The organism is Leclercia sp. AS011, assembly GCF_037152535.1.
Classification (GTDB): domain Bacteria; phylum Pseudomonadota; class Gammaproteobacteria; order Enterobacterales; family Enterobacteriaceae; genus Enterobacter.
Map to the genome: position 1 here is coordinate 230,493 of NZ_JBBCMA010000001.1, position 56,496 is coordinate 286,988.

At 57.0% G+C, this 56,496-nt stretch carries 57 protein-coding genes (1 of these 57 cut by a window edge); 46 read left to right on the forward strand and 11 right to left on the reverse strand.

Translation table 11 applies throughout. The annotated features are described in order from the left end of the window. The 15 genes from pdxB to hisP form a co-directional block, all read left to right on the forward strand. Positions 1-58, forward strand: partial view of a 4-phosphoerythronate dehydrogenase PdxB gene (pdxB, locus tag WFO70_RS01040; RefSeq protein ID WP_337014168.1) — the final stretch only. Its footprint begins 1,079 nt before the window's first position; the window shows 58 of its 1,137 coding nt (coding positions 1,080-1,137); the start codon falls outside the window, past its left edge; the stop codon is at positions 56-58. A 67-nt stretch (positions 59-125) separates the two neighbouring features. Further along, positions 126-1,139, forward strand: a complete 1,014-nt coding sequence (locus tag WFO70_RS01045; protein WP_337014169.1) for an aspartate-semialdehyde dehydrogenase — start codon at positions 126-128, stop codon at positions 1,137-1,139. After that, the gene (gene truA, locus WFO70_RS01050; RefSeq protein WP_337014170.1) at positions 1,139-1,951 is read left to right on the forward strand and encodes a tRNA pseudouridine(38-40) synthase TruA; all 813 of its coding nucleotides are present in this window, start codon (positions 1,139-1,141) and stop codon (positions 1,949-1,951) included. Before WFO70_RS01045 ends, truA begins: the two co-directional genes overlap by 1 nt. Before the next feature lie 28 nt (positions 1,952-1,979). Next, complete coding sequence (locus WFO70_RS01055; RefSeq protein ID WP_337014172.1) at positions 1,980-2,639, forward strand: DedA family protein; 660 nt, start codon at positions 1,980-1,982, stop codon at positions 2,637-2,639. Between the two features lie 142 nt (positions 2,640-2,781). Continuing rightward, positions 2,782-3,687, forward strand: a complete 906-nt coding sequence (gene accD / locus WFO70_RS01060) for an acetyl-CoA carboxylase, carboxyltransferase subunit beta (protein ID WP_103825166.1) — start codon at positions 2,782-2,784, stop codon at positions 3,685-3,687. Positions 3,688-3,755: 68 nt separating this feature from the next. Further along, a complete protein-coding gene (gene folC, locus WFO70_RS01065) occupies positions 3,756-5,024 on the forward strand; it encodes a bifunctional tetrahydrofolate synthase/dihydrofolate synthase (protein ID WP_337014174.1) in 1,269 nt (422 codons plus the stop codon). Then, positions 5,014-5,709 (forward strand): cell division protein DedD, encoded by a 696-nt coding sequence (gene dedD / locus WFO70_RS01070; RefSeq protein WP_337014176.1) that lies wholly within the window; start codon positions 5,014-5,016, stop codon positions 5,707-5,709. The genes folC and dedD overlap by 11 nt, the downstream gene beginning before the upstream one ends. A 184-nt stretch (positions 5,710-5,893) precedes the next feature. Then, positions 5,894-6,382 carry a colicin V production protein gene (cvpA, locus tag WFO70_RS01075; protein WP_333848754.1) on the forward strand — a complete coding sequence of 163 codons (489 nt, stop codon included), beginning with the start codon at positions 5,894-5,896 and terminating at the stop codon, positions 6,380-6,382. A 33-nt stretch (positions 6,383-6,415) separates the two neighbouring features. Beyond that, a complete protein-coding gene (purF, locus tag WFO70_RS01080; protein WP_142486570.1) occupies positions 6,416-7,933 on the forward strand; it encodes an amidophosphoribosyltransferase in 1,518 nt (505 codons plus the stop codon). Between the two features lie 89 nt (positions 7,934-8,022). Beyond that, the gene (locus tag WFO70_RS01085; RefSeq protein ID WP_337014180.1) at positions 8,023-8,592 is read left to right on the forward strand and encodes a UbiX family flavin prenyltransferase; all 570 of its coding nucleotides are present in this window, start codon (positions 8,023-8,025) and stop codon (positions 8,590-8,592) included. A gap of 297 nt (positions 8,593-8,889) precedes the next feature. Continuing rightward, a complete protein-coding gene (argT, locus tag WFO70_RS01090; protein WP_337014182.1) occupies positions 8,890-9,672 on the forward strand; it encodes a lysine/arginine/ornithine ABC transporter substrate-binding protein ArgT in 783 nt (260 codons plus the stop codon). A gap of 242 nt (positions 9,673-9,914) precedes the next feature. Further along, on the forward strand, positions 9,915-10,697 hold the full coding sequence (gene hisJ, locus WFO70_RS01095; RefSeq protein WP_337014184.1) for a histidine ABC transporter substrate-binding protein HisJ: 783 nt from the start codon (positions 9,915-9,917) through the stop codon (positions 10,695-10,697). A gap of 88 nt (positions 10,698-10,785) precedes the next feature. After that, complete coding sequence (locus WFO70_RS01100; RefSeq protein ID WP_333848759.1) at positions 10,786-11,472, forward strand: histidine ABC transporter permease HisQ; 687 nt, start codon at positions 10,786-10,788, stop codon at positions 11,470-11,472. Then, positions 11,469-12,185 (forward strand): ABC transporter permease, encoded by a 717-nt coding sequence (locus WFO70_RS01105; RefSeq protein ID WP_337014187.1) that lies wholly within the window; start codon positions 11,469-11,471, stop codon positions 12,183-12,185. The genes WFO70_RS01100 and WFO70_RS01105 overlap by 4 nt, the downstream gene beginning before the upstream one ends. 8 nt (positions 12,186-12,193) lie before the next feature. Continuing rightward, complete coding sequence (hisP, locus tag WFO70_RS01110) at positions 12,194-12,967, forward strand: histidine ABC transporter ATP-binding protein HisP (RefSeq protein WP_337014189.1); 774 nt, start codon at positions 12,194-12,196, stop codon at positions 12,965-12,967. Between the two features lie 75 nt (positions 12,968-13,042). Here hisP and WFO70_RS01115 read toward each other — a convergent pair whose 3' ends face one another. From WFO70_RS01115 to yfcG, 4 genes are read right to left on the reverse strand one after another with little or no spacing between them, the layout of a single operon-like run. Continuing rightward, entirely contained in the window at positions 13,043-13,552 is a 510-nt protein-coding gene (locus tag WFO70_RS01115; RefSeq protein WP_337014191.1) for a GNAT family N-acetyltransferase, read from the reverse strand. A 9-nt stretch (positions 13,553-13,561) separates the two neighbouring features. Further along, positions 13,562-14,455 (reverse strand): TIGR01777 family oxidoreductase, encoded by an 894-nt coding sequence (locus WFO70_RS01120; protein ID WP_337014193.1) that lies wholly within the window; start codon positions 14,453-14,455, stop codon positions 13,562-13,564. Between the two features lie 19 nt (positions 14,456-14,474). Beyond that, positions 14,475-14,837 carry a dihydroneopterin triphosphate 2'-epimerase gene (folX, locus tag WFO70_RS01125; RefSeq protein WP_142486563.1) on the reverse strand — a complete coding sequence of 121 codons (363 nt, stop codon included), beginning with the start codon at positions 14,835-14,837 and terminating at the stop codon, positions 14,475-14,477. Positions 14,838-14,888: 51 nt separating this feature from the next. Further along, positions 14,889-15,518, reverse strand: a complete 630-nt coding sequence (gene yfcG, locus WFO70_RS01130; protein ID WP_337014196.1) for a GSH-dependent disulfide bond oxidoreductase — start codon at positions 15,516-15,518, stop codon at positions 14,889-14,891. A gap of 144 nt (positions 15,519-15,662) precedes the next feature. Between yfcG and yfcF the strand changes: the two genes are divergently transcribed. From yfcF to yfcD, 3 genes are read left to right on the forward strand one after another with little or no spacing between them, the layout of a single operon-like run. Continuing rightward, a complete protein-coding gene (yfcF, locus tag WFO70_RS01135; RefSeq protein ID WP_337014198.1) occupies positions 15,663-16,307 on the forward strand; it encodes a glutathione transferase in 645 nt (214 codons plus the stop codon). A 44-nt stretch (positions 16,308-16,351) separates the two neighbouring features. Beyond that, on the forward strand, positions 16,352-16,903 hold the full coding sequence (gene yfcE / locus WFO70_RS01140) for a phosphodiesterase (RefSeq protein WP_337014199.1): 552 nt from the start codon (positions 16,352-16,354) through the stop codon (positions 16,901-16,903). A gap of 55 nt (positions 16,904-16,958) precedes the next feature. Beyond that, a complete protein-coding gene (gene yfcD / locus WFO70_RS01145) occupies positions 16,959-17,501 on the forward strand; it encodes an NUDIX hydrolase YfcD (protein WP_337014201.1) in 543 nt (180 codons plus the stop codon). A gap of 44 nt (positions 17,502-17,545) precedes the next feature. Here the strand turns inward: yfcD and pta are convergent, their stop codons facing one another. Then, positions 17,546-19,684 (reverse strand): phosphate acetyltransferase, encoded by a 2,139-nt coding sequence (gene pta, locus WFO70_RS01150; protein ID WP_337014203.1) that lies wholly within the window; start codon positions 19,682-19,684, stop codon positions 17,546-17,548. Between the two features lie 76 nt (positions 19,685-19,760). Then, a complete protein-coding gene (ackA, locus tag WFO70_RS01155) occupies positions 19,761-20,963 on the reverse strand; it encodes an acetate kinase (RefSeq protein WP_337014205.1) in 1,203 nt (400 codons plus the stop codon). 336 nt (positions 20,964-21,299) lie between these two features. Here ackA and yfbV point away from each other — a divergent pair, with 336 nt between their 5' ends. The 4 genes from yfbV (at position 21,300) to WFO70_RS01175 (ending at position 24,924) form a co-directional block, all read left to right on the forward strand. Beyond that, positions 21,300-21,755, forward strand: a complete 456-nt coding sequence (gene yfbV, locus WFO70_RS01160) for a terminus macrodomain insulation protein YfbV (protein ID WP_032612804.1) — start codon at positions 21,300-21,302, stop codon at positions 21,753-21,755. Positions 21,756-21,848: 93 nt separating this feature from the next. Beyond that, positions 21,849-22,343 (forward strand): YfbU family protein, encoded by a 495-nt coding sequence (locus WFO70_RS01165; protein ID WP_337014207.1) that lies wholly within the window; start codon positions 21,849-21,851, stop codon positions 22,341-22,343. Positions 22,344-22,354: 11 nt separating this feature from the next. Continuing rightward, positions 22,355-23,014, forward strand: coding sequence for a sugar phosphatase (locus tag WFO70_RS01170; protein WP_337014209.1), 660 nt, complete (start codon positions 22,355-22,357; stop codon positions 23,012-23,014). 77 nt (positions 23,015-23,091) lie between these two features. Further along, entirely contained in the window at positions 23,092-24,924 is a 1,833-nt protein-coding gene (locus WFO70_RS01175; RefSeq protein ID WP_337014211.1) for an SLC13 family permease, read from the forward strand. An 80-nt stretch (positions 24,925-25,004) separates the two neighbouring features. On the opposite strand, the gene yfbR is transcribed toward WFO70_RS01175, so the two are convergent. Further along, positions 25,005-25,604: a 5'-deoxynucleotidase gene (gene yfbR, locus WFO70_RS01180; protein ID WP_337014213.1), complete on the reverse strand. Its 600-nt coding sequence runs from the start codon at positions 25,602-25,604 to the stop codon at positions 25,005-25,007. Positions 25,605-25,719: 115 nt separating this feature from the next. After that, positions 25,720-26,934: a pyridoxal phosphate-dependent aminotransferase gene (locus WFO70_RS01185; protein WP_262663472.1), complete on the reverse strand. Its 1,215-nt coding sequence runs from the start codon at positions 26,932-26,934 to the stop codon at positions 25,720-25,722. A 947-nt stretch (positions 26,935-27,881) separates the two neighbouring features. Here WFO70_RS01185 and lrhA point away from each other — a divergent pair. From lrhA to nuoN, 15 genes are all read left to right on the forward strand, one after another. Then, the gene (lrhA, locus tag WFO70_RS01190) at positions 27,882-28,820 is read left to right on the forward strand and encodes a transcriptional regulator LrhA (protein ID WP_337014216.1); all 939 of its coding nucleotides are present in this window, start codon (positions 27,882-27,884) and stop codon (positions 28,818-28,820) included. 57 nt (positions 28,821-28,877) lie between these two features. Continuing rightward, positions 28,878-29,060: a hypothetical protein gene (locus tag WFO70_RS01195; protein ID WP_337014218.1), complete on the forward strand. Its 183-nt coding sequence runs from the start codon at positions 28,878-28,880 to the stop codon at positions 29,058-29,060. A 393-nt stretch (positions 29,061-29,453) separates the two neighbouring features. Further along, on the forward strand, positions 29,454-29,894 hold the full coding sequence (nuoA, locus tag WFO70_RS01200) for an NADH-quinone oxidoreductase subunit NuoA (RefSeq protein ID WP_032612789.1): 441 nt from the start codon (positions 29,454-29,456) through the stop codon (positions 29,892-29,894). 15 nt (positions 29,895-29,909) lie between these two features. After that, positions 29,910-30,584 carry an NADH-quinone oxidoreductase subunit NuoB gene (gene nuoB / locus WFO70_RS01205; RefSeq protein WP_032612787.1) on the forward strand — a complete coding sequence of 225 codons (675 nt, stop codon included), beginning with the start codon at positions 29,910-29,912 and terminating at the stop codon, positions 30,582-30,584. Positions 30,585-30,673: 89 nt separating this feature from the next. Beyond that, positions 30,674-32,476, forward strand: a complete 1,803-nt coding sequence (gene nuoC, locus WFO70_RS01210) for an NADH-quinone oxidoreductase subunit C/D (RefSeq protein ID WP_114144824.1) — start codon at positions 30,674-30,676, stop codon at positions 32,474-32,476. 2 nt (positions 32,477-32,478) lie between these two features. Beyond that, the gene (nuoE, locus tag WFO70_RS01215; RefSeq protein WP_014071107.1) at positions 32,479-32,979 is read left to right on the forward strand and encodes an NADH-quinone oxidoreductase subunit NuoE; all 501 of its coding nucleotides are present in this window, start codon (positions 32,479-32,481) and stop codon (positions 32,977-32,979) included. Beyond that, positions 32,976-34,313 (forward strand): NADH-quinone oxidoreductase subunit NuoF, encoded by a 1,338-nt coding sequence (gene nuoF / locus WFO70_RS01220; protein ID WP_032612781.1) that lies wholly within the window; start codon positions 32,976-32,978, stop codon positions 34,311-34,313. Before nuoE ends, nuoF begins: the two co-directional genes overlap by 4 nt. Positions 34,314-34,367: 54 nt before the next feature. Further along, complete coding sequence (nuoG, locus tag WFO70_RS01225) at positions 34,368-37,094, forward strand: NADH-quinone oxidoreductase subunit NuoG (protein ID WP_337014220.1); 2,727 nt, start codon at positions 34,368-34,370, stop codon at positions 37,092-37,094. After that, a complete protein-coding gene (nuoH, locus tag WFO70_RS01230) occupies positions 37,091-38,068 on the forward strand; it encodes an NADH-quinone oxidoreductase subunit NuoH (protein WP_039030977.1) in 978 nt (325 codons plus the stop codon). The genes nuoG and nuoH overlap by 4 nt, the downstream gene beginning before the upstream one ends. A 13-nt stretch (positions 38,069-38,081) precedes the next feature. Next, entirely contained in the window at positions 38,082-38,624 is a 543-nt protein-coding gene (gene nuoI, locus WFO70_RS01235) for an NADH-quinone oxidoreductase subunit NuoI (protein ID WP_003861491.1), read from the forward strand. 11 nt (positions 38,625-38,635) lie between these two features. Continuing rightward, complete coding sequence (nuoJ, locus tag WFO70_RS01240; RefSeq protein WP_106996022.1) at positions 38,636-39,190, forward strand: NADH-quinone oxidoreductase subunit J; 555 nt, start codon at positions 38,636-38,638, stop codon at positions 39,188-39,190. Continuing rightward, the gene (nuoK, locus tag WFO70_RS01245) at positions 39,187-39,489 is read left to right on the forward strand and encodes an NADH-quinone oxidoreductase subunit NuoK (RefSeq protein ID WP_032612773.1); all 303 of its coding nucleotides are present in this window, start codon (positions 39,187-39,189) and stop codon (positions 39,487-39,489) included. Before nuoJ ends, nuoK begins: the two co-directional genes overlap by 4 nt. After that, positions 39,486-41,327 (forward strand): NADH-quinone oxidoreductase subunit L, encoded by a 1,842-nt coding sequence (nuoL, locus tag WFO70_RS01250; protein WP_337014226.1) that lies wholly within the window; start codon positions 39,486-39,488, stop codon positions 41,325-41,327. Before nuoK ends, nuoL begins: the two co-directional genes overlap by 4 nt. 76 nt (positions 41,328-41,403) lie before the next feature. Then, positions 41,404-42,933 (forward strand): NADH-quinone oxidoreductase subunit M, encoded by a 1,530-nt coding sequence (gene nuoM, locus WFO70_RS01255; protein WP_032612768.1) that lies wholly within the window; start codon positions 41,404-41,406, stop codon positions 42,931-42,933. Between the two features lie 6 nt (positions 42,934-42,939). Then, a complete protein-coding gene (nuoN, locus tag WFO70_RS01260) occupies positions 42,940-44,397 on the forward strand; it encodes an NADH-quinone oxidoreductase subunit NuoN (protein ID WP_337014228.1) in 1,458 nt (485 codons plus the stop codon). A gap of 112 nt (positions 44,398-44,509) precedes the next feature. On the opposite strand, the gene WFO70_RS01265 is transcribed toward nuoN, so the two are convergent. Together WFO70_RS01265 and rnz are read right to left on the reverse strand one after the other, a co-directional pair. Next, positions 44,510-45,514: a chemotaxis protein gene (locus WFO70_RS01265; protein ID WP_337014230.1), complete on the reverse strand. Its 1,005-nt coding sequence runs from the start codon at positions 45,512-45,514 to the stop codon at positions 44,510-44,512. 66 nt (positions 45,515-45,580) lie between these two features. Continuing rightward, on the reverse strand, positions 45,581-46,498 hold the full coding sequence (gene rnz, locus WFO70_RS01270) for a ribonuclease Z (protein WP_337014232.1): 918 nt from the start codon (positions 46,496-46,498) through the stop codon (positions 45,581-45,583). Positions 46,499-46,571: 73 nt separating this feature from the next. Here rnz and WFO70_RS01275 point away from each other — a divergent pair, with 73 nt between their 5' ends. The 9 genes from WFO70_RS01275 (at position 46,572) to WFO70_RS01315 (ending at position 54,930) form a co-directional block, all read left to right on the forward strand. After that, positions 46,572-47,033 carry a GNAT family N-acetyltransferase gene (locus WFO70_RS01275; protein ID WP_337014234.1) on the forward strand — a complete coding sequence of 154 codons (462 nt, stop codon included), beginning with the start codon at positions 46,572-46,574 and terminating at the stop codon, positions 47,031-47,033. 62 nt (positions 47,034-47,095) lie between these two features. Beyond that, positions 47,096-47,401 (forward strand): stress response protein ElaB, encoded by a 306-nt coding sequence (elaB, locus tag WFO70_RS01280; RefSeq protein WP_142486542.1) that lies wholly within the window; start codon positions 47,096-47,098, stop codon positions 47,399-47,401. Between the two features lie 98 nt (positions 47,402-47,499). Next, a complete protein-coding gene (menF, locus tag WFO70_RS01285; protein ID WP_337014237.1) occupies positions 47,500-48,795 on the forward strand; it encodes an isochorismate synthase MenF in 1,296 nt (431 codons plus the stop codon). A gap of 88 nt (positions 48,796-48,883) precedes the next feature. Next, positions 48,884-50,554, forward strand: a complete 1,671-nt coding sequence (gene menD, locus WFO70_RS01290; RefSeq protein WP_337014239.1) for a 2-succinyl-5-enolpyruvyl-6-hydroxy-3-cyclohexene-1-carboxylic-acid synthase — start codon at positions 48,884-48,886, stop codon at positions 50,552-50,554. Further along, positions 50,551-51,327: a 2-succinyl-6-hydroxy-2,4-cyclohexadiene-1-carboxylate synthase gene (menH, locus tag WFO70_RS01295; RefSeq protein ID WP_337014241.1), complete on the forward strand. Its 777-nt coding sequence runs from the start codon at positions 50,551-50,553 to the stop codon at positions 51,325-51,327. The genes menD and menH overlap by 4 nt, the downstream gene beginning before the upstream one ends. Next, positions 51,324-52,181: a 1,4-dihydroxy-2-naphthoyl-CoA synthase gene (menB, locus tag WFO70_RS01300; RefSeq protein ID WP_029740930.1), complete on the forward strand. Its 858-nt coding sequence runs from the start codon at positions 51,324-51,326 to the stop codon at positions 52,179-52,181. The genes menH and menB overlap by 4 nt, the downstream gene beginning before the upstream one ends. Continuing rightward, a complete protein-coding gene (menC, locus tag WFO70_RS01305; RefSeq protein ID WP_337014243.1) occupies positions 52,181-53,146 on the forward strand; it encodes an o-succinylbenzoate synthase in 966 nt (321 codons plus the stop codon). Before menB ends, menC begins: the two co-directional genes overlap by 1 nt. After that, the gene (menE, locus tag WFO70_RS01310) at positions 53,143-54,510 is read left to right on the forward strand and encodes an o-succinylbenzoate--CoA ligase (RefSeq protein WP_337014245.1); all 1,368 of its coding nucleotides are present in this window, start codon (positions 53,143-53,145) and stop codon (positions 54,508-54,510) included. Before menC ends, menE begins: the two co-directional genes overlap by 4 nt. Before the next feature lie 234 nt (positions 54,511-54,744). Beyond that, entirely contained in the window at positions 54,745-54,930 is a 186-nt protein-coding gene (locus tag WFO70_RS01315) for a hypothetical protein (protein ID WP_337014247.1), read from the forward strand. A 41-nt stretch (positions 54,931-54,971) separates the two neighbouring features. Here WFO70_RS01315 and WFO70_RS01320 read toward each other — a convergent pair whose 3' ends face one another. Then, on the reverse strand, positions 54,972-56,420 hold the full coding sequence (locus WFO70_RS01320; RefSeq protein WP_337014249.1) for a catalase: 1,449 nt from the start codon (positions 56,418-56,420) through the stop codon (positions 54,972-54,974). Positions 56,421-56,496 lie beyond the last annotated feature (76 nt).

The following is a 56,496-nucleotide window of genomic DNA, read 5'->3' on the forward strand; positions in this document are numbered from 1 at the left end:
GGCGGCTTCACTGCTGCACAAGCTGGGCTTCAACGCCACTCATCATCCGGTTCGTTAATGTCTTCTTAATGCTCCCTGGCGGATAATCCGCCGGGGACGCTTTTTTATTTCTGGAGTAAACCACCATGTCTGAAGGCTGGAACATTGCCATACTGGGCGCAACGGGCGCCGTGGGCGAAGCCCTGCTTGAAACTCTTGCTGAGCGTCAGTTCCCGGTGGGGGAGATCTTTGCCCTGGCGCGTAATGAGAGCGCAGGTGAACATCTGCGTTATGAGGGCAAATCGGTACGCGTTCAGGATGCGGCTGAATTCGACTGGACCCAGGCGCAGCTGGCCTTTTTCGTCGCCGGTGCTGAAGCCTCCGCAACCTATATCGAAGACGCCACCAACGCGGGCTGTCTGGTGATTGATTCAAGCGGCCTGTTCGCCCTTGAGCCGGACGTGCCGCTGGTGGTGCCGGACGTCAACCCGTTCGTGCTGGCCGACTACCGCAACCGTAACGTCATCGCCGTCCCGGACAGCCTGACCAGCCAGCTGCTGACCGCCCTGAAACCGCTGATCGACGATGGCGGCTTATCCCGTATCTCCGTCACCAGCCTGCTGTCGGCCTCCGCCCACGGTAAAAAAGCGGTGGATGCCCTGGCCGGGCAGAGCGCGAAGCTGCTGAACGGTATTCCGGTGGACGAAGAGGACTTCTTTGGCCGTCAGCTGGCTTTCAACATGCTGCCGCTGCTGCCGGATCGCGAAGGTAGCGTGCGCGAAGAGCGTCAGCTCGTCGATCAGGTCCGCAAGATCCTGCAGGATGAGGGGCTGATGATCTCCGCCAACTGCGTGCAGTCACCGGTGTTTTACGGCCACGCCCAGATGGTGAGCTTTGAAGCCATGCGCCCGCTGGCGGCGGAAGAGGCGCGCGACGCCTTTGCCCGTGGCGAGGACATTGAACTGTCCGAAGAGAGCCAGTTCCCGACCCAGGTGGGCGATGCAACGGGCAACGCCCGTCTCTCCATCGGCTGTGTCCGCAACGACTACGGTATGCCGGAGCAGATCCAGTTCTGGTCGGTGGCCGACAACGTTCGTTTTGGCGGCGCCCTGATGGCGGTGAAAATTGCCGAGAAACTGGTGCAGGAGTATCTGTACTGATGTCAGAAGTGGAACAAAAGCCGGTCCATAAAATTGCTCTCGGGATTGAGTACGATGGCAGTAAATATTATGGCTGGCAGCGTCAGAACGAGGTGCGCAGCGTTCAGGAAAAACTGGAGAAAGCGCTCTCTCAGGTGGCGAATGAGCCCATCAATGTCCTGTGCGCGGGGCGTACCGATGCCGGTGTTCATGGTACGGGGCAGGTGGTGCATTTTGAAACCACCGCCGTGCGTAAAGACGCGGCCTGGACGCTCGGGGTAAATGCGAATTTACCTGGAGACATCGCCGTGCGTTGGGTCAAAACTGTGCCGGATGATTTTCACGCGCGTTTCAGCGCCACCGCGCGCCGCTACCGCTACATCATCTATAACCAGCGCCTGCGTCCGGCCGTGTTAGGCCAGGGCGTAACGCACTTTTACGAGCCGCTGGATGCCGATCGCATGCATCGCGCGGCGCAGGTGCTGATCGGTGAAAACGACTTTACCTCGTTTCGCGCGGTGCAGTGCCAGTCGCGGACTCCGTGGCGCAACCTGATGCACATTAACGTCAGCCGTCATGGGGCCTATGTGGTGGTGGATATCAAGGCCAACGCCTTTGTACATCATATGGTGCGGAATATTGTTGGCAGCCTGATGGAAGTGGGCGCCGGACACCAGCCGGAGAGCTGGATTGCAGAGTTGCTGGCGGCGAAGGACAGAACGCTGGCAGCAGCAACGGCGAAAGCGGAAGGGCTGTATCTGGTCTCGGTCGATTATCCGGATCGATTTGACCTTCCGAAACCGCCAATGGGCCCGCTGTTTTTAGCGGACTGATAGCCGTGGCAATAAAGGTTTAGACAATATGGATTTTATTCGCTTTGTAATTGATTTCATTCTGCATATTGATGTTCACCTGGCAGAGCTGGTCGCTGATTATGGCGTCTGGGTCTATGCCATTCTGTTCCTGATCCTGTTTTGTGAAACCGGACTGGTGGTCACTCCGTTCTTACCGGGCGATTCGCTGCTGTTCGTGGCGGGGGCGCTGGCCTCGCTGGAAACCAACGACATCAACGTTCATATGATGGTGGTGCTGATGCTTATCGCCGCGATCCTTGGTGATGCGGTGAACTACACTATAGGGCGCTTGTTTGGCGATCGGCTGTTCAGTAACCCGGACTCGAAGATTTTCCGTCGCAGCTATCTCGATAAAACCCATGCGTTTTATGAGAAACACGGCGGTAAAACCATTATTCTCGCCCGCTTTGTGCCGATCGTCAGAACCTTTGCCCCCTTTGTTGCGGGAATGGGTCATATGTCGTACCGTCATTTCGCGCTCTATAACGTCACGGGCGCGCTGCTGTGGGTACTCAGCTTTACCTACGCGGGCTATTTCTTCGGTACCATTCCTATGATTCAGGAAAATCTCAAGTTACTGATCGTAGGGATTATTGTGGTCTCCATTCTGCCGGGCGTAATCGAAATTATTCGTCACCGGCGCGCGGCGGCAAAACAAGCAAAATAAAGGCACGACTGCGGTTCGACCACTTTTTTATCCAAAGTTTCGGGCTGTTATGTTTTAATGTGCAACATTCATGGTCTGTCGGGGGCAAAAATGGCATTATGCGCCCCTTGCAGCAAACCTGGTTCAGGCAGAAAGGTTATCAATGAGCTGGATTGAACGAATTAAAAGTAATATCACCCCAACCCGCAAAGCGAGTATTCCTGAAGGGGTGTGGACCAAATGTGACAGCTGTGGCCAGGTCCTGTACCGCGCCGAGCTGGAGCGTAATCTGGAAGTTTGTCCGAAGTGCGATCATCACATGCGTATGTCGGCGCGTAACCGCCTGCATAGCCTGCTGGATGAAGGTTCTCTGGTTGAACTGGGCAGCGAGCTTGAGCCGAAAGATGTGCTGAAGTTCCGCGATTCCAAGAAATACAAAGATCGTCTGGCCTCTGCACAGAAAGAGACCGGCGAGAAAGACGCCCTGGTGGTGATGAAAGGCACTCTGCACGAGATGCCGGTGGTCGCAGCGGCGTTTGAGTTCTCCTTTATGGGCGGCTCAATGGGCTCCGTGGTTGGTGCGCGCTTTGTGCGTGCGGTTGAGCAGGCGTTGGAAGATAACTGTCCGCTGATCTGCTTCTCCGCCTCCGGTGGTGCCCGTATGCAGGAAGCGCTGATGTCGCTGATGCAGATGGCAAAAACCTCCGCAGCGCTGGCAAAAATGCAGGAGCGCGGTCTGCCGTACATCTCTGTACTGACCGACCCAACCATGGGCGGCGTATCGGCGAGCTTCGCAATGCTGGGCGATCTGAACATCGCTGAGCCAAAAGCGCTGATCGGCTTTGCCGGCCCGCGCGTTATCGAACAAACGGTACGTGAGAAACTGCCGCCGGGCTTCCAGCGCAGTGAGTTCCTTATCGAAAAAGGCGCTATCGACATGATCGTTCGCCGCCCGGAGATGCGCCTGAAACTGGCCAGCATCCTGGCGAAGCTGATGAATCTGCCGTCGCCGAGCCCGGATGAGCCGCGCGAAGGCGTGGTGGTACCGGATCAGGAACCCGAGGCCTGATAACTGAAAAGGGCAGGGCCAATGGCGCTGCCCTTTTGCTTTCTAACCGTAACTGAAAAGCGCGCAACATGGAAAATATCACTCTTCCCCAAGCCACGTCGCCTCTGGCCGCGTGGCTTTCTTATCTGGAAAACCTGCACAGTAAAGCCATCGACATGGGACTTGAGCGCGTCAGCCAGGTAGCGGCGCGCCTTGACGTTCTGAAACCGGCTCCCTTTGTCTTCACCGTCGCGGGCACCAACGGCAAAGGCACCACCTGCCGCACGCTGGAGTCCATGCTGATGGCGGCGGGCTACAAAGTGGGGGTCTACAGCTCGCCGCATCTGGTGCGCTATACCGAGCGCGTGCGGATACAGAACGCAGAGTTAGCCGAATCGGCGCATACCGCCTCCTTCGCAGAGATCGAAGCCGCGCGCGGCGACATTTCGCTCACCTATTTTGAATATGGCACCCTGTCGGCGCTGTGGCTGTTTAAGCAGGCGCAGCTGGACGTGGTGATCCTGGAAGTCGGGTTAGGCGGGCGTCTGGATGCCACCAATATTGTCGATTCGGACGTGGCGGTAGTGACCAGCATCGCGCTGGATCATATCGACTGGCTGGGGCCCGATCGCGAAAGCATTGGCCGGGAGAAAGCCGGTATTTTCCGCGCGGGTAAACCAGCGATTGTCGGAGAGCCCGATATGCCGCACACCATTGCCGATGTGGCCCGGGAGAAAGGGGCGCTGTTGCAGCGTCGCGACGTCGACTGGCGCTACAGCGTGACGGAGCGCGGCTGGCGCTTTGAAGATGCCAGCGGGGCGCTGGATAACCTGCCGCTGCCGCAGGTACCGCAGCCGAACGCCGCCACGGCATTGGCCGCACTGCGCGCCAGCGGTCTGGCGGTGAACGAGCAGGCCATCCGCGACGGCATTCAGCAGGCGATCCTCGCCGGGCGTTTCCAGATTGTGAGCGACTCTCCGCGTCTGATTCTGGATGTGGCGCATAACCCTCATGCCGCTGCCTATCTCGCCGGACGTCTCAAATCATTGCCAAAAACCGGGCGCGTGCTGGCGGTTATCGGTATGCTTCATGATAAAGATATTGGCGGCACGCTGGCCTGCATGGAGACTGTGGTCGATAGCTGGTATTGTGCACCTCTGGAAGGCCCGCGCGGGGCAACGGCTGAACAGCTGATGGAACACCTCGGCCAGGGCCAGACGTTTGCCAGCGTGGAGCTGGCATGGCGCGCGGCGATGGCGGATGCCAGACCAGAAGATACCGTGCTGGTGTGTGGATCCTTCCACACGGTGGCACATGTCATGGACGTAATGGATGCGGGGAGAACCGGTGGCAAGTAAGTTTCAGAACCGTTTAGCAGGCACCATTGTGCTGGTGGCGCTGGGGGTGATTATTCTCCCCGGGCTGCTTGATGGACAGAAAAAGCATTATCAGGATGAGTTTGCGGCGATCCCGCTGGTGCCGAAGCCTGGCGACCGGGATGAGCCGGACATGCTGCCGGCGGCAACGCAGGCGCTACCCGCTCAACCGCCTGAAGGGGCGGCGGAAGAGGTGCGGGCGGGCGATGCCGCAGCACCATCCTTAGATCCGTCGCGTCTGGCGGCCAGTAACAATAACGAACTGGATCCGGCACCGGTCGAGCAGTATGCGCCAAAACCGGTGCAGAAGCCGAAGCCGGTAGATAAGCCGAAACCGCAGCGCGATAACACCAGCCAGCAGCTGGCGGCGGCTACGGAAACGCCACCGGCCAAACCGGCGGCAGAAGAGAAACCGGCTCCGACCGGTAAAGCCTATGTGGTGCAGCTCGGGGCGTTGAAAAACGCCGACAAGGTCAACGAAGTCGTGGCTAAACTGCGGGGCGCGGGGTATCGCGTTTACACTTCACCTTCAACGCCGGTACAGGGTAAAATCACCCGTATTCTCGTCGGCCCGGATGCATCGAGAGATAAGCTGAAGGGATCGCTTGGGGAGCTGAATCAACTCTCCGGCCTGAGCGGCGTGGTGATGAACTACAGCGTGAATTGAATTTTCTCTGACTAAAAAACAGGCGTAGCAGATTGCCTGAGAAGGTAACCCGCCTGGGGCGCTGAACATTTTTTCAGCGCTTTTTTTATTTACGCGCGGGAAGGAAATCCCTACGCAAACGTTTTCTTTTTCTGTTAGAATTCGCCCCGAACTGGATGACAGGGCGTTTAATCGTGGGACGTATATGGTCTGGATTGATTACGCCATCATTGCGGTGATAGGTTTTTCCTGTCTGGTTAGCCTGATCCGTGGCTTTGTTCGTGAAGCGTTATCGCTGGTAACCTGGGGCTGCGCCTTCTTTGTTGCCAGTCATTACTACACTTACCTGTCTGTCTGGTTCACGGGCTTTGAAGATGAACTGGTCCGAAACGGAATCGCCATCGCGGTGCTGTTTATCGCGACGCTGATTGTAGGCGCCATTGTTAACTTCGTGATTGGCCAGCTGGTTGAGAAAACCGGTTTGTCAGGAACGGACAGGGTGCTCGGGATCTGTTTCGGTGCCTTGCGAGGGGTGTTGATTGTCGCCGCGATACTGTTCTTCCTTGATACCTTTACCGGGTTCTCAAAAAGTGAAGACTGGCAGAAATCGCAGCTGATCCCGCAGTTCAGCTTCATCATCAGATGGTTCTTTGACTATCTGCAAAGCTCGTCGAGTTTTTTGCCCAGGGCATAAACCCTGAGATGTGGCTTAACGAGGAAATGACGAATGTGCGGTATTGTCGGTATCGCCGGTTTCATGCCGGTAAACCAGTCTATTTATGACGCATTATCGGTGCTTCAGCACCGTGGGCAGGATGCTGCGGGTATCATCACCATTGATGCACACAACTGCTTCCGTTTACGTAAGGCCAACGGCCTGGTCAACGATGTGTTTGAAGCCCGCCATATGCAGCGTCTGCAGGGTAACATGGGTATTGGTCACGTTCGTTACCCTACCGCAGGCAGTTCCAGCGCCTCTGAAGCGCAGCCTTTCTACGTTAACTCCCCGTATGGCATCACGCTTGCCCACAACGGCAACCTGACCAACGCCCACGAGTTGCGTAAAAAGCTGTTTGAAGAGAAGCGCCGCCACATTAACACCACTTCAGATTCTGAAATTCTGCTTAACATCTTTGCCAGCGAACTGGATAACTTCCGTCACTATCCGCTGGAAGCCGACAACATTTTTGCTGCCGTGGCAGCCACTAACCGTCTCATTCGTGGAGCCTATGCCTGCGTAGCGATGATTATCGGCCACGGTATGGTCGCGTTCCGCGATCCGAACGGTATTCGTCCTCTGGTACTGGGCAAGCGTGATATCGGCGATGGCCGTACCGAGTATATGGTGGCCTCCGAAAGCGTGGCTCTGGATACCCTGGGTTTTGAGTTCCTGCGCGACGTTGCGCCGGGCGAAGCGGTCTACATCACTGAAAAAGGCCAGCTGTTTACCCGTCAGTGTGCCGAAAACCCGGTCAGCAATCCGTGCCTGTTCGAGTACGTCTACTTTGCCCGTCCGGACTCCTTCATCGACAAGATCTCCGTCTACAGCGCCCGTGTGAACATGGGCACCAAGCTCGGCGAGAAGATTGCCCGCGAGTGGGAAGATCTGGATATCGATGTGGTCATCCCAATCCCGGAAACCTCCTGCGATATCGCACTGGAGATGGCACGCATCCTGGGTAAACCGTATCGCCAGGGCTTTGTGAAAAACCGCTACGTTGGCCGTACCTTTATTATGCCAGGCCAGCAGCTGCGCCGTAAATCGGTGCGCCGCAAGCTGAACGCCAACCGCGCTGAGTTCCGCGATAAGAACGTGCTGCTGGTGGATGACTCCATCGTGCGTGGCACCACCTCTGAGCAGATTATCGAGATGGCCCGTGAAGCAGGTGCGAAGAAGGTTTATCTGGCCTCTGCGGCACCGGAGATTCGCTTCCCGAACGTCTACGGTATCGATATGCCGACCGCCAACGAGCTGATCGCCCACGGTCGTGAAGTGGACGAGATCCGCCAGATCATCGGTGCCGATGGCCTGATTTTCCAGGATCTGAACGATCTGATCGACGCGGTGCGCGCTGAGAACCCGGATATCCAGCAGTTTGAGTGCTCGGTGTTCAACGGTATTTACGTCACCAAAGATGTGGACCAGAAGTATCTGGACTACCTCGACTCTCTGCGTAACGACGATGCGAAAGCCGTGCAGATGGCGAACGATCTCGAAAGCTTAGAGATGCATAACGAAGGTTAATCCCGATCGCAGGCGAGGGCGTCCGCCCTCGCTTGCAACTCCCGCCAAAATCCTGCACAGTCTGCCCTGTTACGGTAAGGGCGATAATCATGAAACGATTGATAGTAGGGATCTCAGGGGCCAGCGGCGCGATTTACGGTGTCCGTTTGCTGCAGGTATTACGCGACGTCGCTGACGTTGAAACCCATCTGGTGATGAGCCAGGCTGCGCGTCAGACCCTCTCTCTCGAAACCGATTACTCCCTGCGCGACGTTCAGGCCCTGGCCAACGTGGTGCACGATGCCCGCGATATCGCCGCCAGCATCTCCTCCGGGTCGTTCAAGACCGCGGGGATGGTTATCCTGCCCTGTTCCATCAAAACTCTCTCCGGCATCGTCAACAGCTATACCGATACCCTGGTGACCCGTGCCGCCGACGTGGTGCTGAAAGAGCGCCGCCCGCTGGTGCTCTGCGTGCGCGAAACCCCGCTCCATCTGGGCCACCTGCGTCTGATGACCCAGGCCGCCGAACTGGGGGCGGTGATCATGCCGCCGGTGCCGGCGTTTTACCACCGTCCGCAGAGTCTGGATGACGTTATTAATCAGACTGTGAACCGGGTTCTCGACCAGTTCGACATTGAGCTGCCGGACGATCTCTTCACCCGCTGGCAGGGCGTCTGACGGGAAAGGTGTCCTACCCTGGGGCAGGTCAGCGCAACATGCCCTGTTTCAGGGCAATTCTGCAACCGCGATCATATCCTCAACATTTAATTCCTCTTTTCCTTTTTTCCCACTGCGGTTCGTTTGGCAGACCTGCTATCTTTCACCATTAAGGCAATCCTGCAACCTTTCGTTAACATATTTAACGCCGAAATTTTGCGCTAATTGCAATCTGGCATAAGACCTGCAAGGGATCGCCTGCAGCAACACACAACATCATCTATTACAAAATAAAATCACGACACTTGAGGGTAATGTATGAAGAAGACGGTTCTGGCTCTGTCTTTGCTGGTGGGATTAAGCGCAGCGGCAAGCAGCTATGCGGCGCTCCCACAGACCGTACGTATCGGTACCGACGCGACCTATGCGCCGTTCTCATCGAAAGATGCGAAGGGTGAATTCGTCGGGTTTGATATCGACCTGGGGAATGAGATGTGCAAACGCATGTCCGTGAAATGCACCTGGGTGGGAAGCGACTTCGATGCGCTGATCCCGTCCCTGAAAGCCAAGAAGATCGACGCGATTATCTCTTCGCTCTCTATCACCGAGAAACGCCAGCAGGAGATCGCCTTCTCTGAAAAACTGTATGCCGCGGACTCACGCCTGATTGCGGCGAAAGGCTCCCCTGTGCAGCCGACCATTGATTCGCTGAAAGGCAAACATGTGGGCGTCCTGCAGGGCTCCACCCAGGAAGGCTTTGCCAATGCCAACTGGCGTGAGAAGGGCGTGGATGTAGTGGCTTACCAGAACCAGGATCTGATCTATTCCGATCTGGCAGCAGGGCGTCTGGATGCTGCTTTCCAGGATGAAGTCGCCGCAAGCGAAGGCTTCCTGAAGCAACCGGCAGGGAAAGAGTTTGCCTTTGCCGGCCCGTCTGTAAAAGACAAAAAGTACTTTGGTGACGGCACAGGTATTGGCCTGCGTAAGGATGACACCGAGCTGAAAGCGGCGTTCGATAAAGCCTTTAACGAACTGCGTAAAGACGGCACCTACGACAAACTGGCGAAGAAATACTTCGACTTCAATGTGTACGGCGACTAACCGTTACTGACGGGTGCGCACCATAATGGCTCACCGTTATGGTGCGCCAGCGGTGTTTGCGAACCATAACGGTGCAAATCGTGCGCCCTGTTGGTTATAAAGTGAATAGTTAAGCACTTGCAATGCACTTTTTCGCGCGAGCGGGGCATAATCTTTTGCCTTGCCGCGGCGATTAATGGCACATTAATGGCACCCCCGTCGGCGTTAAAATCCCGTAAGAAGACAGTCTGTTGAGGATAGATATGAAAAAACTGGTGTTGTCACTTTCTCTGGCTCTGGCATTTTCCAGCGCTACTGCGGCATTCGCAGCAATTCCGCAAAAAGTACGTATTGGTACTGACCCGACTTATGCCCCCTTCGAATCGAAGAATGCACAGGGTGAACTGGTAGGATTTGATATCGATTTGGCGAAAGAGCTGTGCAAACGTATCAAAACAGAGTGTACCTTCGTTGAAAACCCACTGGATGCGCTGATCCCTTCGCTGAAAGCGAAAAAAATCGACGCCATTATGTCTTCTCTCTCCATCACCGAAAAACGCCAGCAGGAGATTGCCTTCACCGACAAACTTTATGCAGCGGATTCCCGTCTGGTGGTCGCAAAATCCTCTGATATTCAGCCAACCCTGGAATCCCTGAAAGGGAAGCGCGTGGGCGTGCTGCAGGGCACTACCCAGGAAACTTACGGCAATGAGCACTGGGCACCGAAAGGGATCGAGATCGTCTCTTATCAGGGTCAGGAGAATATCTACGCTGACCTTACCGCAGGCCGTATTGATGCCGCCTTCCAGGACGAAGTCGCTGCCAGCGAAGGCTTCCTGAAGCAGCCGGTAGGTAAAGATTACAAGTTCGGCGGTCCGTCCATTAAGGACGAGAAACTCTTCGGCGTGGGCACCGGCATGGGGCTGCGTAAAGAGGACAACGAACTGCGTGAAGCGCTGAACAAAGCCTTTGCCGAGATGCGCGCGGACGGGACTTACGAAAAACTGGCGAAGAAATACTTCGACTTTGATGTCTACGGTGGCTAAACGCCCCACTGAATAACGTGCGGCCCCTCCCGCAGTGGGAGGGGAAAAGACACGGCGACACCACTCACGACACGACAGGGCAGGCGGTATGCTGTACGGATTTTCTGGCGTAATTTTACAAGGCGCACTCGTCACCCTTGAACTGGCTCTCAGTTCGGTGGTGCTGGCGGTGTTAATAGGCCTGGCGGGCGCGGGCGCGAAGCTGTCGACCAATCGGGCCATGGTTCTGCTGTTTGAAGGCTATACCACTCTGATCCGAGGCGTGCCCGATCTGGTTCTGATGCTGTTGATTTTCTACGGGCTGCAAATCGCCCTCAACGGCATTACGGACGCCATCGGTATGGCGCAAATTGATATCGATCCTATGGTGGCCGGTATCATCACCCTGGGCTTTATCTACGGAGCCTACTTTACTGAAACCTTCCGCGGAGCCTATCTCGCGGTGCCGAAAGGGCATATCGAAGCAGCCACGGCATTCGGTTTTACCTCCTCTCAAACCTTCCGCCGAATTATGTTTCCGGCCATGATGCGCTTTGCGCTGCCGGGTATCGGCAACAACTGGCAGGTTATCCTCAAAGCGACGGCGCTGGTCTCGTTACTGGGGCTGGAAGATGTGGTGAAAGCCACGCAGCTGGCGGGTAAAAGCACCTGGGAACCGTTCTACTTCGCCATCGTCTGCGGGGTGATTTATCTGGTGTTTACCACCGTCTCCAATGGTGTGCTGCTGCTGCTCGAGCGTCGCTACTCCGTGGGTGTGAAGAGGGCTGACCTGTGATCGAGATTATTCAGGAGTACTGGAAATCACTGCTGTGGACCGACGGATACCGCTTTACCGGTGTGGCGATCACCCTCTGGCTGCTGATTTCATCCGTGGTGATGGGCGGCATTCTGGCGATATTTCTCGCCATCGGCCGCGTGTCGAACAACAAATACATTCGCTTTCCCATCTGGCTGTTTACCTATATTTTCCGCGGTACACCGCTCTATGTGCAGCTGCTGGTGTTCTACTCGGGGATGTACACCCTGGAGATCGTGAAAGGCACCGAGATGCTGAACGCGTTCTTCCGCAGCGGGCTGAACTGTACGGTGCTGGCGCTGACGCTGAACACCTGCGCCTACACCACCGAAATCTTCGCCGGGGCGATCCGTTCCGTTCCCTATGGCGAGATTGAGGCGGCGCGGGCCTATGGCTTCTCCTCCGTGAAGCTCTATCGCTGCATTATTCTGCCGTCGGCGCTGCGCATTGCGCTCCCCGCCTACAGCAACGAAGTGATTTTAATGCTGCACTCCACCGCGCTGGCCTTTACCGCCACCGTGCCGGATCTGCTGAAGATTGCCCGCGACATTAACTCGGCAACCTATCAGCCGTTTACCGCCTTCGGCATCGCGGCGGTGCTGTATTTAATTATTTCTTACGTCCTGATTAGCCTGTTCCGCAAAGCGGAAAAACGCTGGTTGCAGCACATAAAACCTTCTTCGACGCACTGAGAATTAAGATGGCTGAGAACAAATTAAACGTTATCGATCTGCACAAACGCTACGGCGAACATGAAGTGCTGAAAGGGGTGTCGCTGCAGGCAAATGCGGGCGATGTGATCAGTATTATCGGCTCCTCAGGGTCGGGTAAAAGTACCTTCCTGCGCTGCATCAACTTCCTCGAAAAGCCGAGTGCCGGCTCGATTGTGGTCAGCGGTGAAAATATCAATCTGGTGCAGGACAAAGACGGCCAGCTGAAGGTGGCAGATAAGCACCAGCTGCGGATGTTGCGTACCCGTCTGACGATGGTGTTCCAGCACTTCAACCTCTGGAGCCACATGACGGTGCTGGAGAACGTGATGGAAGCGCCGGTGCAGGTGCTGGGCTTAAGCAAGCAGGAAGCCCGTGCCCGTGCCGAGAAATACCTGGCGAAAGTGGGTATTGACGAGCGCCAGCAGATTAAATATCCGGTGCATCTCTCCGGCGGTCAGCAGCAGCGTGTCTCCATCGCCCGTGCGCTGGCGATGGAACCCGAAGTACTGCTGTTTGACGAACCCACCTCTGCGCTCGATCCCGAGCTGGTGGGCGAGGTGCTGCGTATCATGCAGCAGCTGGCCGAAGAGGGTAAAACGATGGTGGTGGTGACCCACGAGATGGGCTTCGCCCGTAACGTCTCCAACCACGTGATTTTCCTGCATCAGGGCGTAATCGAAGAGCAGGGGCACCCGGATGAGGTGCTGGCGAATCCGAAGAGCCCGCGCCTGCAGCAGTTCCTGAAAGGATCGTTGAAGTAGTTTATTGCCCGGTGGCGCTGCGCTTACCGGGCCTACGGGTTTTGTCGGCCGGGAAAACGCAGTGCCGCCCGGCAGTCAGGCCGCACCCTGCTCAAGCCGGTACACCCAGTCGTCATACCGCACGCCGTTAATCTCATACGCCTGTTCCAGCACCTGGGTGCGCACAAAGCCCGCTTTCTCTAACACCCGTACCGAACCGCCGTTATCCGCCAGCACGTACGCGTTAACCGCCTTCACGCCGACCCGAATAAAAGCATATTCACAGACGGCACACAGCGCCTCGCTGGCAATTCCGCGGCCCTGGGCGGCGGGGATCACCGTGTAGCCAATGTCGGCCTCTTCAGGATACGTTGCGCTGATTTGCAGCCCAATATCCCCCAGCGGGGTGGCATCATCGTGGGTGCGAATGACAAAAGTGTGTGGAGCCGTCAGACGGGCAGCAAACAGGCGACGGGTCTCTTTCTCCGGGACGATAGCGGCCATATAGCGCATGATCTCGGGTGATTCACGAAGCCGCAGGAAAAAGGGCCAGTCGGAGGGCTCAAAGGGGGAGAGCGTCAGTCTGGGAGTGGTAATCTTTGTCATTGTTACGCCTTAACCCACCACATCTCCCAGGGCCTCTTCTAAATCGTACCACCGGAAGGCAAACCCGGCGGCCTCCAGACGTTTTGGCAGCGCGCGCTGCCCGCCCAGCACCAGCACGGAGGATTCCCCCATCAGCAGGCGGACTGCGGTCGCCGGGGCACGAATCACGGCCGGGCGGTGCACCGCATGCCCCAGGGCATGAGCGAACTGTTCGTTGCGCACCGGATAGGGCGAGACCATATTGAACGGGCCGCGCAGATCGTTATCCAGCAGCCAGAGAATGCCATTCACCATATCGTCGATATGGATCCACGCCAGATACTGACGGCCATTGCCGATTGGCCCGCCGAGCCCCAGCTTAAACACCGGCAGCATCTTCGCCAGAATCCCGCCTTTGGGCGCCAGCACCACGCCGGTACGCAGCAGGCAAACGCGGGTTTGTTCGTTCTGCGCGCCGCAGGCGATCTGCTCCCAGCGGGCGCACAGCTTATGGGTAAATTCGTTGTGCGGCGGCTCCTCTTCGGTAACCACCACTTCGCCTAAATCGCCGTAATAGCCCGATGCCGAACCGGAGATAAACACCGACGGCGGCGTGTCGCTGGCCTTGAACATATCCACCAGCCGCTGGGTGATAGTCCAGCGGCTGTTGCACAGCCGCTGCTTCTGATCGTCAGTCCAGCGTTTGTCGGCGATGGGTTCCCCCGCCAGATTGATGACGGCGTCAAAGCCGTTGAGATCCTGATGCTCGGTGAGCCCTTTCCAGATATCGATGCCGGAGCCGAGTGTCTGGCGCGCTTTTTCGGGACTGCGCGTCACCACCGTCAGCTCATGGCCCAGCGTCTGTAAGCGGGGGATCAGATGCCGGCCAATCAGGCCGGTACCGCCGGTTATCAGGATCTTCATACAACCTCCAGGGTTGCGCTTAGCGTTGCCAGCTTAACGTCATTGAGACGGAGTCGGCATAGCGCAGCGCGTGAAGTTTATCGATCTCTACTTCAGCATAGGTGACCCAGTGATGTTCGCGTGCGATATCCAGCACATCCTGAGTTAATTTTTCCAGCAAAGAGAAGCGGTTACTCTCGACATGTTGAATGATGCTTTTGGTGACGGTGCGGTAGTTCAGGGCGTCATTGATATCCTCACTGTCCCGGGCCTTGTCGGCCGGGTAGTGGATCACCACATTAACCACGATATCCTGACGGTTAGCGCGCTCCTCCTCTTTGATACCGATGTAGGTGCGCAGGCGTAAATTTTTAATACGAATAATCGCGTCTTGCTGGGACATTGCAGGCTTCCTCCGTGTCATTATCGCCACCATAATACATGAGGAAAGCGTTTATATCTGCTGTGCTTTTTGCATGGCGCGCTCGGTTGCCGGACGGGTGCGAATGCGCTCAAACCAGTTGTTCACCGCTGGCCACGACGCCAGGTCGACGCGGTGGCTTTCATGGGTATTAACCCACGGCCAGCATGCGATATCCGCAATGCTGTAGTGATCGCCCCCCAGCCACGGCGATTTTTCCAGACGCTTATTCAGCACATTATAGAGCCGCTGCGTCTCGACCTGGAAACGTTCGATGGCGTAGGCGATCGGCTGCGGCGCAAAGTGGTTAAAGTGATAGTTCTGGCCGATCATCGGCCCCAGTCCGCCCACCTGCCAGAAGAGCCACTGCAGGGTAACGTGGCGTTCCCGTAATTCCCCACTCAGCAGCTTGCCGGTCTTCTCCGCCAGATAGAGCAGGATCTCGCCGGACTCAAACAGGCTCAGTGGCGCACCGCCATCGTCCGGTTCGTGGTCGACGATGGCCGGGATTTTATTGTTGGGTGAAATGGCAAGAAACTCGGGGCGAAACTGTTCGCCTTTACTGATATCAACCGGCAGGATGCGGTAGTCCAGCTGGGCCTCCTCCAGAAACAGAGTGATTTTATGCCCGTTGGGGGTAGGGGCGTAGTAAAGGTCAATCATCGCAACTCCTGTCATAACGATTATCGCGGCATAGGATCGAGTATAGGTGGTGGTTATAAATCGTGAGTTTTCATCAAGTGACAGCCGGGACAGGAGGTTATATTTTGGATATCAACCCATCCCCCGACGTCTTACGAGGACCTTATGAGCCAACCTGCGATTACCCTGTGGTCAGATGCCGATTATTACTCCCCCTATGTCATGAGCGTGTATGTCGCACTGGCCGAGAAAGGACTGCCCTTTACCCTGAAGACCGTTGACCTCAGCCGGGGCGAGAATCGCCAGCCGCAGTGGCGAGGCTATGCCCTGACCCGTCGCGTGCCGGTGCTGGAGCATGACGGCTTTGAACTCAGCGAATCCTCGGCCATTACCGAATATCTTGAGGAGCAATTTGCGCCGCCGGAGTGGGAGCGGATCTACCCTCACGATGGGCAAAAACGTGCCCGCGCGCGTCAGATCCAGGCGTGGCTGCGCAGCGATCTGGTGCCGATCCGCACGGAGCGCTCTACCGACGTGGTCTTCGCCGGGGTAAAAAAACCGGCCCTGAGCGAAACCGCGCAGCGGGCGGCAAACCAGCTCTACGATACCGCCTCCTCGCTGCTTGCCCACGGCCAGCAAAATCTGTTCGGGGAGTGGTGTATTGCGGATGCGGATCTGGCGTTGATGCTCAACCGTCTGGTGCTTAACGGCGACGACGTGCCGCAGCCGCTGGTGGATTACGCTAACTTCCAGTGGCAGCGTGCCTCCGTGCAGCGTTACGTGGCGCTGTCAGCGAAGCGGGCGGGCTGATATTCCGGTATGATGGGGCAGCTTTTCGACATAAGGAGTTTCTGATGAAGCTGATGTTTGCATCGGACATCCACGGCTCGCTGCCGGCGACCGAACGGGTGCTTTCGCTGTTTGAGCAGAGCGGGGCGCAATGGCTGGTGATCCTCGGGGATGTGCTGAACCACGGCCCGCGCAATCCGCTACCCGAGGGCTACGCGCCTGCTGAGGTCGCCGATCGGCTCAACGCCTACGCGTCGCGGATTATCGCCGTGCGCGGCAACTGCGACAGCGAAGTCGACCAGATGCTGCTGCATTTTCCCCTTACCGCCCCCTGGCAGCAGATCCTGCTGGAGAACAGCCGCCTGTTTGTGACCCACGGTCATCTGTTTGGCCCGGATAACCTGCCCGCGCTGAATGCTGGCGATGTGCTGGTTTACGGCCATACTCATATTCCGGTAGCCGGTAAACAGGGCGATCTTCTGCATTTCAATCCTGGCTCGGTCAGCCTGCCCAAAGGCGGCTTCCCCCCCAGCTACGGTATGCTGGAAGGCAACCATTTGTGCGTTATGACGCTGAATGACGGCCAGGTTATTGCGCAGTCAGAGATTAATCCGTAATTTACTCCTCAACAGTAAACGCGCCGCGAGAGCGCTTTAAAGAGAAGGTTTCCCGATGGTGGAGCAGAGTCATTTGGCAAGTACGGAATGGGTGGATATTGTCAACGAAGACAATGAGGTAATCGCACAGGCGAGCCGCGAGCAGATGCGGGCGCAACGCCTGCGTCATCGCGCGACCTATATCGTCGTGCATGATGGGATGGGCAATATTCTGGTTCAGCGCCGTACCGAAACGAAAGACTTCATGCCCGGGATGCTTGATGCAACCGCCGGTGGCGTGGTGCAGGCCGATGAGCTGCTGCTCGATTCCGCCCGCCGTGAAGCGGAAGAGGAGCTGGGGATTGCCGGCGTACCGTTCGCCGAACATGGCCAGTTCTATTTCGAAGATCCGCACTGCCGCGTCTGGGGTGGCCTTTTCAGCTGCGTCTCCCACGGGCCGTTTGCGTTGCAGGAGGAAGAGGTGAGTGAAGTCTGCTGGATGACCCCGGCTGAGATCACCGCCCGCTGCGATGAATTCACACCAGATTCGCTGAAAGCGCTGGCCCTGTGGATGAGCCGCAATGCCAGCAACGAGCCGCTTAAGCACGAAGAAGCATAAAAAAAGGGCGACCATCTGGTCGCCCTTTTACTTTTCAGTGTTGCTTACTGCTGGGAAGACTGGATCGCGGTCAGGGCGATGGTATAGACGATATCGTCTACCAGCGCGCCACGAGACAGGTCGTTCACCGGCTTGCGCATACCCTGCAGCATCGGCCCGATGGAGATCAGGTCGGCTGAACGCTGTACCGCTTTGTAGGTGGTGTTACCGGTGTTCAGATCCGGGAAGATGAACACGGTAGCGCGACCGGCAACCGGCGAGTTCGGCGCTTTAGATTTGGCAACGTCAGCCATAACGGCGGCGTCATACTGCAGCGGGCCATCGATAACCAGATCCGGGCGTTTTTCCTGGGCGATACGGGTCGCTTCACGCACTTTCTCTACGTCGCTACCTGCACCAGAGGTACCTGTAGAGTAGGAGAGCATCGCTACGCGCGGTTCGATACCGAAGGCAATCGCGGAGTCAGCAGACTGGATCGCAATCTCGGCCAGCTGTTCAGCGGTTGGATCCGGGTTGATCGCACAGTCACCGTAAACGTAAACCTGTTCCGGCAGCAGCATGAAGAACACGGAAGAGACCAGAGAGCTGCCTGGTGCAGTTTTGATCAGCTGCAGCGGCGGACGGATGGTGTTCGCAGTGGTGTGAACCGCACCGGAAACCAGACCGTCAACTTCGTCCTGCTCCAGCATCAGGGTACCGAGAACCACGTTGTCTTCCAGCTGTTCGCGGGCAACGGCTTCAGTCATGCCCTTGCTCTTACGCAGCTCGACCAGACGGGCAACGTAGCTTTCACGCACCACTTCCGGGTCAACGATTTCGATACCAGAACCCAGCTCAACGCCCTGAGAGGCAGCAACGCGGGTGATCTCATCCGGGTTACCCAGCAGCACACAGGTCGCGATACCGCGCTCGGCACAGATGGCGGCAGCTTTCACGGTACGCGGTTCGTCGCCTTCTGGCAGCACAACGCGTTTGCCCGCTTTACGCGCCAGCTCGGTGAGCTGATAACGGAAAGCTGGTGGAGAGAGACGACGGCTGCGCTCGGAGGTCGCGGTCAGGGATTCAATCCACTCAGGATTGATGCAACCGGCAACGTATTCCTGCACTTTCTCGATACGCTGGTGGTCATCAACCGGCACTTCCAGGTTGAAGCTCTGCAGGCTCAGAGAGGTCTGCCAGGTGTTGGTATTCACCATGAAGACCGGCAGGCCGGTAGCAAATGCGCGTTCGCACAGCTTGCTGACGCGTGGGTCCATTTCATAGGCACCGGTCAGCAGGATCGCACCGATTTCCACGCCGTTCATCGCTGCCAGGCAGGCTGCAACCAGCACGTCAGGACGGTCAGCGGAGGTCACCAGCAGGGAACCTGCACGGAAGTGCTCCAGCATGTGCGGAATGCTACGCGCACAGAAGGTCACGGACTTCACGCGACGGGTGTTGATATCGCCTTCGTTGACGATGGTTGCGTTCAGGTGACGCGCCATGTCGATCGCACGGGTGGCAATCAGGTCGAAGCTCCAGGTCACCGCGCCGAGCACGGGCAGAGAGCTGTATTCCTGCAGCTTAGCGGGATCGATTTTCACGACTTTCGCTTTGGAGGAGTCGTCGAAAATTTCAGACAGGTCAGGGCGGGTACGGCCTTGCTCATCTACCGGGGCGTTCAGTTTGTTAACGATAACGCCGGTGATGTTGGTGTTTTTCGCGCCGCCGAAGCTGCTGCGGGTCAGCTCAATACGCTCTTTCAGCTGTTCCGGGGTATCGGTACCCTGGGACATCACGAACACGATTTCCGCGTTCAGCGTTTTGGCGATTTCAAAGTTCAGGGACTGGGCAAACTGATGCTTGCGCGTTGGAACCAGACCTTCAACCAGCACCACTTCCGCATCCTGTGCGTTAGCGTGATAGTTAGCGATGATCTCTTCCATCAGCACGTCTTTCTGGTTGCTGGAGAGCAGAGACTCAACGTGGCTCATCTTCAGCGGTTCAGCCGCTGGCAGGTTAGAGTTTGCACGAACGATAGTGGTGGTCTGGTCTGGGGCATCGCCACCAGCACGGGGTTGAGCGATTGGCTTAAACACGCTCAGACGAACGCCTTTGCGTTCCATCGCACGGATCACACCGAGGCTGACGCTGGTCAGGCCTACGCTGGTTCCGGTCGGGATCAGCATAATAGTACGGGACACGATTTATCCTCTTTCGTTACCGCCAAAATCAGGCGGGCTACAAAACAGCACCGCCAGCATTGCTGGCGGTGTGGAATCAGGCAGTCAGACGGCTCGCGTCTTGCGCGATAACCAGCTCTTCATTGGTTGGAATAACCATTGCCAGAGTGGTGCCTTCTTTGTTGATGAAGCCAGACTTACCGAAGCGCGCGGCCAGGTTACGTTCATGGTCAACATCAAAGCCCAGCACGCCCAGTTTGCCCAGGGACAGCTCGCGCACCATTGCCGCGTTCTCACCGATACCACCGGTGAAGACCACGCCGTCCAGACGACCGTCCATCAGGGCAGTGTAAGAACCGATGTACTTCGCCAGACGGTGGCAGTAAACGTCCATTGCACGTTTAGCGTCTTCTTTGTCGGCGTAGTTGTCTTCAACATAACGGCAGTCGCTGGTGACTTCGGTCAGACCCAGCAGGCCAGACTCTTTGGTCAGCATTTTGTTGATATCTTCAACGCTCATGCCCAGGGTATCGTGCAGATGGAAGATGATCGCCGGGTCGATATCACCGGAGCGAGTACCCATCACCAGGCCTTCCAGCGGGGTCAGACCCATAGAGGTATCAACGCATTTGCCGTTACGGATAGCAGAAACGGAACCGCCGTTGCCCAGGTGGCAAGTGATGATGTTCACTTCTTCAACCGGCTTGTTCAGCATTTTCGCGGCTTCTTGCGTCACGTAGAAGTGGCTGGTGCCGTGTGCGCCGTAGCGACGAACGCCGTGCTCTTTGTACAGTTTGTACGGCAGGGCATAGAGGTAAGACTCTTCCGGCATGGTCTGATGGAACGCGGTGTCGAACACGGCCACGTTTTTGTCTTTCAGATGCGGGAAGGATTTCAGCGCTTCAGCGATGCCGATCAGGTGAGCCGGGTTATGCAGCGGTGCAAAAGAGGCGGAGTCTTTAATGCCCTGAATAACAGAGTCATCGATGACCACAGACTTGGTGTACTTCTCGCCACCATGAACGATACGGTGACCGATAGCGGTCAGCTGAGCGGACAGTTCTGGTTTTTGTGCCAGAATAGTGTTAACGATAAAGTTCAGCGCTTCGCTGTGAGCGGCGCCTGCACCTAAAGCCGCTTCCTGTTTGCTGCCGTCCATTTTCCACTTAAGACGTGCTTCAGGAAGATGGAAACATTCGGCCAAACCAGAAAGGTACTCTTCACCGTTGATCGCATCGATGATAGCGAATTTAAGTGAGGAGCTACCGCAGTTCAGAACCAGTACTAACTTACTCGACATGGAAGTACCTATTATTGATACGTGGCTAAAAAAACGTCAGTGAGTCAAGGATCGTAGCGCAAGATATCGCTGACATTTATGATTAACATCATGCCCGAAGTACATTTCGGCATGACGAAAGGAATACATATGATTTTATGCCATTTTGCGCATTTTTCCGGCAATGGCATAATGTGCGATAATTTGACGAGTGAACATTCCTCGTCTAAGGCCTTTGCAGGCCGGCACAGGATACCTGATACTGGGTAGTGCTGACAAAAGTTTTTGAACGATGTCATGACCAGTTGTGGTTTTGCACGAATTTTTTAATCTTTATATGTGAAGTTGAGGTAAGCCATGTCGACACCCGTGAATCCTTCCGTGAGCTTTTTTAGCCTGTTTCGCCGGGGGCAGCATTACTCGAAGACGTGGCCACTGGAGAAGCGCCTGGCGCCCGTCTTTATTGAAAACCGCGTGATCCGCGCCACCCGGCACGCTATCCGTCTGATGCCGCCCATTGCGGTCTTCACCCTGTGCTGGCAGATTGCGCTGGGTGGGCAACTCGGCCCCGCGGTGGCAACCGCGCTGTTCGCCCTGAGCCTGCCGATGCAGGGCTTGTGGTGGTTGGGCAAACGCTCGGTCACGCCGCTGCCGCCGTCGGTGTTGTCCTGGTTCTATGAAGTTCGCGGCAAGCTGCAGGATGCCGGGCAGGCGCTGGCACCGGTCGAGGGTAAACCTGATTACCAGGCGCTGGCAGATACCCTGAAGCGGGCATTCAAGCAACTTGATAAAACATTCCTCGATGACTTGTGATTGATCATCGAAACGATCTCTAAAAGAAGGCACAGTAACACCCCGTTACCGTGTCTTTTTTTTAATGCTGCCATGCGCAACAGGAGTCGAAAGATGGAAATGACCCACGCTCAACGTCTGATTTTATCGAATCAGTACAAAATGATGACGATGCTTGATCCCGACAACGCCGAGCGCTATCGCCGCTTGCAGACTATCATCGAACGTGGTTTCGGTTTACAGATGCGCGAGCTGGATCGCGACTTTGGCGAACTTAAGGAAGAGACCTGCCGTACCGTTATCGACATCATGGAGATGTACCACGCGCTGCATGTCTCCTGGACCAACCTGAAAGACGCCCAGACCATCGACGAGCGTCGTGTTACCTTCCTGGGCTTTGATGCGGCTACCGAATCCCGCTACCTGAGCTATGTCCGCTTTATGGTGAATGTGGAAGGTCGCTATACCCATTTCGATGCCGGTACTCATGGCTTTAACGCCCAGACCCCGATGTGGGAAAAGTATCAGCGCATGCTCAGCGTGTGGCACGCCTGCCCACGTCAGTACCATCTGAGCAGCAATGAGATCCAACAAATTATTAATGCCTGACGGAGGTAGATGTGCAGTGTAAAGGTTTTCTGTTTGATCTGGACGGGACGCTGGTCGATTCGTTACCCGTAGTGGAGCGCTCCTGGTGTCGCTGGGCCGACCGGCATGGCATCGACCATCAGGAAGTACTGAATTTTATCCATGGCAAACAGGCCATAACCTCTTTACGGCACTTTCTACAGGGAAAAAGCGAAGACGATATCCAGGCGGAATTTGCCTGGCTTGAGCAGGTCGAAGCCACCGATACCGACGGCATCACCGCACTGCCGGGGGCGCTTGCGCTGCTCAGGCATCTGAATGAAGCGGGGATCCCGTGGGCAATTGTCACCTCCGGCTCTGTTCCCGTGGCCCATGCGCGCCATAAAGCGGCTGGGTTGCCGGTGCCGGAGGTGTTTATCACCGCAGAGCGGGTAACGCGCGGCAAGCCGGAGCCCGATGCCTTTTTACTGGGCGCGAAGCTGCTGGGGCTGGCAGCGGAAGACTGCGTGGTGGTCGAAGATGCCGCCGCCGGCGTGCTGGCGGGTCTCAACGCTGGCTGTCACGTCATCGCCGTTAATGTTCCTGCCAACTCGCCGCGTCTGGACGAGGCGGACCTGGTGCTCACCACGCTGGAGTCCATCGTCGTCAGCCGCACTGCCGACGGGAATGTAACAGTCTCACGGAAAATGTAATCACATGATATAGCCCCACATTGCTGGGGCTTTTTTATGGCACTATCGGCTTCACTCTCTTCTGACAAGGATCTGTTTTGAACGGTGAACTTATTTGGGTTTTAAGCCTGCTCCTTATCGCGATTATTCTGTTTGCGACCGGCAAAGTCCGCATGGATGCCGTGGCCCTGCTGGTGATTGTGGCCTTTGTGCTCAGCGGTACCCTAACCCTCACGGAAGCCTTCTCCGGCTTTAGCGATCCCAACGTTATCTTAATTGCCGCCCTGTTTATCATCGGTGACGGCCTGGTGCGTACCGGCGTGGCGACCAGCATGGGCTCCTGGCTGGTTAGCGTGGCGGGCAACAGCGAAACCAAAATGCTGGTCTTCCTGATGCTGACCGTCGCCGGGCTGGGGGCCTTTATGAGCTCCACCGGGGTGGTGGCGATCTTTATTCCGGTGGTACTGAGCGTCTCCATGCGCATGCAGATCTCACCGTCACGCCTGATGATGCCGCTCAGCTTCGCCGGCCTTATCAGCGGTATGATGACGCTGGTGGCCACGCCGCCGAACCTGGTGGTCAACAGTGAACTGCTGCGCGAAGGCCTGGAAGGCTTCAGCTTCTTTAGCGTGACGCCGCTGGGGCTGGTGATCCTCGTGCTGGGTATTATTTATATGCTGCTGACCCGCTTTGCCCTGAAAAGCGATAAGCAGGATAAACCTCGCGACGGCTGGAAGCGCCGCACCTTCCGCGATCTGATTAAAGAGTATCGTCTCACCGGGCGGGCCCGTCGTCTGGCGATCCGCCCCGGCTCGCCGCTGATTGGCCAGCGCCTGGACGATCTGAAACTCCGCGAACGCTACGGGGCCAACGTCATCGGGGTGGAACGCTGGCGTCGTTTTCGCCGGGTTATCGTCAACGTTAACGGCGTATCGGAGTTTCGCGCCCGGGACGTGCTGCTGATTGATATGTCCTCCGCGGATGTCGATCTGCGCGATTTTTGCAGCGAGCAGCTGCTGGAGCCGATGGTCCTGCGCGGCGAGTACTTCTCCGATCAGGCGCTGGATGTGGGGATGGCAGAAGTGTCGCTGATCCCCGAGTCGGAGCTGCTCGGCAAAACCATCCGCGAAATCGGCTTTCGTACCCGTTACGGTTTAAACGTCGTAGGGTTAAAACGCGACGGCGTGGCGATGGATGGCTCGGTGGTGGATGAACCCCTGGCGCTGGGGGATATCTTCCTGGTGGTGGGCAACTGGAAGCTGATCACCCAACTGGGGCAGCGAGGACGCGACTTCGTGGTGCTGAACTTACCCATCGAGGTCAGCGATGCGTCTCCCGCCCACAGCCAGGCGCCGCACGCCATTTTTTGTCTGGTGCTGATGGTCGCCCTGATGCTGACCGATGAGATCCCGAACCCGGTGGCGGCGATCGTTGCCTGCCTGCTGATGGGGAAATTCCGCTGCATCGACGCTGAAAGCGCTTACAAAGCGATCCACTGGCCGAGCATCATTTTGATTGTCGGCATGATGCCCTTTGCGCTGGCGCTGCAAAAAACCGGCGGGGTGGATTTGGTAGTGAAAGGGTTAATGGAGCTGGGGGGCGGTTACGGCCCTTATATGATGCTGATGTGTCTGTTTATCATGTGCGCCACCATCGGGCTGTTTATCTCCAATACCGCGACCGCGGTGCTGATGGCGCCTATTGCGCTGGCGATGGCAAAATCGATGGGGGTATCGCCTTATCCGTTTGCGATGATGGTGGCGATGGCCGCCTCTGCCGCCTTTATGACCCCGGTCTCATCCCCGGTGAATACCCTGGTGCTGGGGCCGGGTAAATATACCTTCAGCGACTTCGTGAAGCTCGGCGTCCCCTTCACGATCCTGGTGATGGTGGTGTGCGTGGTGATGATCCCGGTGTTATTTCCGTTCTGATAGTCTTGCCCGGCGGCGCTACGCTTGCCGGGCCTACGGTGTGGTAGGCCGGGTAAGGCGCAGCCGCCACCCGGCAAAAACTACAACGGTGAATCCTGACTGATCTCATCCAGCGACAGCTGGAAGCTCGGGACAAACATTTCCATAAAGTAGTCCATCTCCTCGCTGCGGCGCGCTTCGAGCGTCTTTTCCAGGCGGGTTTTGGCCAGTAAAAACTCGTGATTGCCGGCAGAGAGCTCTTCCAGACATTTCAGGTAGGCGCAGAGCGCGTCGGCCTGCTTGACAATCAAACGCTCCTCTTCGCTGTAGCTCTGCTCGTCAATCAGCGGCTCGAAGATATCCCGCAGCTCATCCGGCACCATATCGACCAGCTTTTGCTGGGCGATTTTTTCAATCGCTTTGTACTCCTGAGCAATTTGCGAATTGAAGTATTTCACCGGGGTTGGCAGGTCGCCCGTCAGCACCTCGGAGGCATCATGGTACATCGCCAGCAGGGCGATACGTTCGGCATTGACCTGACCGTTGAACTTGCGGTTTTTGATCGCCGCCAGCGCGTGGGCGACCATAGCAACCTGCAGGCTATGCTCGGAGACATTCTCGGTGCGCACGTTACGCATCAGCGGCCAGCGGTTAATCAGTTTGAGGCGGGAAAGATGGGCGAAGAAATGACTCTGACTCATAAGTTACCTTTTGGCTTGCACAGCGACAGGTTTCATTGTGAGGGGAGGGGAAGTGAGATGCAAATGCGGGTTTTTGTAGGCCGGGTAAGCGAAGCGCCACCCGGCATTAAAGTCGTTACTGATGGTAGCCGCCGAGGAAACGGCCGAAGCGGCTGATGGCCATCTCCAGCTCATCCTCACGCGGCAGCGTAACGATGCGCACGTGGTCCGGCCACGGCCAGTTGAATGCGGTACCCTGCACCAGCAGCACTTTTTCCTGCAGCAGGAAGTCGAGCACCATCTTCTGGTCGTCAAAGATGTTGAAGCGCTTGATATCAATTTTCGGGAACATATAGAGCGCGCCGTTTGGCTTCACGCAGGAGACGCCCGGAATATCGTTGATGAGCTCCCATGCGCGTTGACGCTGCTCATACAGACGCCCACCGGGTACGATAAATTCACTGATGCTCTGATAGCCACCCAGCGCCGTCTGGATCGCATGCTGGGCCGGGACGTTGGCGCACAGGCGCATCGAGGCCAGCATCTCCAGACCTTCGATATAGCCTCGGGCGTGTTTCTTCGGCCCGTTCAGCACCATCCAGCCCTGACGGAAACCGGCGACACGGTAGGTTTTCGACAGGCCGTTAAAGGTTACGGTCAGCAGATCCGGTGCCAGCGCGGCGATGCAGTGATGCTGTGCCGCGTCGTACAAAATTTTGTCGTAAATCTCGTCTGCGAAGATGATCAGGTTATGCTGGCGGGCCAGCTCGACAATCTCCAGCAGCAGCTCTTTGGAATAGACAGCGCCGGTCGGGTTGTTCGGGTTAATGATGACGATCCCACGGGTACGCGGGGTAATTTTAGCGCGGATATCATCCAGATCCGGGAACCAGTCAGCTGACTCATCACACAGGTAATGCACTGCTTTACCGCTGGAAAGCGATACCGCAGCGGTCCAGAGCGGGTAATCCGGAGCGGGAACCAGCATTTCATCGCCGCTGTTCAGCAGGGCCTGCATCGCCTGGACGATCAGCTCGGAAACACCGTTACCAATATAGATATCTTCTACAGTCACATCGCGCATGCCCTGCGCCTGATAGTGCTGCATGATGGCTTTACGGGCAGAGTAGAGACCTTTGGAGTCGCTGTAGCCTTGCGCCGTCGGCAGGTTGCGGATCACATCAACCAGAATTTCATCCGGTGCATCAAAACCAAATGGCGCCGGGTTGCCGATATTGAGCTTAAGTACTTTATTACCTTCTTCTTCGAGACGCTTTGCCTCTTTAAGAACCGGGCCACGAATGTCGTAACAAACGTTATCTAACTTGCTGGATTTTTCGATGGGTGACATGAATCTTTGACCTTTTCGCTGTTATTGCTACTTCCTGCCGTGGAAGTCAGCACGAAACAATGTACTCCTCGCTTGGCCGATTTTGAAGCGTTGGCAGAAGAAGATTTTGTTGATTCCCAAAAAGTAACATTGAAGTTTTTAACTCTTTTTTAAGTTTGGTTGCATTTTTAAGGCCATATTTTTGTTGTTATTTGGTGATTTATTTTGGTTGTTGCGTATTAAAATGGATTTTACGCTGTAAAAAAGCCGCGTATTGAGTGACTTAGGGGGGCAGTGCTACAGTTTCCTTCAGGAACTTTTCGTAAAAGCTGAATGAAATGCAGTAGCGTTTACTTGCCTGCCTCTTTAAATAAAGGTTGTCCGTGTGAAAATACTGTTAAGTATAATTAATCATTAAGGTCAGGTTGAATTATTGGTTATTTCCAAATAAAGGCGAAATCGCAACTTTCGTTAATATAAATAAAATTAGTTTAGCGAGTTATCAACCAGGTTAAATCACTGAAAACGCAATAAGACTTATAAATAAAAAGGTTTTAGGGTAAGATGGCTTCGGGTTTAGCGAGGAGAGATAACAGGCCACTGCGGGTCTTGATGCCTGGACCTTTAATAGTTTATTGTTATTGTTAGAATTATCTCTGCCCTGAGAACCTAAGTAACATCATTGCTGCTTAACCTGTACTGCGATAAAGTTGACGTTGGAAATGCATCTTCTTTAATCGAATTTACATCATCCAGCAAACATCTATATATCTCGATCGCTTTTGAGAATAAAAATATCGTCAGATAAGTTGTTTCTGACCACTGATATACCCAGCACAATTACATTATGCAGGCACACTGCCAGACCGGGACGTCAGAAGATCTTGTTCAGAAGGAACTGTATTACTTTTACGCACACAGCTTAAACCCGGGGCAGCTCCGTATGAGCAACCTGTAAGTGAAAAGATATGATTAATGCAAATCGTCCGATACTGAATCTCGACCTCGATCTGCTGAGAACCTTTGTGGCGGTCGCCGATCTGAACACCTTTGCTGCTGCCGCGGCCGCCGTTTGCCGTACCCAATCTGCGGTCAGTCAACAAATGCAACGACTGGAGCAACTGGTGGGTAAAGAGCTTTTTGCCCGTCATGGTCGCAATAAGCTGTTAACGGAACACGGAATTCAGCTGCTGGGTTACGCCAGAAAGATCCTGCGCTTCAATGATGAAGCATGTACATCCCTAATGTTTAGTAATCTGCAGGGTGTCTTAACCTTAGGCGCGTCTGATGAGTCGGCCGATACCATTCTGCCGTTCCTGCTCAATCGTATCAGTTCGGTTTATCCGAAGCTTGCGCTGGACGTCAGGGTTAAACGCAATGCCTTTATGGTTGATATGCTGCAGGAGCAGGAGGTCGATCTGGTGGTCACTACCCACCGCACCGGCCAGTTTGAGAGCCTGACGCTGCGTACGTCACCGACCCACTGGTACTGTGCCGCAGAATTTTCTCTGCAGCGCGGCGAGCCGGTTCCGCTGGTGCTGCTGGACGATCCCAGCCCGTTCCGCGACATCGTGCTGGCCACGCTTAACGCCGCCAACGTGCCATGGCGACTTGCCTATGTCGCCTCTACGCTGCCTGCGGTTCGCGCGGCGGTTAAAGCGGGGCTTGGCGTGACGGCGCGGCCGGTTGAGATGATGAGCCCGGATTTACGCGTATTGGGCAGTGCGGATGGATTGCCTGCGCTGCCGGATACAGAGTACATGCTGTGTCACAATCCGCTCAGCAACAATGAACTGGCGCAGACCATTTTTAACGCCATGGAAAACTACCATAATCCCTGGCAGTACAATAATGTTACCCCGGAAGGGGGGGATGACCCCCTGGTGATTGAGCGCGATTTCGAATAAACGAATCACTAATAATCTGATAACAATTGTTCCAAAGAAAAGGGACCACGGTGGCTGATGACCAGCAAAGTGGTTCCTTTTTTGCATCTGTATCCGCGCAGTTTACCTTTAGTGTTTAACAATCTTGTGGGTTATCAATTTGATAGTTATCAAATCCACAGTGCCCATCCCGTTCTCCCGCTTCTATCCAATGTCAATGGGCATGTTAAAAAAGCAGCAAAGATGTTGCCGTTTTTTTGATTGAATTAACAAAAGCGTGTCACAGATCAAGAAAATACTCCTCTTTGGGGGGAGGAATCGTCGGCAAATCCTGTCAAAATAGGCGGGTAATCTTTGTGTTAGATCACTACGGACTCGATTCAACACCCCAACGCCGGAACGCGCCTCACCGTTTTTTGAGGATAAAGGGCATTAAATGTTAATGAAGTTCGAACAATGTAATCTAATGTGAAGAAACTTTTGTTAAAGTTGACAAAAGGTTATAGAAAGGAGTAAAAAACCACATCATTTTGCTGTCTATGTCTCATTTTTCGACAGTTAGTGTACGGTTATTTGTTCCTCCCCATGAATCGATGTGATGCCCATCTGCCAGAAAGAGCAGGGTTTTCAGGTATCACTTTTGATGAGTAAGCAATGAGTATGTCAACATCCACAGAAGTCATCGCTCATCACTGGGCATTCGCAATCTTTCTTATCGTAGCCATTGGCCTGTGCTGCCTGATGCTAGTCGGCGGCTGGTTCCTCGGCGGTCGCGCCCGGGCAAGGCACAAAAACACGCCATTTGAATCGGGTATCGATTCGGTAGGTACTGCGCGTTTACGCCTGTCCGCCAAGTTCTATCTGGTGGCCATGTTCTTCGTCATCTTTGACGTGGAAGCGCTTTACCTGTTCGCATGGTCGACCTCCATTCGTGAGAGTGGCTGGGTAGGCTTTGTCGAGGCCGCAATTTTCATTTTAGTGTTACTGGCCGGTCTGGTTTATCTGGTGCGTATTGGCGCGCTGGACTGGACACCTGCACGTTCACGCCGTGAACGTATCAACCCGGAAAACAGTATCTCTAATCGTCAGCAGTAACAGCGAGGCAATAAGATGGATTATACGCTCACCCGCATAGATCCTAACGGTGAGAATGACCGTTACCCCCTGCAAAAGCAGGAGATCGTAACCGACCCCCTGGAGCAAGAAGTCAATAAAAGCGTGTACATGGGCAAGCTCGAAAATGCCATGCACGATATGGTCAATTGGGGTCGTAAGAACTCCATCTGGCCATACAACTTTGGCCTTTCTTGCTGCTACGTTGAAATGGTGACGTCATTCACTGCGGTGCATGACGTTGCGCGTTTTGGTGCAGAAGTACTGCGTGCCTCTCCGCGTCAGGCTGACCTGATGGTGGTCGCGGGTACCTGCTTTACCAAAATGGCGCCGGTCATTCAGCGTCTGTACGACCAGATGCTCGAGCCAAAATGGGTTATCTCCATGGGTGCTTGTGCAAACTCTGGCGGCATGTACGACATTTATTCAGTCGTGCAAGGTGTAGATAAGTTCATCCCGGTGGACGTTTACATTCCGGGTTGCCCGCCGCGTCCTGAAGCCTACATGCAGGCTCTGATGCTGTTGCAGGAGTCGATTGGCAAAGAACGCCGTCCGCTCTCCTGGGTCGTGGGCGACCAGGGCGTGTATCGCGCAAACATGCAGTCCGAGCGCGAGCGTAAACGCGGCGAACGTATTGCAGTGACTAATCTGCGTACACCAGACGAAATTTAATTTGCGCCTGTGGGCATGGAGATAACCTTCGCATATCACTATTCAAATAGCGCGAAGCCACGCCCGACAGTCACCACGGACCTTTTGCAATGGTGAACACTATGACCGACTTAACCGCGCAAGACGCCGCCTGGCAAACACGGGATCATCTGGATGACCCGGTCATCGGCGAACTGCGCAACCGTTTTGGGCCGGATGCCTTTACTGTTCAGGCCACCCGCACCGGGGTACCCGTTGTTTGGGTGAAGCGTGAGCAGTTGCTGGAAGTGGTTGATTTCCTCAAGAAATTACCTAAGCCTTACGTCATGCTGTTTGACTTACACGGCATGGACGAACGTCTGCGAACTCACCGCCAGGGTCTCCCTGCTGCGGATTTTTCCGTTTTCTACCACCTGATCTCAATAGACCGCAACACGGATATCATGCTCAAGGTGGCATTGTCTGAAAACGACATGCATCTGCCGACGCTGACGAAACTTTTCCCGAACGCAAACTGGTATGAGCGTGAGACCTGGGAAATGTTTGGCATGACCTTCGACGGTCACCCGCACCTGACGCGCATCATGATGCCACCTACCTGGACCGGTCACCCGCTGCGTAAAGACTACCCGGCGCGCGCCACCGAATTCGACCCGTTTGAGCTGACCAAAGCCAAACAGGATCTGGAGATGGAAGCGCTGACCTTCAAGCCGGAAGACTGGGGCATGAAGCGCGGTACCGACAACGAGGACTTCATGTTCCTCAACCTCGGTCCGAACCACCCGTCGGCGCACGGGGCATTCCGTATTATTCTTCAGCTCGATGGCGAAGAGATTGTCGACTGCGTACCGGACATCGGCTACCACCACCGTGGTGCTGAGAAGATGGGCGAGCGTCAGTCCTGGCACAGCTACATTCCGTATACCGACCGTATCGAGTACCTCGGCGGCTGCGTAAACGAAATGCCATACGTGCTGGCCGTTGAGAAACTGGCGGGGATCACCACCCCGGATCGCGTTAACGTGATTCGCGTGATGCTGTCAGAACTGTTCCGTATCAACAGCCACCTGCTGTACATCTCCACGTTCATTCAGGACGTGGGTGCGATGACCCCGGTCTTCTTCGCCTTTACCGATCGTCAGAAAATTTACGATCTGGTGGAAGCGATTACCGGCTTCCGTATGCACCCGGCCTGGTTCCGTATCGGCGGTGTTGCACACGATCTGCCGCGCGGCTGGGACCGTCTGCTGCGTGAATTCCTCGACTGGATGCCGAAACGTCTGGCCTCTTACGAGAAAGCCGCACTGCGTAACACCATCCTGATTGGCCGTTCTAAAGGCGTTGCAGCCTATGGCGCGAAAGAGGCGCTGGAGTGGGGGACAACAGGAGCAGGTCTACGCGCCACCGGTATTGATTTCGACGTGCGTAAAGCCCGTCCTTACTCTGGCTATGAAAACTTCGACTTTGAAGTCCCGGTTGGCGGCGGTGTATCCGACTGCTACACCCGTGTGATGCTGAAAGTGGAAGAGCTGCGCCAGAGTCTGCGCATCCTTGAGCAGTGCCTCAACAACATGCCGGAAGGCCCGTTCAAAGCGGATCACCCGCTGACCACGCCGCCACCGAAAGAGCGCACGCTGCAGCATATCGAAACCCTGATCACGCACTTCCTACAGGTTTCCTGGGGTCCGGTCATGCCGGCGCAAGAATCTTTCCAGATGATCGAAGCGACCAAGGGTATCAACAGTTACTACCTGACCAGCGACGGCAGCACCATGAGCTACCGTACCCGTGTGCGTACGCCAAGCTTCGCGCACCTGCAGCAGATCCCGGCCGCCATCCGCGGCAGTCTGGTCTCCGACCTGATTGTGTATCTGGGTAGTATCGATTTTGTTATGTCAGATGTGGACCGCTAATTATGCACGAGAATCAACAACCACAAACCGAGGCTTTTGAGCTGAGTGAAGCAGAACGTGCCGCCATTGAGCACGAGATGCACCACTACGAAGACCCGCGTGCGGCGTCCATTGAAGCGCTGAAAATCGTACAGAAACAGCGTGGTTGGGTGCCGGATGGGGCGATCTACGAGATCGCAAAAGTGCTGGGTATCCCGGCAAGTGACGTAGAAGGCGTAGCCACGTTCTACAGCCAGATCTTCCGTCAGCCGGTAGGCCGCCATGTGATCCGCTACTGTGACAGCGTTGTCTGTCACATTACCGGTTATCAGGGCATTCAGGCCGCTATCGAGAAAAAACTCGATATCAAGCCAGGGCAGACCACCTTTGATGGTCGTTTTACTCTGCTGCCAACCTGCTGCCTGGGTAACTGCGACAAGGGGCCGACCATGATGATTGATGAGGACACTCACAGCCATCTGACGCCGGAAGCCATTCCTGACCTGCTGGAGCAGTACAAATGAAAACAGTAATTCGTACTGCTGAGACGCATCCGCTGACCTGGCGTCTGCGCGATGACAAACAGCCGGTATGGCTTGAAGAATACCAGAGCAAAAACGGCTATGCCGGGGCGCGTAAAGCCCTGGGCGGTATGGCGCCGGATGAGATCGTGAATGCGGTTAAAGACGCTGGCCTGAAAGGGCGCGGCGGCGCAGGCTTTTCCACCGGTCTGAAGTGGAGCCTGATGCCGAAAGACGAATCTATGAACATCCGTTACCTGCTGTGTAACGCCGATGAGATGGAGCCGGGCACCTATAAAGACCGCCTGCTGATGGAGCAGCTGCCACACCTGCTGGTGGAAGGCATGCTAATCTCCGCGTTTGCGCTGAAAGCCTACCGCGGCTACATCTTCCTGCGCGGCGAGTACATCGAAGCGGCAGAGAACCTGCGTCGCGCGATTGCCGAAGCCACCGAAGCGGGCCTGCTGGGTAAAAACATCCTGGGCACCGGCTTTGACTTCGAGCTGTTCGTGCACACCGGTGCCGGGCGTTATATCTGCGGTGAAGAGACCGCGCTGATTAACTCCCTGGAAGGCCGCCGTGCCAACCCGCGTTCCAAGCCACCGTTCCCGGCAAGCTCCGGCGTATGGGGTAAACCGACCTGCGTAAACAACGTCGAAACCCTGTGTAACGTTCCGGCGATCCTCGCTAACGGCGTGGAGTGGTATCAGGGCATCTCCTCAAGCAAAGATGCCGGTACCAAGCTGATGGGCTTCTCCGGTCGCGTGAAGAACCCGGGCGTCTGGGAACTGCCGTTTGGCACCACCGCACGTGAAATTCTTGAAGACTATGCCGGCGGCATGCGTGACGGTCTGAAATTCAAAGCCTGGCAGCCGGGTGGGGCAGGGACAGACTTCCTGACCGAAGCCCACCTTGACCTGCCAATGGAATTCGAAAGCATTGGTAAAGCAGGCAGCCGTCTGGGTACGGCGCTGGCGATGGCCGTCGACCACGAGATCGGCATGGTGTCGCTGGTGCGTAACCTGGAAGAGTTCTTTGCCCGCGAGTCCTGCGGCTGGTGTACACCGTGCCGTGACGGTCTGCCGTGGAGCGTGAAGATCCTGCGTGCTATCGAACGTGGCGAAGGCCAGCCTGGCGATATCGAGACACTTGAGCAACTGTGTCGATTCCTGGGCCCGGGTAAAACCTTCTGTGCGCATGCGCCAGGTGCGGTCGAGCCACTGCAAAGCGCGATTAAATATTTCCGCGACGAATTCGAAGCAGGCATCAAGCAGCCGTTCAGCAATACCCATTCAATCAATGGTATTCAGCCGAACCTGCTGAAAGCGCGCTGGTAAAAACAGAATTTTGATTAACGCTCGGTTTCGACCGAGCCAACTGGAAGCATGCTAATGGCTACGATTCATGTAGACGGCAAAGAATACGAGGTCAACGGCGCGGACAACCTGCTGGAAGCTTGTCTGTCCCTCGGCCTTGATATTCCGTATTTTTGCTGGCATCCGGCGCTGGGGAGCGTCGGTGCTTGCCGCCAGTGTGCGGTGAAGCAATATCAAAACGCGGAAGACACGCGTGGTCGCCTGGTGATGTCCTGTATGACACCAGCCACCGAAGGTACCTTTATTTCTATCGACGACGCGGAAGCCAAACAGTTCCGTGAAAGCGTGGTGGAGTGGTTAATGACCAACCACCCGCACGATTGTCCGGTCTGTGAAGAGGGCGGTAACTGCCACCTTCAGGATATGACCGTGATGACCGGGCACAGCTTCCGTCGCTATCGCTTTACCAAGCGTACCCACCGTAACCAGGACCTGGGGCCGTTCATCTCTCACGAAATGAACCGCTGCATCGCCTGTTACCGCTGCGTGCGTTACTACAAAGATTATGCCGACGGCGAAGATCTGGGCGTCTATGGCGCACATGACAACGTCTACTTCGGTCGTCCGGAAGATGGCACCCTGGAGAGCGAATTCTCCGGTAACCTGGTGGAAATCTGCCCGACCGGCGTCTTCACCGATAAAACCCACTCCGAGCGTTACAACCGTAAGTGGGACATGCAGTTTGCGCCAAGCATCTGCCAGCAGTGTTCCCTCGGCTGTAACACCAGCCCGGGTGAACGCTACGGCGAACTGCGTCGTATCGAAAACCGTTACAACGGTACCGTTAACCACTACTTCCTCTGCGACCGCGGTCGTTTCGGCTATGGCTATGTGAACCTGAAAGACCGTCCGCGTCAGCCGGTTCAGCGCCGTGGCGACGACGTCATCACCCTGAACGCCGAGCAGGCGATGCAGGGCGCGGCAGATATTCTGCGTCAGTCGAAGAAAGTGATCGGTATCGGCTCCCCGCGCGCCAGCATCGAAAGCAACTTCGCGCTGCGTGAACTGGTGGGTGCGGATAACTTCTACACCGGTATCGCCCAGGGCGAGCAGGAACGTCTGCAGCTGGTGCTGAAAGTGCTGCGCGAAGGTGGAGTTCATACTCCGGCCCTGCGCGAAATCGAATCTTATGATGCTGTGCTGATCCTGGGCGAAGATTTGACCCAGACCGGCGCTCGCGCGGCCCTGGCGGTTCGTCAGGCGGTGAAAGGTAAAGCACGTGAAATGGCAGCGGCCCAGAAAGTGGCTGACTGGCAGATCGCGGCGATCCTGAACATCGGTCAGCGCGCCAAGCATCCGCTGTTTGTAACTAACGTCGACAACACCCGTCTGGACGATATCGCGGCCTGGACCTACCGTGCTCCGGTTGAAGATCAGGCGCGTCTTGGCTTTGCTATCGCTCACGCGCTGGACAACAGCGCCCCGGCCGTTGAAGGCCTGGATCGCGATCTGCAGAACAAGGTTGATGTGATCGTACAGGCGCTGGCCGGTGCGAAGAAACCTCTGATCATTTCCGGAACTAACGCCGGTAGCGCAGAGATCATCGAAGCGGCAGCCAACGTGGCTAAAGCTTTGAAAGGTCGCGGTGCCGACGTCGGCGTGACCATGATTGCCCGTGCGGTGAACAGCATCGGTCTGGGCATGATTGGCGGCGGCTCTCTGGAAGCGGCGTTAAGCGAACTGGAATCCGGTGCCGCTGACGCTGTGGTGGTGCTGGAAAACGATCTGCATCGTCATGCTTCTGCCGCTCGCGTTGATGCCGCGCTCGCCAAAGCGCCGCTGGTGATGGTGATTGATCATCAGCGTACAGCGATCATGGACAAAGCGCACCTGGTGCTCTCTGCGGCAAGCTTCGCAGAAAGCGACGGTACCGTTGTGAACAACGAAGGCCGTGCTCAGCGTTTCTTCCAGGTTTATGACCCGGCCTACTACGACAACAGCATTGTGATGCTGGAAAGCTGGCGCTGGCTGCACTCCCTGCACAGCACCGTGCTGAGCCGTGAAGTGGACTGGACCCAGCTCGACCACGTGATCGACGCTGCCGTGGCAAAACTGCCGCAGCTGGCAGGCATTAAAGATGCGGCACCGGAAGCGAGCTTCCGTATTCGCGGCCAGAAACTTGCCCGTGAACCGCACCGCTACAGTGGCCGTACCGCAATGCGTGCCAACATCAGCGTGCATGAACCGCGTCAGCCGCAGGACAAAGACACCATGTTCGCCTTCTCAATGGAAGGGAACAACCAGCCGTCTGCACCGCGTTCACAAATCCCATTCGCATGGGCGCCAGGCTGGAACTCCCCGCAGGCATGGAACAAGTTCCAGGCTGAAGTGGGCGGTTCCCTGCGTCACGGCGATCCGGGCGTGCGTCTGATTGAAGCCTCCGAAACCGGTCTGGAGTTCTTCTCCACCGTGCCGGCAAGCTTCCAGGCGGAAGAGGGCAACTGGCGTATTGCGCCGTACTACCATCTGTTTGGTAGCGACGAGCTGTCCCAGCGTTCCCCGGTGTTCCAGACCCGTATGCCGCAGCCGTACATCAAGCTTAACCCGGCGGATGCCGCGAAGCTTGGCGTGAACACAGGCGCGAACATCAGCTTTAGCTACGAAGGCCAGACCATCAGCCTGCCGCTGATTATCTCTGAAGGTCTGACAGCAGGGCAGGTGGGTCTGCCGATGGGTATGCCTGGCATCGCGCCGGTACTGGCGGGTGCGCGTCTTGATAACCTGCAGGAGGCAAAAGCATGAGTTGGTTAACGCCGGATCTTATCGACATCCTGCTGAGCATCCTGAAAGCGGTTGTTATTCTGCTGGTGGTGGTCACCTGCGGCGCGTTCATGAGCTTTGGTGAACGTCGTCTGCTCGGTCTGTTCCAGAACCGTTACGGACCGAACCGCGTGGGCTGGGGTGGTTCACTCCAGCTGGTCGCGGACATGATCAAGATGTTCTTTAAAGAGGACTGGATCCCGCGCTTCTCGGATCGCGTGATCTTTACTCTGGCCCCAATGATCGCCTTTACCTCGCTGCTGCTGGCGTTTGCTATCGTTCCGGTCAGCCCGACCTGGGTTGTAGCGGATCTGAACATCGGGATCCTGTTCTTCCTGATGATGGCAGGCCTTGCGGTTTACGCGGTGCTGTTCGCCGGCTGGTCCAGTAACAATAAATACTCCCTGCTGGGGGCGATGCGTGCGTCTGCGCAGACCCTGAGCTACGAAGTGTTCCTGGGTCTCTCCCTGATGGGCGTGGTGGCGCAGGCCGGTTCATTCAACATGACCGACATCGTCAACAACCAGGCCGACATCTGGAACGTCATCCCGCAGTTCTTTGGGTTTGTGACCTTTGCGATCGCGGGCGTGGCGGTGTGTCACCGTCACCCGTTTGACCAGCCAGAAGCCGAGCAGGAACTGGCCGACGGTTACCACATCGAATATTCCGGTATGAAGTTCGGTCTGTTCTTCGTGGGCGAGTACATCGGTATCGTCACCATTTCCGCGCTGATGGTCACGCTGTTCTTTGGCGGCTGGCATGGCCCGTTCTTACCGCCGTTCATCTGGTTCGCGCTGAAAACCGCGTTCTTCATGATGATGTTCATTTTGATTCGCGCAGCGTTACCGCGTCCACGTTATGACCAGGTAATGTCCTTCGGCTGGAAAGTGTGCCTGCCGCTGACGCTCGTCAACTTGTTGGTAACGGCGGCTGTCATTCTCTGGCAGCAGCCATAAGGGGCTTTAGACCATGACCTTGAAAGAATTATTGGTAGGTTTCGGCACCCAGGTACGCAGTATCTGGATGATCGGCCTGCACGCGTTTGCCAAACGCGAAACCCGGATGTACCCGGAAGAGCCGGTATATCTGCCGCCGCGCTACCGTGGCCGTATCGTGCTGACGCGCGATCCGGACGGTTCTGAGCGCTGCGTTGCCTGTAACCTGTGTGCGGTAGCCTGTCCGGTCGGCTGTATCTCTCTGCAAAAAGCCGAGACGGTAGACGGTCGCTGGTACCCGGAGTTCTTCCGCATTAACTTCTCACGCTGCATCTTCTGCGGTCTGTGTGAAGAAGCGTGCCCAACCACGGCGATTCAGTTGACCCCGGACTTCGAGCTGGGCGAGTACAAGCGTCAGGATCTGGTGTACGAGAAAGAGGATCTGCTGATTTCCGGTCCGGGCAAATACCCGGAATATAACTTCTACCGGATGGCGGGTATGGCAATCGACGGCAAAGATAAGGGCGAAGCAGAGAACGAAGCCAAGCCTATCGACGTCAAGAGCCTGTTACCGTAAGGAGAGGGGCAATGGAATTCGCTTTTTATATCTGTGGCCTGATCGCCATCCTGGCTACGCTGCGAGTGATTACGCACACCAACCCGGTGCATGCGCTGCTCTATTTAATCATTTCGCTGCTGGCCATTTCCGGGGTGTTCTTTGCGCTGGGCGCACATTTTGCCGGTGCGCTTGAAATCATCGTTTACGCCGGTGCCATCATGGTGCTGTTCGTCTTTGTGGTGATGATGCTGAACCTCGGCGGCTCGGAAATCGAACAGGAACGTCAGTGGTTAAAACCGCAGGTTTGGATTGGTCCGGCAATTCTGTCGGCCATCATGCTGGCGGTGATCGTTTACGCCATTCTGGGTGTCAACGACCAGGGTATCGACGGTACGCCAATCAGCGCCAAAGCGGTGGGTATTACCCTGTTTGGGCCATACGTACTGGCGGTTGAACTGGCCTCGATGCTGCTGCTGGCAGGCCTGGTTGTCGCCTTCCACGTCGGTCGCGAAGAGCGTGCTGGCGAGGTGCTGAGCAACCGCAAGGACGACAGCGCGAAAAGAAAAACGGAGGAACGCGCATGATCCCTTTACAACACGGACTGATCCTCGCCGCGATTTTATTCGTGCTGGGCTTAACCGGTCTGGTTATCCGCCGCAATCTGCTGTTTATGCTGATTGGCCTGGAGATCATGATCAACGCTGCCGCGCTGGCCTTTGTGGTCGCCGGTAGCTACTGGGGCCAGACCGATGGTCAGGTGATGTACATTCTCGCCATCAGCCTTGCGGCTGCCGAAGCGAGTATTGGCCTGGCGCTGTTACTGCAGCTCCACCGTCGCCGCCAGAACCTGAACATCGATTCAGTAAGTGAGTTGCGTGGATGAACATGCTTGCCTTAACCATTATTTTTCCGCTGATTGGCTTCCTGCTGCTGGCGTTTTCTCGCGGCCGCTGGTCTGAGAATCTGTCTGCCACTGTGGGCATGGGCTCTATTGGTCTGGCTGCGCTGGTGACGGCGTATGCGGGTATCGACTTCTTTAACAACGGACGTCAGCCATTCAGCGTGCCGCTGTGGACCTGGATGTCGGTCGGTGATTTCAACATCGGCTTCAACCTGGTGCTGGATGGTCTGTCTCTGACCATGCTCTCCGTGGTGACCGGCGTGGGCTTCCTGATCCACATGTTCGCCTCCTGGTACATGCGCGGTGAAGAGGGTTACTCCCGCTTCTTCGCCTACACCAACCTGTTCATCGCCAGCATGGTAGTTCTGGTGCTGGCCGATAACCTGCTGCTGATGTATCTCGGCTGGGAAGGCGTGGGTCTCTGTTCTTACCTGCTGATCGGTTTCTACTACACCGATCCGAAGAATGGCGCAGCGGCCATGAAAGCGTTCGTCGTGACCCGCGTGGGTGACGTCTTCCTCGCCTTCGCGCTGTTCATTCTCTACAACGAACTGGGCACGCTGAACTTCCGCGAAATGGTGGAACTGGCGCCGGCGCACTTCGAAGCAGGCAACAACATGCTGTGGTGGGCAACCCTGATGCTGCTGGGTGGTGCTGTGGGTAAATCCGCGCAGCTGCCGTTGCAGACCTGGCTTGCCGACGCGATGGCGGGTCCAACCCCTGTCTCCGCGCTGATCCACGCCGCGACCATGGTTACCGCCGGTGTTTACCTGATTGCGCGTACCCACGGTCTGTTCCTGATGACCCCGGAAATCCTGCACCTGGTAGGTATCGTTGGTGCGGTAACGCTGGTGCTGGCAGGCTTTGCCGCGCTGGTACAAACCGACATCAAACGCGTTCTCGCTTACTCCACCATGAGCCAGATTGGCTACATGTTCCTGGCGCTGGGCGTTCAGGCGTGGGACGCGGCGATTTTCCATCTGATGACGCACGCGTTCTTTAAAGCGCTGCTGTTCCTCTCGTCCGGTTCGGTGATCCTCGCCTGCCACCACGAGCAGAACATCTTCAAGATGGGCGGTCTGCGCAAATCTATTCCGCTGGTTTACGTCTGCTTCCTGGTGGGCGGCGCGGCGCTGGCGGCACTGCCGCTGATCACCGCGGGCTTCTTCAGTAAGGACGAAATCCTGGCGGGCGCCATGGCGAATGGTCATATCAATCTGATGGTTGCGGGTCTGGTCGGTGCATTCATGACCTCCCTGTACACCTTCCGTATGATTTTCATCGTCTTCCACGGTAAAGAACAAATTCACGCTCACGCAGGGAAGGGGATCACCCACCACCTGCCGCTGATTGTGCTGCTGGTACTCTCCACCTTCGTTGGCGCGATGATTGTGCCACCGCTGCAGGGCGTACTGCCGGCAACAACCGAGCTGGAGCACGGTCACGTTCTGACGCTTGAAATCACCTCGGGTGTGGTCGCTATCGCGGGCATCCTGATTGCAGCCTGGCTGTGGCTCGGTAAACGTACGCTGGTGACTGCCGTTGCCAACAGTGCGCCGGGACGTCTGCTGGGTACCTGGTGGTACAACGCGTGGGGCTTCGACTGGCTGTACGACATGATCTTCGTGAAACCTTTCCTCGGCATTGCGTGGCTGATTAAACGCGATCCGCTGAACTCACTGATGAACACCCCGGCGATCCTCTCCCGCTTTGCAGGTAAAGGCCTGCTGTTCAGCGAGAACGGGTATCTGCGCTGGTATGTGGCGTCCATGAGCATCGGTGCGGTTGTGGTGCTGGCGCTGCTGATGGTGTTGCGTTGATCGTTAAGTGAATTTAATTCGAATTCGTTGAAAATCAGGCCCCTGCTGGGGGCCTTAAAAAGGAATGCAAATCGCCATGTTACTACCCTGGCTAATATTAATTCCCTTTATCGGTGGGTTCCTGTGCTGGCAGACCGAACGCTTTGGCGTGAAGATGCCGCGCTGGATTGCGCTGATCACCATGGGATTGACGCTTGCGCTTGGCCTGCAACTCTGGTTGCAGGGCGGCTACTCTCTGACCCAGTCCGCGGGGATCCCGCAGTGGCAGTCTGAATTCATTCTGCCGTGGATCCCGCGTTTCGGTATCACTATTCACCTGGCGATTGATGGTCTGTCGCTGCTGATGGTGGTTCTGACCGGTCTGCTCGGCGTTCTGGCGGTACTGTGCTCCTGGCGAGAAATCGAAAAATACCAGGGCTTCTTCCACCTGAACCTGATGTGGATCCTGGGCGGCGTTATCGGCGTGTTCCTTGCCATCGACATGTTCCTGTTCTTCTTCTTCTGGGAGATGATGCTGGTGCCGATGTACTTCCTGATCGCGCTGTGGGGCCATAAGGCGTCCGACGGTAAAACGCGTATCACGGCGGCCACCAAGTTCTTCATCTATACCCAGGCGAGCGGTCTGGTGATGTTGATTGCCATCCTGGCGCTGGTGTTTGTGCACTACAACGCGACCGGTGTCTGGACCTTCAACTATCAGGATCTGCTGAAGACCCCGATGTCTCACGGTGTTGAATACCTGCTGATGCTGGGCTTCTTCATCGCGTTTGCGGTGAAAATGCCGGTGGTGCCACTGCACGGCTGGCTGCCGGATGCGCACTCCCAGGCACCCACGGCGGGTTCCGTTGACCTGGCGGGCATCCTGCTGAAAACGGCGGCCTACGGTCTGCTGCGTTTCGCCCTGCCGCTGTTCCCGAATGCCTCCGCAGAGTTCGCGCCAATTGCCATGTGGCTGGGTGTGATCGGTATCTTCTACGGTGCCTGGATGGCCTTCACGCAGTACGACATCAAACGTCTGATTGCCTACACCTCCGTATCCCACATGGGCTTCGTGCTGATTGCGATCTACACCGGCAGCCAGCTGGCGTACCAGGGCGCGGTGATCCAGATGATTGCCCACGGTCTGTCCGCAGCCGGTCTCTTCATCCTGTGTGGTCAGCTGTATGAACGTCTGCACACCCGTGACATGCGTCAGATGGGCGGTCTGTGGGGCAAAATGAAATGGCTGCCAGCGATGTCGATGTTCTTCGCGGTTGCCACCCTGGGGATGCCGGGTACCGGTAACTTCGTCGGCGAATTTATGATTCTGTTCGGCAGCTTCAAAGTGGTTCCGATGATTACCGTCATCTCCACCTTTGGTCTGGTGTTCGCTTCCGTCTACTCGCTGGCGATGCTGCACCGCGCTTACTTCGGTAAAGCGAAGAGTGAAATCGCTGCCAAAGAGCTGCCGGGGATGTCGCTGCGCGAGCTGTTCATCATCCTGCTGCTGGTCGTACTGCTGGTGCTGCTGGGCTTCTATCCGCAGCCGATTCTGGATACTTCGCACTCCGCGATGGGTAACATCCAGCAGTGGTTTGTTAATTCTGCTTCTACTACAAGGCCGTAAATCGCCATGACAATAACTCCACAACAACTGATTGCGCTGCTACCGCTGCTGATCGTCGGATTGACGGTGGTGGTTGTGATGCTCTCCATTGCGTGGCGACGCAATCACTTCCTGAATGCCACGCTGGCGGTTCTGGGTCTGAACGCTGCGTTAGTCTCCCTCTGGTTTGTTGGCCAGGCGGGTGCGATGGATGTCACTCCGCTGATGCGCGTTGACGGCTTCGCCATGCTGTACACCGGGCTGGTGCTGTTAGCCAGCCTGGCGACCTGTACCTTCGCTTACCCGTGGCTGGAAGGCTACAACGACAACCGGGAAGAGTTTTACCTGCTGGTTCTGATTGCTGCCCTCGGCGGTATTCTGCTGGCGAATGCGAACCATCTGGCAGCGCTGTTCCTCGGTATTGAGCTGATCTCTCTGCCGCTGTTCGGCCTGATTGGTTATGCCTTCCGTCAGAAGCGCTCTCTGGAAGCGAGTATCAAGTATACGATCCTGTCTGCTGCTGCTTCGTCCTTCCTGCTGTTTGGTATTGCGCTGATCTACGCTCAGTCCGGTAACCTCTCCTTCATGGCGCTCGGCAAGAGCCTCGGCGACGGCATGCTGCACGAGCCGCTGCTGCTGGCGGGTCTGGGCATGATGATTGTTGGCCTCGGCTTTAAACTCTCTCTGGTGCCGTTCCACCTGTGGACGCCAGACGTTTACCAGGGTGCGCCCGCGCCGGTATCCACCTTCCTGGCGACGGCGAGCAAAATCGCTATCTTCGGCGTGGTGATGCGTCTGTTCCTGTACGCGCCGGTGGGTGACAGCGAAGCGGTGCGTGTGGTTCTGGGTATTATTGCCTTCGTCTCCATCATCTTCGGTAACCTGATGGCGCTGAGCCAGACCAACATCAAGCGTCTGCTCGGTTACTCCTCCATCTCGCACCTCGGCTACCTGATGGTGGCGCTGATTGCGCTCCAGAGCGGTCAGATGTCCATGGAAACCGTTGGCGTCTATCTGGCCGGTTACCTGTTCAGCAGCCTCGGCGCGTTCGGCGTGGTGAGCCTGATGTCCAGCCCGTACCGTGGCCCGGATGCAGATTCACTCTTCTCCTACCGTGGTCTGTTCTGGCACCGTCCAATCCTGTCTGCGGTCATGACCGTGATGATGCTGTCGCTGGCGGGTATCCCGATGACGCTGGGCTTTATCGGTAAGTTCTACGTGCTGGCCGTCGGTGTGCAGGCGGGTCTGTGGTGGCTGACGGCGGGTGTCGTTATCGGCTCCGCGATTGGTCTCTACTACTATCTGCGCGTTGCCGTGAGCCTGTACCTGAGTGCGCCTCAGCAGCTCAACCGCGATGCACCAACCAACTGGCAGTACAGCGCCGGGGGTATTGTGGTGCTGATCTCCGCGCTGCTGGTGCTGATCTTCGGTATCTATCCGCAGCCGCTGATCACCATCGTGCAGCACGCGATGCCGCTGATGTAAAAACAAAAAACCCGCCTCGGCGGGTTTTTATTGTCCAGCGGCGCTGCGCTTGCAGGGCCTACGGGGATTGTAGGCCGGGTAAGCGCAGCGCCACCCGGCAAAAAAGCGCTAATCAGGCCAACTGCTTACGACTAATCAACGGCCCATCAATCTTCTTCGTGGCGCGATCCAGCACCTCTTCAATCACCGATGACAGCTCGTTCAGCTCGAACTTCGCCACATAGCCATCCGCTTTCACCTTGCGGATATGATCCTCGTTGGCGTTACCGGAAAGGGAAGAGTGGATCACCACCGGAATGTCCTTCAGGATCGCGTCGGTTTTGATTTTGCGGGTCAGGGTAAAGCCGTCCATCTCCGGCATCTCAAGGTCGGTCAGCACCAGCGCAATTTTATCGGTGATCGGCACGCCTTCCGCCTGAGCCTGCGCCGCCAGGACACCAATCTTCTCCCATGCTTCTTTACCGGTGATATGCATCAGCGCCGGGATCTGCATCGCCTGCAACCCTTTCTCCAGCATAGAGCGCGCCACTTTGGAGTCTTCCGCCACAATCGCCACGGCACCCGGCTTGATATTGAATTTGGTGGTCTTCAGATCGGTGGCATGCAGATCGTGGTTGGCCGGGGTGATGTCATACAGGATCTGCTCCACGTCCAGCACCATCGCCAGATCGTTGGTATCGGTCTTCTCGTCCAGGCAGGCAATGCTGGTGATGTAGCGTCCGCTGACGGCGGTTTCCGCGGCGTGCACCTGCTTCCAGTCCAGACGCATGATGTTCTCGACCGACTCGACGGCAAAGGCCTGTACGCTTCGCGCATATTCGGTGATCAGCAGAATATTCAGTCCCGTGGCCGGCTTGCAGCCTGCCACGGCGGCGAGATCGATAACCGGGATCACCTGGTCACGAATATTGACCATCCCCATCAGGGGGGACTTCATCCCCGCCGGTTTGGTAAAGGCTGGCATAGGCACAATCTCGCGAAGCTTAAAGACGTTGATGCCGAACAGCTCAGATTTGTTTTCATTCAAAGATGTGCCGAGACGAAACAGCAGCAGCTCAAAACGGTTCGACAGGGTCAGATTTGCCCTGTCATCAATGTCTTTCTGGAAGTTATCCATTTTTGCCCCTAAGTGAAAAATACCTGCCTGGTAGAGTTATCGGCAGATTCGGGGAAAACCAGAGCGTTAAACGCGCACCGTCGCAAAATCTTCTGCCAGCTCGCTGTTGGCAAACAGGGTACGGCACTCGGCCAGCAGCATGGCACAGCCCTTGGCGTCATAGCGGGAGCTGACATGGGTGACGATCAGTTTTTTCACCTGCGCCTCGCAGGCAAGCCTTGCCGCCTGATGCGTGGAGCTGTGGCCCCGGCTGTTGGCTTTCTCCTCCATTGCCGCCTCAAGCGTCGCCTCATGCACCAGCAGATCGACGCCCCGGGCCAGCGCGAGGGCATTTTCGCAGGGGGCGGTATCGCCGAAGATGGCCAGCTTCTTACCGGGGCGGGGCGGGGAGAGATAGTCGGCACCGTCAATCGTCCGACCATCGTCCAGAGTTACGCATTCCCCACGTTTAAGCTGCTGGAACAGCGGGCCGAAGGGCACCCCGGCGGCAACGAGCGCCGCACCGTCCAGCGCGCCGGGTTTATCCTGCTCCTCAATGCGATAGCCGTAACACTCCACCGGGTGATTCAGCGCGGCTGCGGTCACGGTATACGCATCATCGCTGAACACCACCCCGGCGCTAATCTCGACAATCTCAAGGGGATAATCGGTCCAGGAACCGCTGATGCGCAGGCTGGTTTCGACAAACTCACGAATGCCAGTGGGGCCGTAGATGGTCAGCGGGTGGATGTTGCCCGCCATCGAGCGACTGCACAGCAGCCCCGGCAGGCCAAAAAGGTGATCGCCGTGCAGATGGGTAATGAAAATTTTATCCAGCTTGCCGGGATGGCTGGCGGTGCGCAGCAGCTGATGCTGCGTCCCTTCGCCGCAGTCAAACATCCACAAACCGCCGCGGGTCGGGTGCTGTAAATCCAGCAGAATTGAGGTGACGTTGCGCGTACGGGTCGGCACGCCAGCGGATGTTCCTAAAAAAAGCAGCTCCATAATGCATTCAGCCTCTGTGCCGGGGACGAAAAGTCATTAGTATAACGGCTACCTACACGATAAGGAGACCCCAATGATCCAGTGGCAAGATCTGCACCATAGCGAGCTGACCGTTCCCACGCTTTATGCGTTACTGCAGCTGCGCTGCGACGTCTTTGTCGTTGAACAAACCTGTCCCTATCAGGACATCGACGGCGAAGACCTGGTGGGGGAGAACCGCCACATCCTCGGCTGGAAAGACAATCAGCTGGTGGCTTATGCGAGGATTCTGAAAAGCGACGACGATTTTTCCCTGGTGGTGATTGGTCGGGTGATTGTCAGCGGCGAGGCGCGGGGCGAAAAGCTCGGCTACGCCCTGCTGGAGCACACGCTGCGATCCTGCGAAAAGTACTGGCCGAACAAGGCGTTATACCTGGGTGCGCAGGCGCATTTGCAGGCTTTTTATGCCCATTTTGGCTTTGCGCCGGTGACCGACATCTACGATGAAGATGGCATCCCGCATATCGGAATGGCGAAAGAGGTCCATCAAGCGTAGCAGGCAGAATCAGCAAGGATTGTCTATAGTTAGCGAACTGATGCAACCACAAGGAGAAAACTATGTCCTTCCAATCTTCGGAAACGCATGTTGATGACGATCTGACGCTGTTAAGTGAAACGCTGGAAGAAGTCCTCCGTTCTTCAGGCGATCCGGCCGATCAAAAATACATTGAGCTGAAGGCGCGTGCCGAACAGGCACTGCACGACGTGAAAACACGCGTCAGCCAGGCGTCGGACACGTATTATTATCGGGCTAAAAAAGCGGTCTATCGTGCAGACGATTATGTCCGTGAAAAACCCTGGCAAGGTATTGGGGTAGGTGCCGCCGCCGGTCTGGTGCTCGGTATTCTTCTCGCCCGCCGTTAACGCTACACACGCACGCTTCTCCCTGCCAAATCGGGGGTACTGCTTTTTCAGGCAACTACCCCGTATAATGTGAGGTTTTTGAGCCGGGAGAAGTTCGCGTGCACTCGATTTCCACCGCGCTGGCAGGCCTTTGCGACCAGCTAGCCGCTAATTTTCCTGATGCGCCTGGCCTGCATCACCTCGATGTCTCTTTTGCGCTCAACGATGCTTTTGACCCGCTTGCCTGGCTGAATGCCCAGCAGTGTTTCCCCCAGTTCTACTGGCAACAGCGTAACGGCGATGAAGAGTACGCCGCTCTGGGATCGACCGAACACTTCTCTTCCCTCTCCACCGCCCGGCATTTTTTACAGCGTTATCCGCAGTGTCCTGACCTTCGGGTTGTCGGCGTGAATGCATTCGATCCCCAGCAGGGCGACCTGTTCCTGCCGCGTCTGCTGTGGCAACGCACCGGCGGAACCGCAATGCTGCGGCTGGTGCTCTGCAGCGCCACCTCGCTGAAAAATGATGCTCAGCGCGCGCGTGACTTTATCCGCTCCCTTGAAGAGAGCCAGCCAGTGGATGCTGTGGTTCAGCCGGTGGTGAGCGAAACTCACCGGCCGGAAAAATCCGGCTGGCTAGCGTTAGTCCGCCGTGCAACCGACGCCATTGCTCAGGGCGAGTTCGACAAAGTGGTACTGGCCCGGGCAACGGATCTGCAGTTCGACCTGCCGCTGAACCCTGCCGCTCTGATGGCCGCCAGCCGACGGGTGAATTTCCAGTGCTACCACTTTTTAATGCGTCCTGATGCCACCCATGCCTTTCTGGGGTCATCGCCGGAGCGGCTGTGGCGGCGGCGCGGAACCCTGCTGCGCACCGAGGCGCTGGCCGGTACGGTCGCCAGCTATCCGGATGATGCGCAGGCCGCGCACCTGGGCGACTGGCTGATGAATGACGATAAAAACCAGCGTGAAAATATGCTGGTGGTTGAGGACATCTGCCAGCGCCTGCAGCGCGAGGGTGGGGTACTTGACGTCCTGCCACCGCAAATCGTGCGTTTGCGTAAGGTCCAGCATTTACGCCGCTGCATCTGGACCGCGCTGCAACAGCCGGACGATGCACAGTGCCTGATGCTACTTCAGCCCACCGCGGCGGTCGCCGGGCTGCCGCGCCAGGCTGCATGGGAGTTTATCGCCCGCAATGAACCCTTCGACCGGGAGTGGTATGCCGGATCCGCCGGGTATCTGTCGTTAGCGCAAAGCGAGTTCTGCGTCGCGCTGCGCTCGGCGAGGGTAGAGAACGCCTGCGTGCGCCTGTACGCCGGGGCGGGGATCGTAAGCGGTTCCGACCCCGAACAGGAGTGGCAGGAGATCGAAAATAAAGCCGCCGGGCTGCGCTCTCTGCTCCTAAAGGATTAATACTGAGTCGTACTTACCCGATTCATATCAAAATTACATCTTTTCCTATTATTTATACTAAGTCGCAATATTGATACCGGACAATTCCATGTCAGTGAGTTCCTTTAACCGGCGCTGGGCGGCGGTGATCCTTGAAGCCCTGACCCGCCATGGCGTCAGGCACGTTTGCATCGCACCCGGTTCGCGCTCGACGCCGCTGACCCTGGCTGCCGCTGAGAACCGCACCTTTATTCATCACACCCATTTTGATGAACGCGGTCTTGGACATCTGGCGCTGGGGCTGGCAAAAGCCAGTAACGCCCCGGTGGCGGTGATTGTCACCTCCGGTACTGCGGTGGCTAACCTCTACCCGGCGCTGATCGAAGCCGGGCTGACCGGCGAAAAACTGGTTCTGCTGACGGCGGATCGTCCCCCGGAGCTGATCGACTGTGGCGCAAACCAGGCCATTCGCCAGCCGGGACTCTTTGCCTCTCATCCCACCGAAACGCTCTCCCTGCCGCGTCCGACCCGGGATATTCCCGCCCGCTGGCTGGCCTCAACGGTGGATCACGCGCTGGGTACGTTGCGCGCGGGCGCGCTGCATATTAACTGTCCGTTTGCCGAGCCGCTGTATGGCGAAATGGATGAGACCGATCTTGCCTGGCAGCAGGCGCTGGGCGACTGGTGGCAGAGCGAAAAACCCTGGCTGAGTGCCCCTGTAGAGCTTGCAAGCCCCAAACAGCGCGACTGGTTCTTCTGGCGGCAAAAACGCGGCGTGGTGCTCGCGGGCAGAATGAGCGCGGCGGAAGGAAAAAAGGTAGCGGAGTGGGCGCAAACCCTCGGCTGGCCGCTGATTGGCGACGTGCTCTCCCAGACCGGACAGCCGCTGCCGTGCGCCGATCTGTGGCTCGGCAATGCCAAAGCGATCACCGAGCTGGAGCAGGCGCAGATTGTGGTGCAACTGGGCGGTAGTCTGACGGGGAAACGGCTACTCCAGTGGCAGGCCACCTGCACGCCGGAGGAGTACTGGCTGGTGGATCCGCGGGAAGGACGCCTGGATCCGGCGCACCATCGCGGGCGTCGGCTGGTCTCGAACGTGGCCGACTGGCTGGAACTGCATCCGGCGGAAAAACGCGCCCCCTGGGCCGCGGCGATCCCGGAGCTCTCCCGCCAGGCCTGGGAGCTGACGGCGCAACACAGCGACGAATTTGGCGAGGCGCAGCTGGCGCACCGCATTCGCCACTATCTGCCCGAGCAGGGGCAGCTGTTTGTCGGCAACAGTCTGGTGGTGCGCCTGATCGATGCCTTTTCCCGCCTGCCGGCAGGCTATCCGGTGTTCAGCAACCGGGGTGCCAGCGGCATTGACGGGCTGATCTCCACCGCCGCCGGGGTCCAGCGCGCTAACGCCCGCCCGACGCTGGCGATCGTGGGCGACCTGTCGGCACTGTACGATCTCAACGCGCTGGCCCTGTTACGTCAGGCCTCTGCGCCCTTTGTGCTGCTGGTGATCAACAACAACGGCGGGCAGATTTTCTCCCTGCTGCCAACGCCGCAGAGTGAACGCGAACGCTTCTATCTGATGCCGCAAAACGTGCAGTTCGAACATGCCGCGGCGATGTTCAGCCTCCGCTATCAGCGCCCGACGAACTGGGCCGAACTGGAGAGCGCCCTGAGCACGGCGTGGAGCAAACCCCGCGCCACGCTTATCGAAGTGGTGGTTAACGACAGCGACGGCGCGCAGATGCTGCAGAACCTGCTGGCGCAGGTCAGCCATCTATGATCCTGCAAGGCACGCAGTGCGCTGGCGCGGCAGGAAAACCCTGGCTGGTTTTCCTGCACGGCTTTTCCGGCGATAGCCGTGAATGGCAGGCGGTGGGGGAGAGTATGGCCGATTATCCCCGGCTGTATCTCGATCTGCCCGGCCACGGTGCATCGGCCTCCATTGCGGTGAATGATTTCAGTGATATGAGCCGTCTGCTAAATTGCAGCCTCATTAGTTACAACATACTCGAATACTGGCTGATGGGGTACTCCCTCGGCGGCCGCATTGCGATGTATCACGCCTGCCAGCGCCCGAAAGGACTGCGGGGGCTGATCGTCGAGGGGGCGCATCCGGGGCTACGTGACGACCATGAACGCGCAAGCCGCCGCGCCTCCGATGCGCGCTGGGCCGCACGTTTTCGCCATGAGCCTTTAGAAGCGGTGTTTGCAGACTGGTATCAACAGCCGGTGTTTGCCTCGTTAACCGAAGGGCAGCGTGAGGCGTGGGTTGCCCTGCGCAGCCGCAACAACGGCGAGGCCCTGGCTGCAATGCTGCAGGCGACGTCCCTGGCCGAACAACCCGATTTACGGGCTGCGCTCGCTGAGTGCGTGGTCCCTTTTTTCTACCTGTATGGCGAGCGGGACGACAAATTCCGGGCAATTGCCCGGGATCTTCCCGCGATTAGCTATGAAATTTTCCATGCCGGACATAACGCCCATCGGGAAAACCCCGTTGCGGTGGCCGAGCGTCTGGCTCAGATACTCCATCTACCCATAAAGGACACGCTATGATCTACCCTGATGAAAACATGCTCTACGCCCCGGTGGAATGGCAGGACTGCTCCGAAGGCTACACCGACATTCGTTACCACAAATCAGCGGACGGCATCGCCAAAATCACCATCAACCGTCCGCAGGTGCGTAATGCGTTTCGTCCGCTGACCGTCAAAGAGATGATTCAGGCTTTGGCGGATGCGCGCTACGACGACAACATCGGCGTGATTGTCCTGACCGGCGAAGGTGATAAAGCGTTCTGCTCCGGGGGCGATCAGAAAGTACGCGGTGACTACGGCGGATATCAGGACGATGCGGGTACGCACCACCTGAACGTGCTCGACTTCCAGCGCCAGATCCGCACCTGCCCGAAACCGGTAGTGGCGATGGTCGCGGGCTACTCCATCGGCGGTGGCCACGTGCTGCACATGATGTGCGACCTGACCATTGCCGCGGAGAACGCCATCTTCGGCCAGACCGGGCCGAAAGTCGGCTCCTTCGACGGCGGCTGGGGGGCCTCCTACATGGCCCGCATCGTCGGTCAGAAAAAAGCGCGTGAGATCTGGTTCCTGTGCCGTCAGTACAACGCCCAGGAAGCGCTGGACATGGGCCTGGTCAACACCGTGGTGCCGATTGCCGATCTGGAAAAAGAGACCGTGCGCTGGTGCCGTGAAATGCTGCAAAACAGCCCGATGGCGCTGCGCTGCCTGAAGGCGGCGCTGAACGCCGACTGCGATGGTCAGGCCGGTCTGCAGGAGCTGGCGGGCAACGCCACCATGCTGTTCTATATGACCGAAGAGGGTCAGGAAGGCCGTAACGCCTTCAACGAGAAGCGCCAGCCAGACTTCAGCAAATACAAACGGAATCCGTAATGCGCAGCGTACAGATCTACCGCTGGCAGGTACCGATGGACGCGGGTGTGGTACTGCGCGAACGGCGGTTAAAAACCCGCGACGGTCTGTTCGTTCATCTGCAGCAGGACGATCGGCAAGGGTGGGGCGAAATCTCCCCTCTGCCGGGCTTCAGCCGCGAATCGCTGGAGGAGGCTGAAGCCGCGCTGCGGGCGTGGAGTATCGCCTGGCGCGACGGCGAAGCACCTCTGCTGCCCGGTCTGCCGTCGGTAGATTTTGGCATCAGCTGCGCGCTGGCGGAGCTCGACGCCTCTCTGCCGGAGGCGGCGGACTATCGCGCGGCCCCGCTCTGCACCGGGGATCCTGACGAACTCTTTGCCGTCCTGGCCGCCATGCCGGGCGAGAAAGTAGCGAAGATCAAGGTTGGTCTGTATGAGGCGGTACGCGACGGCATGGTGGCGAATCTGCTGCTGGAGGCCATTCCGGATCTGCGGCTGCGGCTCGATGCAAACCGCGCCTGGACCCCGCTGAAAGCGCAGCAGTTTGCGAAGTACGTTAACCCGGCGTACCGGGATCGTATTGCTTTCCTGGAAGAGCCCTGTAAAACGCGCTCGGACTCGCTGGCCTTTGCCCGGGAGACGGGGATTGCCATCGCCTGGGATGAAAGCCTGCGTGAGGACGATTTTACGTGGAGTGCCGAGCCGGGTGTTCGCGCAGTGGTCATCAAACCCACGCTTACCGGAAGCATCGCGAAGGTACGTGAGCAGGTGGACGCGGCCCACGCCCTCGGGCTGACGGCGGTGATCAGCTCGTCGATTGAGTCGAGCCTCGGCCTGACCCAGCTGGCGCGGATTGCCGCTCAGTTCACGCCGGACACCGTTCCCGGCCTGGATACCCTGAACCTGATGCAGGCGCAACTGCTGCGGCCCTGGCCGGGCAACACCTTGCCCTGTCTGGATCGCGAGGCGCTGGAGCCGCTGCTATGACCTTTTCCGACTGGCCGTGGCGGCACTGGCGCACGCAGCATGCTGATAAACCTGCTCTGCGTCTGGAGGAAGAGACATACACCTGGCAACAGCTGTGCATGCGCCTCGACGGCCTTGCCGCAGGCTTTCAGCGTCAGGGGGTACAGGAGGGCGACGGCGTGATGCTGCTCGCCCATAACCACCCGCAGACGCTGCTGGCGTGGCTGGCGCTGCTCCAGTGCGGGGCGCGTATTCTTCCCGTTAACCCCCAGTTACCGCATCCGCTACTGGATGTGCTGCTCCCGCAGATGACGTTGCGCTTTGCGCTGGTGCTGAACGGTCGCTACGACAGCGACAGCCTCACTGCGCTGAGCATGAGCGACCAGCCAGGTGAAGGTGGCGTGGCGTGGCGGGCGGAACGCCCTGCAACCATGACGCTGACCTCTGGCTCCACCGGATTACCCAAAGCAGCGGTGCATACCTGCGAGGCGCATCTTGCCAGCGCCAAGGGCGTTCTGGCGCTCATGCCTTACGCCAATGACGACGACTGGCTGCTGTCGCTGCCGCTGTTTCATGTCTCCGGACAGGGCATTCTCTGGCGCTGGTTACAGGCAGGCGCACGCTTAACCGTACGCGAGAAACAGCCGCTGGAGCAGGCGTTAAAGGGATGTACGTATGCCTCGCTGGTACCAACTCAGCTCTGGCGTTTGCTCCAGAGCGAAAACCGCATCGCGCTGAAAGCGGTATTACTCGGCGGGGCGGCAATTCCCGTTGAGCTGACGCAAAAGGCGCGAGCGCGGGGCATACGCACCTTCTGCGGCTATGGCCTTACCGAATTTGCTTCCACTGTCTGTGCTAAAGAGGCGGACGGAGAACCTGACGTCGGCTATGCGCTGCCGGGCAGGGAAGTGCAGGTGGTGGATGGGGAAGTCTGGATCAAGGCACAAAGTATGGCCGCGGGATACTGGCGCGACGGTGCCTTGCTGTCATTGACTAACCCACAGGGCTGGTTCGCCACCCGCGATCGCGGTGAATTAGTCGATGGACGCCTGACCATTCTCGGCCGCATGGATAATCTTTTTTTCAGCGGCGGAGAAGGGATCCAGCCGGAAGAGCTGGAGCGGGTGATCGGCACCCATCCTCAGGTCAGCCAGGTGTTTGTGGTTCCCCTCGATGATGTTGAATTTGGTCAGCGGCCGGTGGCGGTCGTCGAGTGCGAAGCGGGGTCCGATATCACACAGTTGCCGCACTGGGTAAGCGATAAGCTGGCACGCTTTCAGCAGCCGGTGCACTGGCTGGCCCTGCCGGCAGAACTGAAAAATGGCGGGATTAAGATCTCCCGTCGCGCTCTGCAGCAGTGGGTTCGTCAGTCGTTAAGAGGCTGATTTGCGAGCCTGCTCGGGAAAGGACGTCAACAAGCTTACCTCTCGCACGCGCTGTGCTATTTTCCTATTTTCCGGCGAAAGGAACTCAGGCTACTTGCGCTGGGATACACTGGCAACGCCCAGTTAAAAACGTTGCTCAACTATCTTCTCCAGGCCGGTCATACCGCCGATCCAGCAGCGTTTTTGCAGGCATTAGCACACAGGACGAAGGATCATCAGCATAAGGAGACGTTAATGAACATTGCGCAATTTCTCCGGGAAGAGGGGATGGCTCAGGGATTAAACCAGGGCAGAGCGGAGGGCATCGAACAGGAGGCGCTTCGTATCGCGAAGGTGATGCTGGAAAAGGGCCTGCAGCCTGAGACCGTCTCCCAGCTAACCGGGCTGGCACCCGAGATTGTCGAGCAGGCCAGACATTAATCATGCAATAAACAACGGGAGCCTGAGCTCCCGTTCTGTTTTTACTTCTCTTCGGCTAAGCGCATCAGCGCTGCCTGGACACCCGCCCCGTAGTGCGGGTGGACTTCACTGAACAGGGCAATCTGGCGCGCCTGAATAAAGGCCGGCACCTCACGCATATCCCCGGCGATACGGTCAAACATCCGCTGATGCTCTTCCGGACTCAGCAGCTCAAACAGCTTGCGCGGCTGGCTGAAGTAGTCGGTATCCTCGCGATGATTCCAGTGATCGGCAGCACCTTCCAGCGACAGCGGCGGCTCGCTGTAGTCCGGCTGCTCCTGGAAGACACCAAAGCTGTTTGGCTCGTAGGTGGCGCCATTGCCGCTGTTACCGTCCACACGCATCGCGCCATCGCGATGATAGTTATGGAACGGACAGCGCGGGGCGTTCACCGGGATCTGATGATGGTTTACGCCCAAACGGTAGCGGTGGGCATCGCCGTAGGAGAACAGGCGCCCCTGCAGCATGCGATCCGGCGAGAAGCTAATCCCCGGCACCACGTTCGCCGGCGACATCGCCACCTGCTCAACTTCCGCAAAGTAGTTATCCGGGTTACGGTTCAGCTCCAGCACACCCACTTCCATCAGCGGATAGTCGCCGTGCGGCCAGACTTTGGTCAGATCGAAGGGATTGTAAGGTACCTTCGCGGCATCGCTTTCCGGCATGATCTGCACGTAAAACGTCCAGCGCGGGAAATCGCCTTGTTCGATGGCGGTAAAGAGATCGCGCTGGGAACTTTCGCGGTCCTCTGCGACCAGGCGTTTGGCGTCATCGTCCATCAGGTTAGCAATACCCTGCTGGGACTTAAGGTGGAATTTCACCCAGAAGCGTTCGTTATTGTGATTAATAAAGCTGAACGCGTGGCTGCCAAAGCCGTGCATGGTGCGATAGGAGCGGGGCAGACCGCGATCGCTGAAGTCAATGGTGAGCTGATGCAGCGTTTCCGGCAGGTGGGAGAAGAAATCCCATTTGTAGGTCGGATTACGCAGGTTAGTACGTGGATCGCGTTTCACCACGTGGTTAAGATCCGGGAACTTCAGCGGATCGCGCAGATAGAAGACGGGGGTATTATTCCCGACCAGATCCCAGTTGCCTTCCTCGGTGTAGAACTTGATGGAGAAGCCGCGGATATCGCGTTCCGCATCGGCGGCACCGCGTTCACCGGCCACGGTGGAGAAACGCACAAAAAGATCGGTTTTTTTGCCGACAGCCGAGAACAGCTTCGCCCGGGTAAAGGCGGTGATGTCCTGGGTAACGGTAAAGGTACCGTATGCGCCTGAGCCCTTGGCGTGCATCCGACGCTCGGGGATCACCTCCCTGTCGAAGTGCGCCAGTTTTTCCAGGAACCAGACATCCTGCAGCAGCATGGGGCCGCGTGGGCCTGCGGTGGCAACATTGTTGTTATGGACGACGGGGCAGCCGGAGCCGGTGGTTAAGCCTTTTTTACTCATATTCTCTCCCTGAATGATCAGTGTATGGGGGTCATTTCCGTTTTAAGCGAAGGTTAATCTAAATAAGTTACTCAGG

What these genes read in the sequence shown, in the direction of transcription:
- accD (WP_103825166.1), top strand. Translation starts at nt 2,782, where the DNA reads ATGAGCTGGATTGAACGAATTAAAAGTAATATCACCCCAACCCGCAAA.
- cvpA (WP_333848754.1), top strand. Translation starts at nt 5,894, where the DNA reads ATGGTCTGGATTGATTACGCCATCATTGCGGTGATAGGTTTTTCCTGT.
- WFO70_RS01100 (WP_333848759.1), top strand. Translation starts at nt 10,786, where the DNA reads ATGCTGTACGGATTTTCTGGCGTAATTTTACAAGGCGCACTCGTCACC.
- menH (WP_337014241.1), top strand. Translation starts at nt 50,551, where the DNA reads ATGATCCTGCAAGGCACGCAGTGCGCTGGCGCGGCAGGAAAACCCTGG.
- WFO70_RS01315 (WP_337014247.1), top strand. Translation starts at nt 54,745, where the DNA reads ATGAACATTGCGCAATTTCTCCGGGAAGAGGGGATGGCTCAGGGATTA.
- nuoJ (WP_106996022.1), top strand. Translation starts at nt 38,636, where the DNA reads ATGGAATTCGCTTTTTATATCTGTGGCCTGATCGCCATCCTGGCTACG.
- WFO70_RS01320 (WP_337014249.1), bottom strand. Translation starts at nt 56,420, where the DNA reads ATGAGTAAAAAAGGCTTAACCACCGGCTCCGGCTGCCCCGTCGTCCAT.
- nuoC (WP_114144824.1), top strand. Translation starts at nt 30,674, where the DNA reads ATGGTGAACACTATGACCGACTTAACCGCGCAAGACGCCGCCTGGCAA.
- yfcF (WP_337014198.1), top strand. Translation starts at nt 15,663, where the DNA reads ATGAGCCAACCTGCGATTACCCTGTGGTCAGATGCCGATTATTACTCC.
- purF (WP_142486570.1), top strand. Translation starts at nt 6,416, where the DNA reads ATGTGCGGTATTGTCGGTATCGCCGGTTTCATGCCGGTAAACCAGTCT.
- folC (WP_337014174.1), top strand. Translation starts at nt 3,756, where the DNA reads ATGGAAAATATCACTCTTCCCCAAGCCACGTCGCCTCTGGCCGCGTGG.
- WFO70_RS01115 (WP_337014191.1), bottom strand. Translation starts at nt 13,552, where the DNA reads ATGACAAAGATTACCACTCCCAGACTGACGCTCTCCCCCTTTGAGCCC.
- yfbR (WP_337014213.1), bottom strand. Translation starts at nt 25,604, where the DNA reads ATGAGTCAGAGTCATTTCTTCGCCCATCTTTCCCGCCTCAAACTGATT.
- WFO70_RS01275 (WP_337014234.1), top strand. Translation starts at nt 46,572, where the DNA reads ATGATCCAGTGGCAAGATCTGCACCATAGCGAGCTGACCGTTCCCACG.
- argT (WP_337014182.1), top strand. Translation starts at nt 8,890, where the DNA reads ATGAAGAAGACGGTTCTGGCTCTGTCTTTGCTGGTGGGATTAAGCGCA.
- nuoA (WP_032612789.1), top strand. Translation starts at nt 29,454, where the DNA reads ATGAGTATGTCAACATCCACAGAAGTCATCGCTCATCACTGGGCATTC.
- nuoL (WP_337014226.1), top strand. Translation starts at nt 39,486, where the DNA reads ATGAACATGCTTGCCTTAACCATTATTTTTCCGCTGATTGGCTTCCTG.
- WFO70_RS01265 (WP_337014230.1), bottom strand. Translation starts at nt 45,514, where the DNA reads ATGGATAACTTCCAGAAAGACATTGATGACAGGGCAAATCTGACCCTG.
- nuoN (WP_337014228.1), top strand. Translation starts at nt 42,940, where the DNA reads ATGACAATAACTCCACAACAACTGATTGCGCTGCTACCGCTGCTGATC.
- nuoB (WP_032612787.1), top strand. Translation starts at nt 29,910, where the DNA reads ATGGATTATACGCTCACCCGCATAGATCCTAACGGTGAGAATGACCGT.
- WFO70_RS01195 (WP_337014218.1), top strand. Translation starts at nt 28,878, where the DNA reads ATGACCAGCAAAGTGGTTCCTTTTTTGCATCTGTATCCGCGCAGTTTA.
- nuoI (WP_003861491.1), top strand. Translation starts at nt 38,082, where the DNA reads ATGACCTTGAAAGAATTATTGGTAGGTTTCGGCACCCAGGTACGCAGT.
- WFO70_RS01085 (WP_337014180.1), top strand. Translation starts at nt 8,023, where the DNA reads ATGAAACGATTGATAGTAGGGATCTCAGGGGCCAGCGGCGCGATTTAC.
- nuoM (WP_032612768.1), top strand. Translation starts at nt 41,404, where the DNA reads ATGTTACTACCCTGGCTAATATTAATTCCCTTTATCGGTGGGTTCCTG.
- WFO70_RS01165 (WP_337014207.1), top strand. Translation starts at nt 21,849, where the DNA reads ATGGAAATGACCCACGCTCAACGTCTGATTTTATCGAATCAGTACAAA.
- nuoK (WP_032612773.1), top strand. Translation starts at nt 39,187, where the DNA reads ATGATCCCTTTACAACACGGACTGATCCTCGCCGCGATTTTATTCGTG.
- yfcG (WP_337014196.1), bottom strand. Translation starts at nt 15,518, where the DNA reads ATGATTGACCTTTACTACGCCCCTACCCCCAACGGGCATAAAATCACT.
- WFO70_RS01055 (WP_337014172.1), top strand. Translation starts at nt 1,980, where the DNA reads ATGGATTTTATTCGCTTTGTAATTGATTTCATTCTGCATATTGATGTT.
- ackA (WP_337014205.1), bottom strand. Translation starts at nt 20,963, where the DNA reads ATGTCGAGTAAGTTAGTACTGGTTCTGAACTGCGGTAGCTCCTCACTT.
- lrhA (WP_337014216.1), top strand. Translation starts at nt 27,882, where the DNA reads ATGATTAATGCAAATCGTCCGATACTGAATCTCGACCTCGATCTGCTG.
- rnz (WP_337014232.1), bottom strand. Translation starts at nt 46,498, where the DNA reads ATGGAGCTGCTTTTTTTAGGAACATCCGCTGGCGTGCCGACCCGTACG.
- yfbV (WP_032612804.1), top strand. Translation starts at nt 21,300, where the DNA reads ATGTCGACACCCGTGAATCCTTCCGTGAGCTTTTTTAGCCTGTTTCGC.
- menB (WP_029740930.1), top strand. Translation starts at nt 51,324, where the DNA reads ATGATCTACCCTGATGAAAACATGCTCTACGCCCCGGTGGAATGGCAG.
- folX (WP_142486563.1), bottom strand. Translation starts at nt 14,837, where the DNA reads ATGTCCCAGCAAGACGCGATTATTCGTATTAAAAATTTACGCCTGCGC.
- nuoH (WP_039030977.1), top strand. Translation starts at nt 37,091, where the DNA reads ATGAGTTGGTTAACGCCGGATCTTATCGACATCCTGCTGAGCATCCTG.
- WFO70_RS01120 (WP_337014193.1), bottom strand. Translation starts at nt 14,455, where the DNA reads ATGAAGATCCTGATAACCGGCGGTACCGGCCTGATTGGCCGGCATCTG.
- yfcE (WP_337014199.1), top strand. Translation starts at nt 16,352, where the DNA reads ATGAAGCTGATGTTTGCATCGGACATCCACGGCTCGCTGCCGGCGACC.
- elaB (WP_142486542.1), top strand. Translation starts at nt 47,096, where the DNA reads ATGTCCTTCCAATCTTCGGAAACGCATGTTGATGACGATCTGACGCTG.
- nuoE (WP_014071107.1), top strand. Translation starts at nt 32,479, where the DNA reads ATGCACGAGAATCAACAACCACAAACCGAGGCTTTTGAGCTGAGTGAA.
- hisJ (WP_337014184.1), top strand. Translation starts at nt 9,915, where the DNA reads ATGAAAAAACTGGTGTTGTCACTTTCTCTGGCTCTGGCATTTTCCAGC.
- nuoF (WP_032612781.1), top strand. Translation starts at nt 32,976, where the DNA reads ATGAAAACAGTAATTCGTACTGCTGAGACGCATCCGCTGACCTGGCGT.
- menE (WP_337014245.1), top strand. Translation starts at nt 53,143, where the DNA reads ATGACCTTTTCCGACTGGCCGTGGCGGCACTGGCGCACGCAGCATGCT.
- truA (WP_337014170.1), top strand. Translation starts at nt 1,139, where the DNA reads ATGTCAGAAGTGGAACAAAAGCCGGTCCATAAAATTGCTCTCGGGATT.
- yfcD (WP_337014201.1), top strand. Translation starts at nt 16,959, where the DNA reads ATGGTGGAGCAGAGTCATTTGGCAAGTACGGAATGGGTGGATATTGTC.
- menC (WP_337014243.1), top strand. Translation starts at nt 52,181, where the DNA reads ATGCGCAGCGTACAGATCTACCGCTGGCAGGTACCGATGGACGCGGGT.
- WFO70_RS01045 (WP_337014169.1), top strand. Translation starts at nt 126, where the DNA reads ATGTCTGAAGGCTGGAACATTGCCATACTGGGCGCAACGGGCGCCGTG.
- nuoG (WP_337014220.1), top strand. Translation starts at nt 34,368, where the DNA reads ATGGCTACGATTCATGTAGACGGCAAAGAATACGAGGTCAACGGCGCG.
- menD (WP_337014239.1), top strand. Translation starts at nt 48,884, where the DNA reads ATGTCAGTGAGTTCCTTTAACCGGCGCTGGGCGGCGGTGATCCTTGAA.
- hisP (WP_337014189.1), top strand. Translation starts at nt 12,194, where the DNA reads ATGGCTGAGAACAAATTAAACGTTATCGATCTGCACAAACGCTACGGC.
- WFO70_RS01185 (WP_262663472.1), bottom strand. Translation starts at nt 26,934, where the DNA reads ATGTCACCCATCGAAAAATCCAGCAAGTTAGATAACGTTTGTTACGAC.